This is a genomic window from Frigoribacterium sp. PvP054 (genome assembly GCF_040547465.1).
Lineage (GTDB): Bacteria > Actinomycetota > Actinomycetes > Actinomycetales > Microbacteriaceae > Frigoribacterium.
Window position 1 is genome coordinate 112,930 of sequence record NZ_JBEPPU010000007.1, and the last position, 49,340, is coordinate 162,269.

Consider the following 49,340-nt stretch of genomic DNA (forward strand, 5'->3'; position numbering starts at 1 on the left):
CAGCACGACCGCGACGACGACGCCGACCCACCGGGGGGCGCCCGCGCGGGCCAGGCGACGGACGACGGGTTCGAAGGCCAGGGCCAGGAAGAACGCGAGGCCGATGTAGACGAGGATCGTCGACAGGGCCATCAGGGCCACGATGATGCCGACGCCCAACCCGCCGCCCAGGGTCGCGATCAGGCCGAACCGGAAGGCGCCGGGGCGCTGCATCGGGCTGGGCGGGGCGTCGGCCCGGGGGGCCGTTCCGGCCGATCGACGCACGAGACGGGCGCGGGGTGACGAGGGCATCAGCCCATCCTGGCGTGCCGGGCGCGCCGAGGGCCGACCCGTCCGGGAGGCGCGCTGCAGACAGAGGGGTACACGACAGCTGGCAAGGTCGTCAACCCGTCACCGGACCCCCCGGACGGGGGCACGCTGAGGGAGACGGCATCGCGTCGCCAGAACACCGAGGAGGCTCCATGTACTTCCACGCACAGACCTGGATCAACGAGATCGCCGACGGCGAGCCCGACCCCGCGGCCGCCAACGCCCTGCAAGAGGGGCTCGGTGGGCAGTTCGGCGAGATGCGCACCATGATGCAGTACCTCTTCCAGGCCATGAACTTCCGCGGCCCGGCCGCCAAGCCCTACCGCGACCTGATCCAGGGCGTCGGCACCGAGGAGATCAGCCACGTCGAACTGATCGGGACGACGATCTCGCGCCTGGTCGACGGCAGTCCCGAGTACAGCGGCAAGCTGACCGACCCGCTCGACACCCCCGGTGCCGGCGGGGCGACGCCCCTGGACGTCGCCCTCGACACCGGCAACATCCACCACTACCTGGTCGGCGCCCAGGGCGCGCTGCCGGTCGACTCGGTCGGCAACCCGTGGAGCGGCAGCTACGTCTACAACTCGGGCAACCTGCCGCTCGACCTGCTCTACAACGTCATGCTCGAGTCGACGGGTCGCCTGCAGAAGTGCCGCATCTACGAGATGACCGACAACCCGGTCGCCCGGGGCACCCTCGCCTACCTGATCGTCCGCGACCAGGCGCACGAGAACGCCTACGCCAAGGCCCTCGAGTCGCTCGGCGTCAACTGGAACAAGCTGCTGCCGATCCCGAAGACGAACGCCGAGAGGTTCCCCGAGGTGAAGAAGCTGCTCGACCTCGGCCTGCAGAGCAAGCAGTACAGCTTCGACCTCGACGGCAAGAGCGAGGCGAGCAAGATCTTCCGCGGCCCCTCGCCCTCGAACGACGGCACCGAGCTGACGGCCACCGAGCAGGCCCCCCAGGGCGTGCCGTCGACCATCAGCCCGGAGCGTCTCGAGGAGTTCTCCCCCGGCCTCGACGCCGACCTGCTCGAGCTGATCCAGGCCACCGCCGACCTCGAGCTGCAGGAGATCGAGTCGTACTACGGACCCACCGCGAGCTGAGCCGGTCGGTCACGACGAAGGCCCGCCCCGACGAGAGTCGGGGCGGGCCTTCGTGCGTCCTGTCGACGCGTGCGGGGATCAGGCCCCCTGCACGGCGTCCTTCGACTGCTGTGCGCTGTCCTTCACGTCGCCCGCGGCGCTCGTGGCGTCGTCCTTGACGGTCGACGCGGCGTCCTGCGCCGTGCCCTTGACGGAGGCGAACGCGTCCTGCGCGGGCTCCTTCAGGTTCGACGCCACGTCCTGGGCGGCGCCCTTGACCGAGTCGAGCGCGGGGCCCGCCTTGTCCTTGGCGTCCGAGACGAGCTCCTTCTCCTTGTCCGAGGCCGGGATCAACGACGAGACGAGCCACCCGGCACCGAACGCGATCAGGCCCACGGCGAGCGGGTTGCCCTTCGCCTTCCGCACGGCGGCCGACGACGCGTCCGACACGGTGCCCGCGGCGTCGTGCCCGGCACCCGAGGTGCCCGAGGCCGCGTCGTGGGCCGCGCCCATGACGGACTCCTTGACGCCCGAGAAGCGGCTCTTGACCTTCTCGGTCTGGCGGTGGGCGATGCTCGACGGGTTCACCTTGTCGGCGAGTGCGTCGACGTCGTAGCTGAGGCCGGCGCGCGTGCGCTCGATCTCGGCGCGGATCTCTTCGGGCGTCCGGCTGCTGCCGTTCTGGTCGGTGGTGCTCATGCGGTGCCTCCAGGCGTCACGGTCTCGGGGATCTTCTTGAGGGAGTCGACCGTCTTCGGTGCCCCCTTGATGCTCTTCAGTTCCTTCCGCCCGCGCAGGAACAGCACGAGGGCGACGATCGCGTAGACGACCGCGACGATCAACGACGACCAGCCGAGGCCGACCAGCGCACCGAGGCCCCACATGGCGGCCAACGACACGAACAGCAGGGCGAACAGCGCGGTCAGCCCGGCGCCGCCGAACATCCCCGCGCCCTTGCCGGCCTTCTTCGCCGACTCGGTCAGCTCGGCCTTGGCGAGCTCGACCTCCTGGCGGAAGAGCGTCGAGATGTCGCCGGTCACGCCGGTCAGCAGGTCGCCGAGCGACGTCGAGGCGGCCTTCTCCTCCGGAGCGGGCGGCGTGGACACCGGTTCGCGGAACGGGTCGCTCACGCGCGCGTCCCCGGGGTGACGGGCCACGTGGTGGGCACGCTGGTGTCCGGCGTCGGCGTGCCGAAGCCCGGGACGTCGCCCTCGGTGACGACGTCGTACTCGCCGGCCACGGGGCCGACGTCACCGACGAGACGGTTCGGCGCGGTGACGGACGCGGGAGGCGCGGGTCGGCTCGCCGCGCCTCCCGCGTTCTCGGTCGTGGCGGCGTGCTCGTCCTTGGCGTCGGCGGTCAGCGCCTTGACGACGCGGCCGGCGAGCAGGCCCGAGACCGCGGCGATCGCGATGAAGGTGCCGGGCTTGCGGGCGGCGTACGAGCGCACGTCGTCGAGCAGCGTGCCGGGGTCGCGGCCCTCGAGCCACCCGGCGACGCCGTGGGCGCGGTCGGAGAGGGTGCGGACGAGCTCGCCCGCGACGCCGCCGTCGGCGTCGTCGGCCATCGAGCCGAGCTGCTCGCCGACCTGGCGGAGGCCCGCGGCGGCCTTCTCCTGCTGGGCTCCGGCCTGCTCCTTGAGCTCGCCGGTGGCCTGGCCGAAGAGCTGCTTGGCCTGGCCGGTGGCCTCGGAGGCGACCTTCGACGCCTGCTCCTTGGCCGTCCCGGCCACGTCGGACGCCGCGGTCCTCGCGTCGTCGGCGACGCCGGCGGCCTCGTCCTTCGCGGCCCCGGCCTTCGCCTTCGCGGCATCCGCCGCACCGGAGCCGGTGCCGTCGTCGGCGCTGGCCCGGTCGTGGGCGGGGTGCTCCTCGACGACCGGTGCCGCCGTCGCGCTGAAGTCGTGGGCGGTCGCCCCGGGGTCGGTGGCGTCGGCGTACGCGCCGACCTGCTCGCCCAGGTCGGTCACCGCGTCGTCACGGCGCAGGTGGTCGTGGCCCGAGGCGACGCCGGGCTGCGGCTGCCCCTCGGTGGCGCGGTCGTAGACCGGGGTGGACGGGTCTCCGTCGTGGCGCTTGTCGTCGCTCATGTCGTGCCTCTCGGATCGTCGGCGGCCGTCGGGATGACGGCCGTGATCGGGGTCGGACCTGTCACTCTGTCCCCCTCCCGGGGGACGCAGGCCGTACTTGGTGAGAACACCTCAGGGGGTTGACTTCTGCGATCGGCGGGGTCACGTGCGCACGGTCCGCGGGGGCGCGCGGTGGCCCCGCACCGTCCGCCCACACGGTCGACGGACGTCCGATCCGACACGGTCGGCATCCGGAGGCGCGGCGTACGTTCCACGAGGACCCGACGGTGGCCGTCGCGCCACCCGTCCGACCGAGAGATCATCCAGCCCGCGAGCGTCCTCCCCGACCTCCTCCCCCCACGCACGTCATCCGTCGTCCCCCGAAGGACGACGCCCACGTCGACGTGCGCCGGTCGTCCTCTGCGACGACCGGTCGGCACCACCCTGAGCCCGGGCGCCCCGCCCGGTCCTCGACCCGTGAGGAACACCATGATCAGCACCACCCAGCTCGACGCCCTGCTCGCAGGCGGCGGCGACGTCGTCGACCAGGACGGCAAGAAGATCGGCGGCATCGGCCAGGTCTACCTCGACGACCAGGGCGGTCAGCCCGCCTGGGTCACAGTCAAGACCGGCCTGTTCGGCACGGGCGAGTCCTTCGCCCCCCTGGCCGACGCCACCGTCCACGGCGACGACGTCCACGTGCCCGTCACGAAGGCCATGGTCAAGGACGCGCCGCACAGCGACGACTCCGACGGCCACCTCTCGCCCGACCAGGAGGCCGACCTGTTCCGCTACTACCACCTCGACGGTGGTGGGGTCGAGGCGCCCCTGTTCGACCAGGACGCCGACACGAACGCGGTCGACCTCGACGCCGGCACGAGCGGCACCTCGGCGGACTCGGTCACCGGGACCGAGACCGTCGCCGGAGCGGGCCACGACACGTCGGGCCCCGACACGGACGACGCCATGACCCGCTCGGAAGAACGACTGCACGTCGGCACCGAGACCACCGAGGCGGGCCGCGCGCGGCTGCGCAAGTACGTCGTGTCCGAGCAGGTCACCCGGACGGTCCCGGTCAGCCACGACGAGGTGCGCGTCACGCGTGAGCCCATCACCGACGAGAACGTCGGCGACGCCCTCTCGGGCGGCGAACTGACCGAGGAGGAGCACGAGGTCACCCTGACGGCCGACCACGTCGTGACCGACAAGGAGACCGTCCCCGTCGAGCGCGTCCGGCTCGGCACCGAGACCGTCACCGAGCGGCAGCAGGTCACCGAGGACGTCGCCCACGAGGAGATCGAGCTCGACGGCGACGACGCCACGACCGACGGCACCGCCCCGCGCCGATGACCACCGGCACCGTCGGCCCGGTCGACCCGCCGTCGGCCACCGGCCGGTCCGCCCGGGTCGACGGGTCGGCGGTGCCCGCCGACGCGAGCGTGCTGCTCTCCGCGGAACGCGCGCGCCTCGCGACGGTCGCCGTCCCGGTCGGCCGGGTGCGCCTCCGGAAGGTCGTCGTCTCGCACGAGGAGACGATCACCGTGACCGTCCGCCGGGAGGAGCTGCAGGTCGTCCACGAGGACCTCCCGCCGGGCGGGGCCACGCCGACCCGGGCGACCGCGACGCCTCTCGACCTCGTCCTGCACGAGGAACGCCCCGTCGTCTCCCTCGTCGTCGTCCCCGTCGAACGCGTCCGTGTGACCGTCGACCGGATCGTCGAGGACGTCGACGTCACCACGACCCTCCGGCACGAGCGCGTCGACGTGTCGCGCGAGCCGGCCACCCGACCACCCGTCTGACCGAACCACCACCCCGAGGAGAACACCATGGCAGGACGCAACACCGTCATCCGCAGCATGCACGACCTCGGCCTCGCCGCCTGGTTCGGCGGTGGCCTCATGGGCGCCGTCGGCCTCAACGGCGCCGCCGCCGGCGCGAAGGACCCCGTCGAACGCCTCACCCTCTCGTCGCTCGGCTGGGCGAAGTGGGCCCCCGTGCAGGTCGCGGCGATCGTCGTGCACGGCATCGGCGGCGTCGGACTGATCGTCTCGAACAAGGGCCGCCTCGCGACCCAGCAGGAGGGGCGGGTCAACACGGGCGTCAAGCTCGCGGTGACCGTCGCCGCGGCCGGCACCACGCTGTGGTCGGGCCTCGCCGGTGCCCGCATGGCCGAGCACGCCTCGGAGGGGGCCGAGGGCACGACCGAGCCCGGCTCGAGCTCGTCGCAGGCCCTGGCAAGTGCGCAGCGCCAGCAGAAGGTGCTGCAGTGGGTGACCCCCGTGCTGACGGGCGTGCTCATCGTGCTCGGTGCCCAGCAAGGCGAACAGCAGCGACCCCTCGCGGGCCTGCTGAACCGTCGCTGACGCCGCCGCACGCGCCCGTCCCGTCCCGTCCCGTCCCGTCGTCGAGAGGAAACATCATGAGCGACACCAGCACCACACCCCCGACCAGCCCGCCCGCACCGGACGAGGTCGACCCCGACCACGGCACGGGCCCCCAGGGCGAACCCGTCGAGAACCCCTCGGGCTGAGCCCCTGCGGCCCGGGGACACGACATCCCGCCCACGGTTCGACCGTGGGCGGGATGTCGTCCGTCGTGGGGGGCCGGAGCCCGGGCGCCTAGCTCTCGGCGCCGTCCGAGACCTCGCTGTCGTCGCTCTCCTCGGAGTCGTCGACGAGGCCCTGCTTCGACCCGTCGGCGAGGCCTTCGGTGTACTCCTTGTCGTCCTCGGTGATGTCGGTCGAGCCGTCCGGGATTCCGTTGTCGTTGGTCATGCCCGCACGCTACGCCCTGCCGTCGGGGTGAGGCGCGGCGAGCTCGAGGTTGACGTCGTCGGGGTCCTGCAGAGACAGGATCACGAGCCCGAAGGCGGGCAGCGGCGTCACCTCGCCGTGCTCGACGCCGAGCTCGTCCAACCGACGGGCGGCCTCGTGCAGGTCGTCGACCGAGCCGACCGAGAAGCTCAGGTGGTCGAGACCGACGCGGTCGGGGTCGAAGCGGTCCCCGGCCGGGGCGACGGGCCGCAGGCCGAGCGTCTGACCGGCGAAGGTGAACGAGCAACCGCCGTAGGTGCGCTGCGGGTCGTCGTGGATCGTCGGGTCGTCGATCTGGTCGCTGAAGTCGCTGCCGGGAGGCATGCCGAAGAGCCGCTGGTAGAAGGCCTTGCTGCGGTGGATGTCGGTCACGGTGAGGCGGACGTGCGAGAAGCCGCGGGGCGTGACGATGGCGTCGGTCATGGGGCCATCCAACGCCCGACCCTGGCGGTCCCGACCGACTAGAGTCGACGCCGACGGCCCTTCGGGGCCCCCGAGTGGAGGAACCCGTGCACCAGTCTCCGCCGCGTTCGGTGACGCCTGTCCACCGAGGGGTCCTCGGTGGCTGACGCCGCCGCCGTCCGGGCCGCCGCGGCCTCGCTCGCCCGTGCGACCTCACCGGGCAGCGACCTCTGCGCCCCTTTCCGCGACACGTTCGGCGTCACCGGCGCGGCGGTGTCCACCCTGGGCGGCCCCCTCGGCACGGGCACGGTCTGTTCGAGCGACGCCGAGTCGTCGCGCCGGGACGAGATCCAGTTCGACCTGGGCGAAGGGCCGTGCTGGCAGGCCCACGGCACGAACCGGCCCGTGGTCGAGCCCGACCTCGTGACGGCCCCGCCGTCGGCGTGGCCGGCAGCCGCCGTGGCCCTGACCGAGGCCGGTGTCACGAGCGTCGCCGCCTTCCCGCTGTCGTACGGCCGACTCGACCTCGGGGCCGTCGACCTCTACAGCGACGAGCGTCGCGACCTGACCGACGACGAGGTCGACCAGGCGACGACGCTCGCCTGCATCGCGGGCCGCAGCGTCCTCACCCGGGCCCTGGACGCCCTCGAGGCCGGCGACGACAGCCTCTTCCCGACGACCTTCCCCCGCGAGGTGCACCAGGCGTCGGGGATGGTCATGGTCCAGCTTGGCGTGAGCGTCGACGAAGCCCTGCTCGTCATCCGTGGACACGCCTGGTCGAGCGGTCGCGCACTCCGCGAGATCGCCAGCGAGATCGTCCTCCGTCGGCTGGACTTCTCCTGAGGTCCGCCGACGGTCGTCGTCCACACGGCCTAGGCTGACGCCCGTGACCGACCGCGACAGAGAGACCCAGCTCCTGCAGACGTTCGTCACGCTCGCCGACTCGCTCGTGACCGGTTTCGACACCATCGACGTCCTCCAGATGCTGGTCGAACGGACCACGACCCTCTTCGACGCGGCGGACGCCGGCATCATCCTCGTCGGCTCGACCGGCGAGCTCGAGGTGATCGCCTCGACGAACGAGCGCAGCAAACTGGTCGGGCTGTTGCAACTGCGCGCCGGCGAGGGGCCCTGCGTCGAGTCGTACACGACCGGGTCGGTCGTCTCGGTGCCCGACCTCGGCGACATCGACGAGCGCTGGCCGGTCTTCGCCGACCTGGCGCGCGACTCGGGCTACGGTTCGGTCCACGCCATCCCCCTGCGCCTCCGCGACGAGACCCTCGGCTCGCTCAACCTCTTCCGCGACACGACCGGCCTCCTGAACGCCGACGACGCCACGGCCGCCCAGGCCCTCGCCGACGTGGCGACCATCAGCATCCTGCAAGAACGTGCCCTCCGCGAGATCGACTCGACCCGCGACCAGCTGCAACGGGCGCTCGACAGCCGCGTCGTGATCGAGCAGGCCAAGGGCGTCGTGTCGTACACGCAGTCGGTCGACATGGACGAGGCGTTCCAGCGCATCCGCCGGCACGCCCGCGACAACCGGCGCCCGCTCGTCGAGGTGGCGTCCGAGATCGTGGCCCGACGCCTCACCGTCTGAGCGCCTCCGGACGCTCGGGTGCTCGGGCGTTCGCACCCTCGTTCGCCTGGCGTGCCCGATCGGCCCGTTAGGCGTGGTGCGCGCAGGCGCGTACCGTCGGAGTCGGCAGCCCCAGACCCCGGTCGCCCGTCTCCCGCACCTCGCGGGACGACAGACCGGAGCCCCGTGCACCCTCGACCCTCGACCCCCGTGCCCCACGCCTCGCTCGACGGGACGGCCGATCTGCCGCCCGGGTGGCCGTCACTCGACATCGACGACCATCTCGAGGACGACCCCGCACTGTGACCCGCCGCCCCGGCCCCGGGCCGGCCGGTGCCGTCGCGACCCCGTCGCCCGGACCCGGGTCAGGCCGCGGTGCGTGACCGGCGCGAGCGGGCGAGCACGAACGGCAGCTGGGTCTCGTCGACGACCGGCACCCCGTACGACAACGCCTTGCGCACCTTGCCCGAGGTGCAGGCGACGTCGGCCGCCACCACCAGGGACGTCTCGGTCGTGACCGCCGGCCAGACGACGAGTCCCGCCCGTTCGAGCGACCGGACCAGCACGTCGCGACCCTGGCTCAGCGGCCCCGTCAGGGCGACGCGGGCCCCGGGTGCCAGCGGGCCGACGTCGGGCCGCGCGAGGGTCGGTGCCCGGGTCTCGACCGCCGCGCCGAGCGATTCGTCGAGCCCCTCGATGACGTCGAACTCGTCGAACTCGTCGTCGTCGGCCGGTCGTGGTGCCCGTTCGAGCACCGACGGCACGAGGGCGGCGTCGCGGCGGTGCGGGGCGATGCCGAGCATCTCGGCCACCGCGTCGACCTGCCGCCGCTCGTCGTCCGTCAGCACGTCGTGCGCCCACACGGTCGACACGAGCGAGGCGAAGTAGCGGTCGTGCAGCACCTCGCGCGTCGGCTCGTCGAGCTCGAGCTCGACGGCGAGCGTGGTCAGGTTGTCGGCTTCGTCCCTCGACAGGTACCCGTCGGACAACGCCTTGTCGAGCATCGCCGCGTACTGGTTCTGCCGGCGGTCGAGGTCGAGCTGCGGCAGCAGCTCGGTGGCCCGTTCGAGGAACCTCGGCTCGGCGGGCGCCGGTCCGACGTCCAGGCCGAAGACGTCCCGGTCGAGGTCGAGGTCCACCGGACCCGTGAGGTGCGCGCTGCCCGTGGGGCTCACGGGCGGCAGGGCCGTCGGCGTGGCGGGCGGCACGGCGAGCGAGGCGGTCAGCACCGCGCCCGCCCAGGGGGTGGGGGCGAGCTCGGGCGTGCGGGCGACGCGGCGCCGGGACCGCCAGGCCGCGCGGCCGGGGCCGTGGCCTCCGTCGTCGGCACCGCCCGCGCCTCCTGCGAACCGGGGGTGCGGTGTCGTCCGCGGGGTCTCGGCCGTCGGCCACTGCTGCAGGGCGGCGTACCGGCCCCACTCGCACCACCACGACGACTGGGCGCCGCCCATGCGCAGGTACGCCGACAGCAGGCGGGCCGTGGCGGTGGCGTCGGCCAGCGACTCGTGGGCGTCCGTGAGGTCGACGTCGATCGCCGCGCAGCAGTCGGCGAGGGTCCGGCCGGCACCCGGCAGGTAGGTGGGGGCGAGCTTCATCGTGCAGAGGGCACCCGCCCCGTCGGGCCCGAGCGGCGACTCGAGCCCGAGCCGCGCGAACTCGGCGGCGAGGAACTGCGCCTCGAACCGCGCGTTGTGCGCCACCACGACGCGACCGCGCAGGCGGTCGCACAGGTCGTCGACGATGTGCTCGAACCGGGGCGCACCGCGCACGTCCGCGCTGCGCAGGCCGTGCACGTGGATGGGTCCGAGGTCGCGCGACGGGTCGACGACGGTCTCGAAGGTCGCCTCGACCTCGCCGTCGGCGTCCAGGTGCACGATGCCGATCTCGATGACGCGGTGGTGCCGTCCGGGCCAGAGCCCGGTCGTCTCGACGTCGATGACCGCGTAGCCGCCGTGAGCCATGCCACCCCTTTCGTCGGGCCGAGCCTGGCAGGTTGCCCGATGGGCATCCAGCCCGCATCCGGGTGACACCCGTCAGGGGGCGGGGCCGCGGCGGGGTCGCGCATCCGACGGGCACGGACCCGGGAGGCGCGGGTCGCGTCGCCTCGCCCGTCGCGTCGTCCGCCACGATGGAGGCATGACCGACACCCACGCCTCCGTCACCGCCGTCTGCCGCGTCTCCGCCCTCCTGCCCGACTCGGGCACGATCGGCGTCACCGCCATCGACAAGCGTCCCGTGGACGGACCCGTGCACGTCCGGCCGCTGGGCCTGCGGGCCGACGTGCAGGCCGACCGCAAGCACCACGGCGGGCCCGACCAGGCGGTCTACGCGTTCGCCGACGAGGACGCGGCCCACTTCGCCGACCTCCTCGGCCGCGAGGTCACCCCGGGGCTCTTCGGCGAGAACCTGCGGACCTCGGGCGTCGACGTCACCGGCGCCGTGGTCGGTGAACGGTGGGCCGTCGGCGAGTCCCTCGTGCTCGAGGTGACGAAGCCGCGCATCCCGTGCACCACGTTCGCCCGGAGGCTCGGCGAACCGCAGTGGGTGAAGCGGTTCATGGCCGAGGGGCGTCCCGGCGCCTACCTCAAGGTCGTGCGCTCGGGCCCGGTCGAGGCGGGCGACCGCGTCGTCGTGCTGTCGAGGCCCGACGACGGCGTCACGATCGGCGACGTGTTCGCCGGACGCGCGTCCGCCTGAGCCTGCGCGCCGGGTGCCGGGCGCGGGCGCGGGCGGCCCTCCCCTACTAGCGTCGGAGGCGACGGGCCGGGACGCGGCCCCCGCCAGAGGAGGCACCCATGTTCGAAGCCGAGAACATCCGCGACTGGATCGGCATGCCGGTCGTCGACCCCGAGGGCGACAAGGTCGGCTCGCTCGAGAGCATCTACTTCGACACCGCCGCCGACCAGCCGGCCTTCGCGACGGTGACGGCCGGGCTGCTCGGTCGCTCGCGCCTGGTCTTCGTCCCCCTGCAGGGCGCCGTCGTCACCCCGAAGCACCTCAAGGTGCAGTTCGAGAAGAAGCTCGTCAAGGACGCCCCGTCGATCGAGACCGACGGCGAACTCGAGGCGTCGCGCGAGCCCGCCGTGTTCGAGCACTACGGCCTCGTCTACCAGACCGGCGCCGGCGGCGAGCGCCGCCTCGGGCGCCGCTGACCCCGACGCCGTCGTCCCCCGAAGGGCCCCGCCACGTCGGCGGGGCCCTTCGGCGTCGGCGGCAGGGCGGCGGGGCGCGGGAGGCACGAGGGCCGAGCACGCCGGTGCGCACTCGCGTGCAGAACGTGCAAAAATCAGGAGGCGCCGGTCGGTGACCAGCGCCTCCTGCGTCCCGCACCCGCCCCGCCGTCGCCGTCGTGCGCGTCGGCCCCGTGCCGTCCGGCCTCCCGCCCCCACCGGCGCCTGCCGTCCCCCCTCTCCCCTTCGCCCCGTCTCTCCTCGCCTCGCCTCCCCGGCCCGTGCCGCCGCCCGAAAGGCCACACCATGTCCCACGCCTCCGCCCCGACCGGCGCCGCGTCGCCCGCCACCCCGGCGGGCGGCCCCGGCCAGCCCGCCGGCGTGCCCCGCCACGCCTGGTACGCGCTCGTCGCGTTGCTGCTCGGCATGTTCATCGCCCTGCTCGACACGACCATCGTCAACGTCGCCCTGCCGACGATCCGCACGACCCTCGACGCCTCGGAGTCGACCCTCTCGTGGATCATCTCGGGTTACGCCCTGGCGTTCGGCCTGGCGCTGATCCCCGCCGGTCGCATCGGCGACCGCATCGGCCACAAGTGGGTCTACTTCGTCGGCGTGCTGCTCTTCACGGCGGCGTCGCTCGCCTGCGGCCTCGCCCAGGACGACACCCAGCTCGTGGTCTTCCGCATCGTGCAGGGCTTGGCCGGCGGCATCTTCGTGCCCGCGGTCACGGCCTTCATCCAGCTGCTCTTCCCCGGTCGGTCGCGCGGCAAGGCGTTCGCCATCATGGGCGCCGTCATCGGCGTCTCGTCGGCCCTCGGCCCCATCATCGGCGGCCTGATCATCCAGGCGTTCGGTGACGAGAACGGCTGGCGTCTCGTGTTCTACGTCAACCTGCCGTTCGGCGTCGTCACCCTGATCGCCGCGGCCGTCCTGCTGCCGAAGCGTGACGAGTCGGTGCCCCGTCCCGATCGAGGGCTCGACTGGATCGGGCTCGTGCTGGTCTCGGGCGCGTTCGTCGCCCTGCTCGTGCCGCTGATCCAGGGGCAGGACGAGGGCTGGCCGCTCTGGACCTACGTGACCATCGCCGCGGGCGTGGTGCTGCTGGCCCTCTTCGGCCTGTGGGAGGTCGCCTACACGAAGCGCGGCAAGACGCCCCTCGTGCCGCCGAAGCTCTTCGCCCACCCGTCGTTCACCGGTGGCGTCGTGCTCGCGCTCGTCTACTTCGCGGCGTTCACCAGCATCTTCTTCACGATCTCGCTGCTCTGGCAGTCGGGGCTCGGCCACAGCGCCCTGGCCTCGGGTGCCGTGGCGATCCCGTTCGCGATCGGCAGCATCATCAGCTCGTCGCAGAGCAACCGCCTCGCCGCCCGACTCGGCCGCGGCGTGCTGATCCTCGGCACCGCGCTCGTCACGGTCGGCCTGACCTGGATGTGGCTCGTGCTCGTGACGGTCGACGCCGCCGACCTGACGAACTGGATGCTGCTCGTGCCGCTGCTGCTGGCCGGCCTCGGCAACGGCTTCTTCATCGCGCCGAACGTGCAGTTCATCGTGGCGACCGTCGACCGGCAGGACGCCGGCTCGGCCAGCGCCGTCATCTCGGCGATCCAGCGCATCGGTTCGGCCGTGGGCATCGCGATCATCGGCAGCGTGCTGTTCGGCACCCTGACGATCTCGGGTCGCACCCCGGCCGACGTCGCCACCGGCTTCACCGACGCCGCCGCCCACGCGATGCTCGTCAGCGCGATCTTCGCCCTGGCGTCGTTCGCGCTGGTGTTCGCGTTGCCGCGCCGCGTGCCGCAGCAGCGCGGGTAGCCCGTTCGGGCGGCGCCAAGGAAGTTGAGGCAAACTGCAACGATGCCCTCAGCCCTGCCGACCACGGAGCCGACCGAGCAGCCCGTCTCGACCACGCGCCGCGACCGGGTCCTGCCGCTCGACGGCCTGCGCACGGTGGCCATCGCCCTCGTCGTGCTGTACCACCTGCACGTGCCCGGCTTCGGCAGCGGCTTCGTGGGCGTCAACGTCTTCTTCGTCCTCTCGGGCTACCTGATCACCACCCTGCTGCTGCGCGAGCACGCGTCGACCGGCCGCATCCGGCTCGGTCGGTTCTGGGTCCGTCGCCTGCTGCGGCTCTACCCGACGCTGCTCGCCGTCGTGGTGGTCGGGGTCGCGGTGTGGTGGCTGATCGGTGACTACCAGGGGTCGACCCTCGGCCCGGTCGGTGCCGCCCTCATCGCCCTGACGTACACCGGCAACCTCGCCCGCGCCTTCTTCGACACCTCGCAGGGCGTCTTCGCGCCGATGTGGAGCCTCTCGATGGAAGAGCAGTTCTACCTCGTCTGGCCGCCCGTCCTCGTGCTGCTGCTCGCCGTCGCCGCGCGCCGGAAGGCCCTCGTCGCCGGCCTGTCGGCCGTGATCGTCGCGTCCGCCGTCGCCACCTGGTTCCTCTACGACCGCCCGTCCGGAGGCGCGACCCCCGACATCTACTTCAGCCCGGTCCTCAACGTGGCACCGTTGCTGATGGGCTGCGTCCTCGCCGTCGTGCTGCGGTCCGAGCGCGTCCGCAGCGCCCTGGCCGGTCGATGGGGAGCCCTCGCCACCTGGCTCGGCGTCGCCGGCGTCGCCGGGTCGCTCGTCCTCATCGGCTCGGGCTGGCAGCAGAGCGTCCTCACCTTCGCCGTGGCCCTGCCCGCCGTCGGGCTGGCCTCGATGCTGCTGATCGGTGGACTCGTCACGGCGCCCTCCCCCGTCGCCTGGGTGCTCTCGCTCGCACCCGTCGCCTGGTTCGGACGCGCGATCTCGTACCCGCTCTACCTCTGGCACGTCGTGTTCATCGCCCTCGTCACGCCGGTCGTCGACGGCACCCTCGGCATCGTCCTCGTGCTCGCGGCCGCCATCGGCACGTCGGTGCTCTCGCACCACTTCGTCGAGAAGCCGGCCCTGAAGCTCAAGGGACGCTTCGAGCCCCGTGAGCCGCGCCGCGCCTCCTCGACGTCTCCGTCGTCGGACCGCGAGCCCGAACTCACCAACGCCTGACCTCCCGGGGCTCCGTGGCCCCGCAGGTCGGCGCCGGCGCGGGGGCCTGCCGAGGCGGGATCGGTCCGGGGTGCCCGTCAGACGGAGCGCGGCCGGGACACCGCGGGCACGCCCACGGCCACCGACCCGGGCGGGACGTCCTTCGTGACGACCGCGTTGGCCCCGACGACGCTGCCGCTGCCCACGGTGACGCCGCCGAGCACGGCGGCCCCGGCGCCGATCATCACCCCGTCACCGATGGTGGGGTGCCGGCGGCCGAGCGCGCCTCCTCGTCCCTTGCCGCCGAGCGTCACGCCGTGGAAGATCGTGCAGTCGTCGCCGACCACCGCGGTCTCGCCGATGACGACGCCCATGCCGTGGTCGATGAACAACCGGGCGCCGAGGCGTGCCCCCGGGTGGATCTCGACGCCGGTCAGCGACCGAACGGCCTGCGACAGCAGCCGCGCCGCGAACCGCGAGCCGAGGAGGCGCGGCGCCGGCCCCGCACGCCACAGTCGCGAGGTCACGCGGTGCGCCCACACGGCGTGCAGGCCCGAGTAGACCAGGGCGGTCTCGAGGCGCCCCCGGGCCGCCGGGTCGCGCCTCGTGACGGTGTCGAGGTCCTCCCGCAGGCGGGCGACCAGGCGCACCTCAGGCGTCCGCGAGGTCCTGGAAGAGCACCGTCGACAGGTAGCGCTCTCCCGTGTCGCAGACGATCGCGACGATGCGCTTGCCGGCGTTCTCGGGCCGCTTCGCGATCTCGAGCGCCGCGTGGACGATGGCACCCGACGAGATGCCCGAGAGGATGCCCTCCTTCGTGGCGAGGTCGCGGGCGACGCGCAGGGCGTCGTCGAGCTGCACGGGGAACACCTCGTCGATCTGCGAACGGTCGAGCACCTCGGGCACGAAGTTCGCCCCGATGCCCTGGATCTTGTGCGGCCCGGCCTTGCCCTCGCTGAGCAGGGGCGAGTCGGCGGGCTCGACGGCCACGACCGTCACGCCGGGGACCTGCTCGTGCAGCACCTGTCCCACACCCGTGATCGTGCCGCCGGTGCCGACGCCCGCGACGAAGAAGTCGATCGCGCCGTCGGTGTCGCGCAGGATCTCGGGCGCGGTCGTGCGGCGGTGGATCTCGGCGTTGGCCTGCGTCTCGAACTGCTGCGCCCAGATCGCGTTCTCGGTCTCGGCCGCGATCTGCTTCGCCCGCTCGACGGCGCCCTTCATGCCCTCGGGGCCGGGGGTCAGCACGATCTCGGCGCCGTAGGCCTTCATGACGGTGCGGCGTTCGACGCTCATCGTCTCGGGCATCGTGACGATCACCCGGTAGCCGCGGGCCGCCCCGACGAGGGCCAGCGAGATGCCGGTGTTGCCGCTCGACCCCTCGACGATCGTGCCCCCTGGCTTCAGGTCCCCCGAGGCCTCGGCCGCGTCGACGATGGCGACGCCCAACCGGTCCTTCACGCTGGCGCCGGGGTTGTAGAACTCGAGCTTGGCCAGCACCTCGGCCCCGCCCTCGACGGGCAGCGAGTTGAGCTTGACGAGCGGGGTGTTGCCGAAGGCCGAGGTGATGTCGGCGTGGATTCCGGGCATGCGCGGGTCTCTTCCGTGAGCGGGTTCTGTGCGGACGAATCGACCCTCATCCTATGCAGCCACGCTGCGCCGCCCCCCTGTGTGTCGCCCGACGACGCCCGACGCCCGCCGCGCCCGCCCGCCGCCGTCCGTCCGTCCGCCAACCCGCCACGCGGTGAGCACACCGCCAGGATGTGCGCAAAGCGCCATGCCTAAGCCTGGCGCGGTGCCCACATCTTGGCGTTCTGGCGCGGTCTGAGCGGCACATGCATGTCGTGCAGGGTCCTGGCCAGGGGGACGCGCAGGGCGACGTCGTCCGCATCGCACCGGCCGATCACCGACACCCCTCCTGATCTCAGCAGACGCCGCTCACGAGCTTTCTCGGCTTTCACGACGGCGGAGGGCACCTTGCCGGCTCGGATGGCCTCGTCGTCGTACTTCGCCTTGCCGTCGAACTCGAGGGCTGCGTCACCGATAACGAAGTCGCATCGCCCCACGAACCCCGAGCCGTCGAAGAACTCGACCTGCATCTCGGGCTCAGAGGTGCCGAGCTCGAAGAGCGCGAGCCGACAGAGCGACTCTCCGCCGTTCTCGGCCCACGGTGTCGCGAACAGCGCGACCCGCCGAGCCGTCGAGAGTCCTCGCGTCCCGGGTGCCCGGGCCAGCCGTTCGACCAGCAGCTGGCGGGCGTCCTCGGCCACGGCTTCCACACGAGACCGATGTCCGGCGGCAGACGTCGGGTCTCGTCGGGCGACCGAGGCGAAGCAGCCGGCCAGGATCGCCGCGCGCCGCAGGACGGCGTCGACGCAGAGCACGCCGTCGGCGAACGACGCCGTCCTGGACCTGTCGACGGCCGTCCGAGCGACGTTCGTCACGGGGAGCCCGTCGACCTCGACGACGTCCTGACCGTCGATCGGTCCGGGATGACGGACGACACGGTCGGTCACGTGCATCCGGTCGCGCGACGGATCGATGACGTGGACCGGTCCCCGAGGCCAGTCGACGCTCGGGAGCCCGTGCAGGGCGACCGCCGACGCATGCGACACCACGGCACTCGAGGACAGTCCCGCGAGGACGGCTCGCACCGTCAGGACGTGCTGCTGCCGCGGGTCGAGCCGCATCCAGTCCGCCGTCGAGACGTAGGCCCCGGGATGCACGCGATGGAACACCCCGCGCCTGGCCTCTCGGCGGAGGGCTGAACCGTGTCGGCTCTGTGAACCGTGGGTGGCCGCGAAGACGAGGGGCGGAAGGGAGGTGGACACGAGACCACCGTGATCGACCGGTGGAGTCCTCGGGGCGTGTCCCGCGCCTCCTTGGGGATGCACCACTCGGGTGTCGGTCCTGTGCGCGAGATGACGCTTCACGCACGACACCACGAGATGGGCACAACACCATGACTAATCATGGTGTTGTGCCCATCTCGCGGCGTGGTGCGAACCGGCGGCGGCGGGCTACGCGCCGGTCACCTTGCCGGGGTTGAAGACGCGTCCCGGGTCGGCCGAGTCGAACAGCCCCTGCATGACGGCCACGCCCTCGGCCGAGACGTCCTGGGCGAGCCAGGGCTGGTGCTCGAGTCCGACGCCGTGGTGGTGCGACACGGTCGCGCCGGTGTCGATGAACGCCTGCTGGATGGCGTGCTTGACCACGTCGTACTCGGCCTCGGCGTCGGCGCCGTGCTCGAAGGCGAAGGTGAAGTAGAGGCACGCGCCCGAGTGGTACGAGTGCGACAGGTGGCCCATGATCCAGCCCTGCTTGCCGATCGAGTCGAAGGCCTGGTTCGCCGCGGCGTAGACGCGGGACGAGACGAGGCGCAGCTTCGACCACGGTGCGGCGGTCTCGGAGACGTCCGCCGCGCCTCCGTGGTCCATGAAGAAGTCGCGCAGGTAGGGCGTGTCGAACTTCTTCTGGTCGTAGAGCTTGCCGGGGCCCTTGCCGACGCTCATGCCCTTGTTCGCCTTGACGATCTTGCCGACCGCCTTCTGCGTGTGGGCGACGTGCTCGGGGCTGCCCTCGTAGCCGATGAACGACAGGCACATCGCGTCGACGTCCCACCCCTTGGCCTTGAGCACCTTGGGCAGGGCGTCGGAGACGACCTTCGAGATGCCCGTGCTGGCCTTCGAGGTCGCGAACGAGAACGCGGTCTCGTGCGCGTCGCTGACGCGGGTGACCGAGGGGTGCACGTCGCTCTCGGCGATGGCCTGCATGGCGGCGAGGCCGTCGTGCCAGGACGGGAACAGGTAGGCGAGGATCTCGCGCTTCTCGGGCAGGCGGTGCACCTGGGCCGTGACCTCGGTGATGACGCCCAGGCGCCCCTCGCTGCCGATGATCATCTCGCGCAGCGACGGCCCCGTCGACGCGCTCGGCACGGCGCGGATCGACAGCACCCCACCCGGGCGGACGACGCGCAGGCCCTTGGTGATGTCGGCGATGTCGCCGTACTTGTCGCTCTGCATGCCCGACGAGCGGGTGGCGACCCAGCCGCCCAGCGTCGAGTGGGTGAAGCTGTCGGGGAAGTGCCCGAGGGTCCACCCGCGGGCGTTCAGCTGCTCTTCGAGGTCGGGGCCCTGGCCGCCGGCCTGGATGCGGGCGAGGCCGCCGTCCTCGTCGATGTCGAGCACGCGGTCGAGGCGTCCCATGTCGAGCGACACGACGGTGCGCTCCTCGGTCGGCAACGGCTCGAGGCTGCCGACGATGTTGCTGCCGCCGCCGAAGGGGATCAGCACGAGGTCGCTGGCCACGGCCAGGTCGACGATGCGCTGGATCTCGTCCTCGTCGGCCGGGTACACGACGACGTCCGGCACGCGCTCGAGGCGGCCGGCGCGGATGCGGATCAGGTCGCGGATGCTCTTGCCGTAGGTGTGCACGACGCGGTCGAGGTCGTCGGTGACGACCTGGCCGTCGCCCACGATCTGCACGAGCGAGTCGAGCACCTCGGTGCCGGCGCGCGAGGCGGGCACGTCGAGGTCGTCGAACGAGAGCCCGGTGTCGTGCCCCTGGGACAGCTCGACGCCGACGATCTTCTTCACGAAGGGAGCGAAGCCCGGCTTGTCGTCGTGGTGGAACGCGACGCCCTCGACGCCCCAGCCCCACCACTTCATGTGCTTGACGCCGTCGACGGCGGCACTCTTCTTCTGCTGGACGTCGGTCACGGGCGTTCTCCTTCGAGCGGGTCTGACGAGCCCAGGATGCGGGCGGTGTTGGCGTCCTTCAGACGCAGGATCTCGGTGCGCACGCGCGTCGAGAAGTCGGCGACGGACTCGCCGTCGCGGGGTCGCATCGGGTCGCCGAACGCGACGCCGACGGGCAGCCGCCCGGGACGGGGCCAGCTGCGGCCCCGGGGCTGCGCGATGTTCGCGCCGATCAGGGCGAGCGGCACGACGGGGACGCCGCAGGCCGACGCGAGCGCCGCGGCACCGGGCTTGAAGGCGGCCACCGTGCCGTCCTTCGAGCGGGTGCCCTCGGGGAAGACCAGCACGGGGTAGCCGCGCTGCAGCAGCGACCGGGCGCTCACGGTCGGCTGGCCGTGACGCCCCCGCGCGGCCGCCTTGGCCGCGGCCCGCCGACGGGCCGAGCTCTGCGGAGTCGACCCCGCCGAGGCCCCGGACGAGGAGGCGCGGGTCGCGTCGACCGCGGACGCCGCCGTCCCCGACCCCCGCTGCACCGGGAACGCGTTGAAGAACAGCTCGGTCAGCTGACGCCGCCACGGCACGTCGAAGAAGTAGTCGGCGGCGGCCCCGGTCGCGAGGTAGCGCGCGAGCTTGCGGGGCAGGGCGCCGAGGATGAGCGGGGCGTCGAGGTGGCTCGAGTGGTTCGCCACCACGATGAAGCCGCCCGTGAGGCCCTCGACGCGGTCGCGGTCGATGACCGTCACGTCGGTGATCGACCAGATGGTCGGCTTGAGCACCATGCGCTGGGCGACGTAGCGCGCCATCGCGTGGCGGCGCGAGCTGAACCGGTCGCGCACGTCGCTGGCCACGTCGCCTGCGCGCTGCGCCACGTCGCCGGCCCGCTGCGCGACGTCGGCGCGGACGTCGTCGACGCGCTGTGCCACGGCGTCGAGGCGGGCGTGTTCGCGGCGCCGGTCGCGGTCGTGCCGCACGCTCACCGTCCCACCGGCTCGCGGCGGCTCGACGAGATCGCCGCGGACGCCGCCCGGACGGCACCCTTGGGGGCGTGCCGGACCAATCCCATCAGCACCTTGTACCGAAGCGTGGGCATGGAGATCACCTTGCCTTTGTCGACGTCGCGCAGGCACGCGACGACCAGTTGTTCGGTGCTGAGCCACAGGGCGTTGGGTATCGACGACGACTTTATGCCGGCACGCTGATGGAACTCGGTCCGCACCCAGCCCGGCAGCAGCGCCGTCACGCCCACGCCGGTGCCCCGGAGCTCGACCGAGAGGCCCTCGCTGTAGGACGTGACCCACGCCTTGATCGCCGAGTAGCTGCCCATCGCCATGAGGCCGGCGGTGCTCGAGACGTTCACGATTCGGCCGTGCCCGCGCTCGCGCATGGCCCGCGCGGCGGCACCCGAGAGCACGAGCACGGCCCGGCACATGACCTCGAACGCGAGGTCGTGTGCGGCGACGTCGGGGGAGGTCAGCGGGGTGTGCATGCCGAAGCCGGCATTGTTCACGAGCAGGTCGACGGGACGGGTCGGATCGGCCAGCCGCTCGGCGACCCGGTCGACGTCGTGGCGGTCGCCGAGGTCGGCGGCGAGCACCTCGACGTCGCGGCCGAGGGCGCGCAGCGCGGTCGCCGTCTCGTCGAGTCGGGTGAGGTCACGGGCGACCAGGACGATGTCCCAGCCACGCGTGGCGAGTTGGCGGGCGAATTCGGCTCCGATGCCGGACGTGCCCCCGGTGACGAGCGCTACAGCCATGCCGCTTACGATACGGTGCTGAGAGCAGACTGCGCGCATCGAGACACGTTCGAGGCCCTTCTCGCCTCGTCCCTTTCTGCCCCGGAGGTCCACCCGTCATGACGACCAGAGATGCCCCGCGCGCCGACCTCGACTTCGACATCCGCGAGTTCACCAAGACCGCCCAGGGCAACTGGCGTCCCGACCTCGACCTGTCCGGCTTCGTCGACGCCCCTCTCGGGGCGGACGCCCTGCGCCTGGTCCGCCACCTCGGCCGACTCGAGAGCGCGACGATGGAGAACCTGCGCAACCTGCTCGTCACGGCCACGCACAAGGACACGCGGGTGACGGCGTTCCTGGTCACCTGGGCGTTCGAGAAGTTCTGGCTGGCCGACGCCCTCGACGCCGTCCTCGAGGCCCACGACGAGCCCCGCAACCGCGACGTGCCCGAGGGGGCCAAGCGCCACGCCGCCTCCGAGGCGACCGAGCGCCGCGGTCCGATCACCCGGGCCCTGCAGGCCGTCACGGTCGGATCGCCGATCGTCGCCGTCCACACCACCACCGGCGCCGTCGACGAATGGGTGCTCCGAGAGGCATACGACCGTCTCGACGAGCTCGGCGCCCACCCGACGCTGACGACCGTCGTCGACCGGGCACGGGTGGTGAAGGCCCGTCACGAGCGCTTCTTCGCCAGCGAGGCCGACTGGCGCCTGCGCGACTCGCGCCGCGCGGTGAAGATGACCCGCGCCTCCCTGCTGACGGCCGTCTGGCCGGTCGGCGCCGTCGAGCGCGCCGACTCCGAGCGGACCTTCTTCGACGCCACCGTGTTCGGCGGGGCCGAGGGCCACGTGCGGGCCGACCGCGTGGGCGCCCTCGTCGCCGACCTGCCGGGCCTGGACGCCGCCGTCGCGGCGGCCGTGACCAGAAAGCTGACCGCATGAGCTCCACCCCCGGCCTCGCACTGCCCGACCGGACCCCCGGCGCCACCCGGGTCGACCTCGGCGACTCGCACGTCCTGCTGACCGGCGGCACCGGCTTCGTCGGCCAGGCGATCCTCGAGCGGCTGCTGTCGTCGCACCCCGGCACCACCGTGACCCTGCTGATCCGCCCCAAGGCGGGCACGTCGGCCGAGGGCCGCCTGCGGCACCTGCTGAAGAAGCCGGTCTTCGCGTCGTGGCGCGAGGCCGTCGGGCCCGAGGGCGTCGAGGGCGCGCTCACCGGGCGCCTCCGGGTCATCGAGAGCGGGCTCGGCGACCTGCCCGACCTGCCCGCCGACCTCGACGTCGTGATCCACAGCGCCTCGACGGTGTCGTTCGACCCGCCGATCGACCAGGCCTTCGAGACCAACGTGGGCGGCGCGGTCGGGCTGTACGAGGCCCTGGCGAAGACCGGCACCGACCCGCACGTCGTGCACGTGTCGACGGCCTACGTCGGCGGCATCCGCAAGGGCGTGTTCCCCGAGGCGTCCCTGGGCCACAACGTCGACTGGCGGGCCGAGCGTGCCGCCGCCGCCGACGCCCGCGCCCGCGTCGAGGCCGCCTCGCGCCAGCCCGAGACGCTGCGCGGGTTCCTCGCGCAGGGTCGTGCGGCTCACGGCAAGACCGGACCGCAGGCGGTCGCGGCCGCGGCCGAGGAGGCGCGGGTCGCCTGGGTCAAGGCACGCCTGGTCGACTACGGGCGCACCCGGGCCGAGACGCTCGGCTGGACCGACGTCTACACGTTGACCAAGGCGTTCGCCGAGCGGGCCGCCGAAGAGCTGTGGGCCGGGGCGGGGCACCGCCTGTCGGTCGTCCGGCCGGCGATCGTCGAGAGCGCCCACCGCCACCCCTTCCCCGGGTGGATCGACGGCTTCAAGGTCGCCGACCCGCTGATCATGTCGTACGCCCGCGGTCTGCTGCCCGAGTTCCCCGGGGTGCCCGACAGCGTGCTCGACGTGATCCCGGTCGACTACGTGGTCAACGTGATCCTGACCGTCGCGGCCAACCCGGTCGAGGCCGGCAGCCCGCAGTACTTCCACGCGAGCTCGGGCGGGAGCAACCCGTTCTCGATCCTGCGCATGTTCGAGAACCTCAAGACGTTCTTCACGGCGAACCCGTTGCCCCGCGACGAGCACTCGTCGATCGAGGCCCCGCACTGGAACTTCCCGGGGGTGCGCAAGGTCGAGGGAGCCATCCGCACCGCGAACCGCGTCAACGACGTGCGTGAGGCCGTGCTCAGCCGCCTGCCGAGCACGCAGCGCACCCGCACGGCACTCGCCACGGTGCAGACCCGCCGGGCCGACCTCGAGTCGCTGCAGAGCCTCACCGACCTGTACCGCCACTACGTGCAGTCCGAGATCATCTTCGACGACCGCCGCACGAGGGCGCTGCACGCCGGGTTGCCCGAGGGGTCGCCCGCCGACGTCGGCTTCGACGTCACCGACCTCGACTGGGAGGCCTACTTCCAAGAGGTGCACTTCCCGTCGATCACCTCGATGACGCGGGCCTTCTCGGTGCGCCCCGCCGCGACCGCCGTCGTCGCCGACACCCGGGCCCTGCCGCGACGCGACGACGTCGTGGCCGTCTTCGACCTCGAGGGCACGGTGCTGTCGAGCAACATCGTCGAGCAGTACCTCTGGGTGCGCTCGGCCGGCTTGCGCAAGGCCGCGTGGCCCGGCGAGGTCGCCAGCCTGCTCACCTCGCTGCCCCGCTACCTGCGTGCCGAGGGCCGCGACCGCGGCGAGTTCATCCGCACCTTCTCGCGACGGTACGAGGGCATGCCGGTCTCGCGCCTGTCGGGCGTCGTGCGGTCGAAGGGCTACGCCGAGACCGTCCTGCGCCACACCCTGCCCGACGCGCTGGCACGGCTCGCCGAGCACCGCGCCGCAGGGCACCGCACGGTGCTGGTCACCGGCTCGATCGACACCCTGACGACGCCGTTGGCGCACCTCTTCGACGAGGTCGTCGCCAGCACGATGCACCACCGCGACGGGGTCTACACCGGCTACCTCGCCCAGCCGCCGCTCGTCGACGAGGCCCGCGCGGCCTGGCTGCGCCAGTACGCCCAGGCGAACGACATCGACCTCTCGGGGTCGTACGGGTATGGTGACTCGTTCGCCGACCTCGCCTGGCTCGAGATGGTCGGCCACCCGAACGCGGTCAACCCCGACAGCAATCTGGCACGCGAGGCGCTCCGAAGAAGATGGAGCATCCGCGACTGGACGCGCGGCGGCACCAGCAGCACGAGCGGCACCAGCGGCACCACAGCGAAAGGAGACGGAGGCAGGGCCTGAGCCCGCGCCTCCTGACATCACATGGCCTTCGACATCGACAAGTTCGCCGCGACCTCCGAACGACTGAGCTGGGACGACCTCGACCTCGACCACTTCCGCAAGAACCCGCTGTCGGCCGACTCGCTGCGCACCCTGCGCTACATGGCCGACGTCGAGTACCACACGGTCTGCTACACCCGTGACCTGCTGACGACTCCTTCTCACAAGGAGAACGAGATGACCACGTTCATGACGATGTGGAACCGCGAGGAGTTCTGGCACGGCGAGGCCCTCGCCGCCATCCTCGAGGTGCACGGCATCACGGTCGACTACGACCAGCTGCGGGCCAACCGCCTGAAGCTCGGTTGGCGCGAGCGCCTCGACCCGGTCAAGCAGGGCCTGCTCGGCAAGATCGTCGGCTCGGACTTCGTGGCCGTCCACATGTCGTGGGGTGCCGCGAACGAGTACTCGGCCGTTTCGGCCTACAAGCGCATGGCCGAGCTCGAGAAGGACCCTGTGCTGGCCGAGCTGCTCAAGCGCATCGCGAAGCAGGAGAGCCGCCACGTGGCCTTCTACGTCTCGCAGGCCCGCGAGCGCCTGCTCGCGAGCAAGAAGGCGCAGAAGCTGACGCGCTTCCTGCTGTCGAAGGTCTGGGCGCCGGTCGGCTCGTCGATCATGGAGGTCGACGACGTCAAGTTCGTCTTCGGCCAGCTGATGAGCGGCGAAGAGGGTCGCAAGGCGGCCGTCAAGCTCGACCAGAACATCTCGAACCTGCCCGGCATGAGCGGTCTCACGATCTTCCAGAAGGCCCTCGACGGTCTCGGCATTCGTGCCGACTCCCCCGCCGGCGGTTCGGTCGCCACGGCGTGAAGACGAGTCACCTGCGGCACTTCCTCGTCGCCGCCGAGGTGCTGCACTTCCCGGTGGCGGCCGACAAGCTCGGCATCTCGCGGCAGAAGCTCGAGTCGTCGATCGAGGCGCTCGAGCTCGAGTTCGGGGCCAAGCTCTTCGACCGGGACGTCACGCCGTACCGGTTGACGAAGGCCGGCAAGGCCGCGATCGTCGTCGCCGAGGACGAGCTGGCGAGCCCGTCGACCCCGACCCCGCCGCCACCCCCGCCCGCCGGGGGCAAGGCCAAGGCGTCCAAGGGCAAGGGGCGCACGCCCGCGGTCAAGGGCCAGCCGAAGCCGTTCAAGAAGCGCCAGGGCCGCTAGGCCAGCAGCCCGCCACGAAATGAACACTGCGCCATCGGATGGCGTGGCGCGGTGTCTAGTTCGTGGCGGCGTCAGGCCCGACCGTGGCGAACCAGTCGGCGTAGCGCGTGTTGCGTGCCATGCGGCGGGTCTCGTCGGGGGCGTCGTCGTCCCACCACACCGGGCCGCGTTCGCCGAGCGAGGTCTTCGCGGCGTCGACCCGGGCCCGGGCGGCCTCGACGGCGGCAGCGTCGTCGTCGGCCAGCGCCGTCTTCTTCGCGCGCCGCGCCTCCATCAGCTCGTGGACCAAGGAGGCGCGGGTCGCCTCGTCGAGGCGGGGGTCCGTCCGCCGCCACAGCCGGCCGCGCACCACGAGGTACCGCCCGTCGGGCGTGACCAGCGGTGCAGCACTCACGACCTCGAGTCTGCACCGCCGGCCCGCCCGGGGCGCGGCGGTCAGTCGCCCTTGACGTTGACGATCTGCCGCAGCGTGTGGCGGATCGTCACGAGCGACGCCGCGTCGGCCATCACCTGGTCGATCGGCTTGTACGCCGCGGGGATCTCGTCGAGGAACGCGTCGGTGTCGCGGTACTCGATGCCCGTCATGGCCTCGCGCAGCTGCTCGTGCGTGAAGGTCTTCCGCGCGGCGCTCCGCGAGTAGGTGCGACCCGCCCCGTGCGGGGACGACTGCAGGGCGACCGGGTCGCCCCGGCCCTCGACCACGTACGACGCGGTGCCCATCGACCCCGGGATCAGCCCCGGCTCACCGGCGCGGGCCGAGATGGCGCCCTTGCGCGACAACCAGACGTCCTTGCCGAAGTGCCGCTCCTGCTGCGTGAAGTTGTGGTGGCAGTTGATGCGCTCCTGCTCGTCGACGGGTGCCCCGACCCAGTCGGCGAACTGCCGCACGACGCGGTCCATCATCTCCTCGCGGTTCAGCAGCGCGAACCGCTGGGCCCACCGCAGCTCGGCGACGTACCGGTCGAACTCGGGCGTGCCCTCGACGAGGTAGGCCAGGTCGGGGTCGGGCAGCGTGATCCACCAGCGCTTCATGGCGGCCTGGGCGACCCTGATGTGCGTCTGGGCGATCTTGTTGCCGACGCCCCGGCTGCCCGAGTGCAGGAAGAGCCACACGGCGTCGGTCTCGTCGAGGCTGACCTCGATGAAGTGGTTGCCCGAACCGAGCGTGCCCAGCTGCAGCTGCCAGGTCTTCGCGTACGACGACGGGTCGAAGCCCGCGGCCTCGGCGAGGGCGGTCAGCTCGGCGACGCGCGGCTCGGCCGTCGCCACGACCTTCGCGTTGGCGCGTCCGGCCGAGGTCGGAACGGCACGCTCGATCGCCTCGCGCAGGGGCTTCCGGTCGGCGGGCAGGTCGCCCGCGACGAACTGCGTCCTGACCGCGATCATGCCGCAGCCGATGTCGACCCCGACGGCCGCCGGCATGACGGCGCCGAGCGTCGGGATCACCGACCCGACGGTGGCGCCCAGCCCGAGGTGGGCGTCGGGCATCAGGGCGAGGTGCGGGTAGATGAACGGCATCGTCGACGTCGTCCGTGCCTGCTGCTCGGTGTTCTCCTCGAGCAGGCTTGCCCAGCTGAACAGCCGGGACGTGATCTTCTCCATGGTCCTTTCGATTCTGTGAGGGGGTCGTCGGCCGGGGCGGGCGGACGTCCCCTCGTGCCGCGGCCGTCGAGCCTGCGGTGTCGGAGAGACGAGAACGCCCCGGGCCTCGTGGGCTCGGGGCGTCGGGTGACGTCGTCGGGCCTAGCGGAGGGGGTCGAGAGAGAGCCAGCGTCGCCCGTGATAGGACGTGCCCTCGACGGGCTTGCCGTCGAGCGGCTGCTGGCCGAGGAGGCGCGGCGTGCGTTCGTGCGACATCGCGGCCTCCTCTCGTGCTCTGTCTCGTCGTGCCGACGTGTCCGCACCGTCGGTCGGCGCGGAGGACCGAACTTACATCCCGGGCGTGTCGCGTGTCCAGTGCGACTTCGGTCGGACGCGGGCCGCCGATCAGGTGCGGGAGACGGCCTGACGAGTGAGCTCGCGCTGCACGCTGAGGGCGAGCTCGCGCAGCATGACGAGGTCGACGCTCTCGACCGTGCGGGGTTCGGGGTCGGCGACGCAGAGGGCCCCGATGCGGACGCCGTCGGGGCTCTCGACCGGATAGCCGGCGTAGAACCGTGCCGGGGCGTCGACGCCGAAGCGCTCGTCCGCCCAGGCGTCCTCGACGACGAACGGCTGACCGCCGGCCACCGTGTGGGCGCAGAACGACAGGGCGGCCGGCATCTCGCGGTCGCCACCGCCGACGAGCGCCTTGTTCCAGGTGCGGTCCGCCGTGACGAGCGAGAACGCGGCGCCGGTCGCGCAGAGCAGGGTCCGCGCCCGTTCGACGATGTCGTCGAAGCGCTCCTCGGGGTCGGTGTCGAGCAGTCCGAGCGCCCGGATCGCTTCGATCCGGTCGACCTCGGCCTGGGGAGCGTGCCGACGCGCCCGCGCGACACCGCCCCCGGCGGACATCTGGGCGTCGAGCATCGGCGCGAGCAGCTCGGCCTGCGCCTCGCCCCAGCGCGCGTACTTGGCGATGAGCTGGTCGCGGTCGTCGTGGCCCGAGAGCGGCGACGGCGGCATCAGCACGTGCACGCGGGGGTGCGTCGAGCAGACGTCGCGGATGATGTCGTTCAGCTCGGCCGCGTGGCGGTCGACGAGCCCGCCGCAGGCGATGCGGAACACGGTGACCTCGCTGGGCGCCTGGATGCCGGTCACCAGCACGGGGCTGCTGGCCCCGCCGGTCTCGGTCTCGATGTGCACCAGCAGGTCGACGAAGGCGCGCCGCCACCTCGTGAGGTCGGTCATCTCGAGGGCGTCGTTGATGCCGGCCACCACGACCACGGCGTCGTACCGCGCGAGGTCGCGGTCGGCGAGCACGCGTCGAGCCGTGGTCACACGCATGGTGGGGTCCGCCAGCACGTCGACGTCGACCCCCCGACCCGTGGACTGCGACACGGCACGTGCGAGATGGCCGGCCAGGCCGAGGTCGTGGCTGCGGACGCCCCACCCCACGGCGGGACCGCTGCCGAACAGCAGCACGCGGTCGGGGCTGACGCCCGGCGCGTGCGCCCGGGCGACCCCCTCGGGCTTCGGCAGCCCGAGCCGACGGTCGAACCAGCGGTTGCGCTGCCGGATCACCCCGTGCAGCACGGGGGTCACGAGACGGTTCATGCCGGGCTCCTCCCACGACGGTGGCCTGATCGACGAGGGCTCTGCGTGGTGAGGGCCGAGCGGTGTCGCTCCATGGTGACCGCCGCGGTCGAGGGGTGCCAGCCCCAGGTCGGGGGCCGTCGCCCGGCGGTCAGACCGACCGCGGGGCGTCGGACCCCGGAGGGGGCTGCGCGAGCAGACGGGCGATGTCCTCGTCGACGAACGCCCGGAGGCGCTGGTCGCGTTCGTCGTGGTACGCCGGGTCGACCGCCTCGACGGCCGACACCCGGGTGACGATCACGGCCCCGACGTCGCCCCAGGCGCGCTCGACGGCGGCGGACACGATCCCCCCGACGAACTCGTCGTCGGACTGCAGGTCGTCCAGCCTCTCGGCCACGGCCGTGTAGGTCTTCTCGCGGAACCACAGGGTGTCGTCGTCTCCGCGCCGGTAGTCGTGCTGGTGTCGCGAACGCCCCTTGGCCTTCAGGGCCTTGGCCCGTTCGCCACCGATGCGCTCGTTCTGCTCGCGCTGTTCGGCGGCGAGGCGACCGAGGATCGTCCGAACGGCCTCGCGGGTGCGCTCGTGGTCGAAGTGCTCGTGGTCGCGCAACGCACGGATGACGATGGAGTTCGCCACCGACACGACGGCGGCCGCCCGCGAGATGAGGATGCCCTCGGACACGGCGCGCTCGAGGGCCACGGGGTCGGGGGTCGCGGGTTCGGAGGGGAGGGCACGCGCCTTGCCGAACATCGTCGGACCCCTCTCTCGACCGGCCGGACGCCGAGGCGACCGGGTGCGGGCCGACGTCGGGCCCGAGGTCCCATTAAAGACCCGTGCGGGTGCCCACCGTCCCGTCCGGGGACGACGGACACCCGCTCGGGGTGCGGGTCGGGCGTCAGGCCGTCTCGGCCAGGGCCGTCGAGGCCTCGCGGACGAAGTCCTCGAGGTCGTCGGGGTCGCGCGACGTCACGAGCGTGAAGCCCTGCTCGACGTCGGTCACGACCGAGCGGTCCACCCAGGTGCCGCCGGCGTTGCGGACGTCGGTCTGCAACGACGCGAACGACGTGAGCTCCTTGCCCTCGACGAGACCGGCCTCGATCAGGGCCCAGGGCCCGTGGCAGATGGCCGCGATCGGCTTGCCGGCCGACGCGAACGCCTTGACGAGCTCGACGGCGTCGCTCTCGGTGCGCAGGGTGTCGGCGTTGATCGTCCCGCCGGGCACGAGCAGCATGTCGTGGTCGGCGGCGTCGGCCTCGGCGATGGTCGTGTCGGGGCGGACGGACTGGCCGGGGTCCTTGTCGCCGACGAGCGTCTCGACCGGCTCGGTCGAGACGCCGGCGACGACGACGGTGGCGCCCTGTTCGCGCAGCTTCGCGACGGGCACGACGAGCTCGTCCTGCTCGACGCCGTAGTTGGTGACGATCGCGAGGACGCGACGTCCGGTGAGATCGGTGCTTGCCATGGTGATGCTCCTCTCGGGGCCCGTCAGGGGCCCGGTGTGCGACCACCCCCGTCTACGCGGGCGGGCTGGGTCGCGGCTGGCGCGCTGTACCCCGACCGCGCCTCCTCGTCCCGGCGTCAGCTCGCGAGGAGGGCCCGCGCCGTCCCCTCGTCGAGGATGAGGTCGGTGACCAGGCCGGCGGCCAGGGCGCCCCGGACGCTGACGACCTTCGCCTCGCCGGCGACGACGCAGACGCGACGCGGCGTCCGTCGGATGGTGGCCAGGTCGGGCCCGGTGGCCCGCTGGTTGAGCTCGATGTCGGTCGACGAGCCGTCCTCGCGGAAGAAGACCGTCGCGACGTCGCCGACGACGTGGTCGTGGGCGAGGCTGTCGTGGTCGCTCTGCTCGAGGTAGCCCCCCGAGTAGACGTGGCTCGGTACGTGCGCCTCACGCGAACCGACGCCGAAGACGACGAGGTCCATCTCGCCCTGCAGCGACAGGACGCGGCGGGTGCTGCGCTCGCTCCACAGCGCACGCTTGGTGGCGGGGTCGTCGAAGAAGGCCGGCACCGGGAACTGCTGGATCAACGCGCCGTACGCGTGCCCGAAGCGACGGAGGATTTCGCTCGCGTACTCGATGCCGGTGGTGCGGGTGTTGGCCGCTCCGTTCAGCTGGACGAAGACGGTGTTGTGCGTCGTCTTGGGCACCAGGTACCGGCTGACCGCGCTCACGGTCGAGCCCCACGCGACGCCCACGACCATGTTCGAGTCGACGTACTGCGTGAGCGTTCGTGCAGCCGACAGGGCGACTCGGTCGAGGCGGTCGACGTCGCTCGTCTGGTCGGGCACCGGGACGACGTGCGCCACCACGCCGAAGCGCCGGTGCAGGCCGTCGCCGACGGCGGTGGGCTGGTCGAGGGGCGACTTGATCTGGATGTCGACGAGCCCCGTCTCACGAGCCGACTTCAGGAGGCGCGAGACGGACGACCGGGACGTCTGCAGCTCGTGCGCGATGGCCTCCATCGTGAGGTCCTGCATGTAGTAGAGATGCGCCGCGCGCAGCGCCTCCTGCGTGCGTTCGGACTGATCGGCAGCGACCACGGGGACCTCCTTGCACGTTCGTGCAGATACGTTGCACCCAGTGTGCATCGGGACGACGATGAATCTACCGGCCCGCAGGACGAGTCGGTCACCACCACCAGACATCGCATCTCGAAAGAAGCAGTGACCATGTCGAAGAAGACAGACTCGATCCGTCCCAACGTGCAGCGCATCGTCGACCGCCCGACGGCACAGGTGCTCGTCGTCGGCGGTGGCATCAACGGCATCGCGACCTTCCGCGACCTGGCCCTCCAGGGGGTCGACGTCGTGCTCGTCGAGCGTGCCGACTACGCCTCGGGCGCGTCCGCCGCCTCGTCGCACATGATCCACGGTGGCATCCGCTACCTCGAGAACGGCGAGTTCCGCCTCGTCCGCGAGAGCGTCGAGGAGCGCAACGGCCTGCTCAAGATCGCCCCGCACTACGTCAAGCCGCTGCAGACCACGATGCCGATCTTCTCGACGTTCAGCGGCATCATGAACGCCCCCCTGCGCATGCTCACGCACAAGCAGCGCTCCACGAAGGAGCGCGGCGCCCTGCTCATCAAGGTGGGCATGACGATGTACGACTCGTTCTCGCGCGACGGCGGCTCGGTGCCCCGCCACAGGTTCCTCGGGCGCAAGAAGGCCCTCGCCGAGATGCCGCACCTGAACAAGTCCCTCAAGTACACCGGCACCTACTACGACGCCTCGGTCCACGAGCCCGAGCGCCTGGCGCTCGACGTCCTGAAGGACGGCCTGGCCGCCGGCGACAACGCCCGCAGCGCGAACTACCTCGAGGCCGTCGGCACCGCCGACGGCGGCGTGACCCTGCGCGACGTCGTCAGCGGCACCGAGTTCACGGTCAGGGCCGACGTCGTCATCAACGCCTCCGGGCCCTGGACCGACCTCACCAACAAGGCCTTCGGCGCCGAGTCCCAGTACATGGGCGGCACCAAGGGCTCGCACATCGTCGTCGACAGCCCCGAGCTGCTCGAGGCCACCAACGGACGCGAGATCTTCTTCGAGAACAACGACGGCCGCATCGTGTTGATCTACCCGCTCAAGGGCCGTGTGCTGATCGGCACCACCGACCTCGAGGCCGACATGGCCGAGCCGGCCGTCTGCACCGAAGAAGAGGTCGACTACTTCTTCGACCTGGTCAAGCACGTGTACCCCGACATCGAGCTGAACCGCGACCACATCGTCTACCGCTACTCGGGCGTCCGCCCGCTGCCGAAGCACGACGACCTCGCGGCCGGCTTCGTGTCTCGCGACTACCGCATCGTCGAGACCGAGGTCGCCGAGCTGCCCGGCACGACCGTGCTGAGCCTCGTCGGCGGCAAGTGGACGACCTTCCGCGCCCTGTCGGCCCACCTCTCGACCGAGGCCACGACGAAGCTCGGCGTGCGCCGCTCGGTCGACACGACCGGCATGGCGATCGGCGGCGGCAAGGGGTTCCCGACCACCGACGGCGCCCGCACCACCTGGGTCGCCGCCCACGCGGACGGCCTCGACCGCGACCAGGTCGACCGGTTGCTGACCCGCTACGGCACCCGCGCCTCCGAGGTCATCGAGGTGCTGCTCGACCAGCCGTCGCAGGCCCTCGACGCCGACCCGACCCTGACCACGGCCGAGATCGCCTACTTCGCCGAGCACGAGGACGCCGTCCACCTGACCGACGTCGTCCTGCGCCGCACCAACCTCGCCTTCGTCGGCGGGGTGACGATCGAGTTGCTGACCGAGATCGCCGACGTCATGGCCGACTCGCTCGGGTGGTCGCCCGAGCGTCGCGACGACGAGATCGAGCGCACCCTGACGACCCTGCGCGACGCGCACGGCGTCGAGGTCGCCTCGCAGCACGTGCCGGTGGCGGCACCTGCCACGGCAGCCGCCGAGTAGCGACGTCGGTCCCGGTTCGAGAAGCCCCGCCCCTCCACGGAGGGGCGGGGCTTCGTCGTGCCGTCGGGGCGTCGGGACGTCGACGCATCCGGGCGTCAGGAAAGGATTGACATTCTACTTTCACTGCCCATCGGGCAACGAAAGCGGGAATCGTATTAGTATGTCGGCTGGGCGCCCCGCCCCAGACCATGAGGAGGCCGCATGCCGATCCCCGTCTCTCCCCCCGCCGCCGAGCGGCAGCTCTTGCGCGACACGGTCCGCAGCCGCATCCGTGACGCGATCATCGACGGCACGCTCGAGCCGGGCGAGCGACTGCACGACGACGAGCTGATCGCCTGGTTGCAGGTCTCTCGCACCCCCATCCGCGAGGCCCTCGGCGACCTCGTCCGGGCGGGCCTGGTCGAGATGGCCCCGAACCGCTACACGAAGGTCGCCACCCCCAAGGCCGAGGAGGCCGTCGAGGCCGTGCAGACCCTGGGCGTGCTCTTCGCCGGCGCCGTCCGCCTCGCGGTGCCGAACCTGACGGCCGAGGTCACCCGCGACATCGTGCGGGCCATCGACGTCTGCCTCGACGACCTCGCCCGCGAGGACGGCCCGGCCCTCAACGCCCACGCCGTCGCCCTGTTCTCGACCTACGTCGAGCACTGCGGCAACCCGGCCCTCGTCAAGGTCTGCTCGGACGTCACCGACGGCCTCGCCTACAAGCTGCGGGTGCCCAACATCGTGCAGGTGCTCCACTGGGACTCGATGGCCCAGTCGTTCGTGGCCCTCCGCCGGGCGACCGAGGCGGGCGACCCGATCGCGGCCGAGTCGGCCGCCGCCGAGCTGCACGCCCTGCCCGGCCCGCACCCGCTCCCCTGAGACGGCGCCCGTCGGCACCCGCCCCGGCAGACACCGGCACCGACACCGACACCGACACCGACGCGGGCACGGGCACGGGCACCGGCCGTCAGGTCGCGATGACGTCGTCGACCTCGCCGACGAGCTCCTCGATGATGTCCTCCAAGAACAGCACGCCCGTGGTGACCCCGTCGGCCGAGACCGACCGGGCCACGTGCGCCCCGACCCGTCGCATCGAGGCGAGGGCGTCCTCGAGGTCGGTGTCGCGGCCGACCGCGCCCAGGCGACGGATGCGCTTCTCGGGCACGGGCGACGCGAACGACACGTCGTCCGTGAGGTCCATGACGTCCTTGAGGTGCAGGTAGCCCGTGGGCTGTCCCTCGCCGTCGGTGAGCACGTACCTCGAGTACCCGCGGGCCGCCACGGCCCGCTGCACGTCCGCCGGGGTCGACCCCGGAGCCAGGTGGACCATCTCGTCGAGCGGCACCTCGACGTCGCGCACCTTGCGTGTCGTGAACTCGAACGCGGCCGACAGGGTGCCCGACGAGTCCGACAGGGTGCCCTCGCGGGTCGACTGCCGCACGATCGTCGCGACCTCGTCGAGGGTGTACGAGCTCGTCGCCTCGTCCTTCGGCTCGACCCGGAACAGCCGCAGCACGCCGTTGGCCACCGCGTTCAGCGACCAGATGACCGGCTTGAACACCGTCGCGACGAACACGAGCGGCGGCGCCAGGATCAGGGCGGCGCGGTCGGGCACCGAGAACGACAGGTTCTTCGGGATCATCTCGCCGACGACGACGTGCAAGAAGGTGACGAGCACGAGCGCCACGACGAACGCGACGACGCCGATCGCCTCGGCCGACAGGCTGGTCAGGCCGAGCGGGATCTCGAGCAGGTGGTGGATCGCCGGCTCCGAGACGTTCAGGATGACGAGAGAGCAGACCGTGATGCCGAGCTGGCTGGTGGCCAGCATCAGCGTCGCGTGCTCCATCGCCCAGAGGGTCTTCTTCGCCGCCTTGCTGCCGGCCTCCGCCCGCGGCTCGATCTGCGAGCGGCGGGCCGAGATGACGGCGAACTCGGCGCCGACGAAGAAGCCGTTGACGACCAGCAGCACGACGAGCCAGACGATGCCGGGCAGGTACTCGCTCATCGGGTGATCCCTTCTCGCAGCGACGCGACGACGCGGTCGTGCTCGGTCGTGGGTGCCACGGCGTCGAGGCCGTCGGCGGGGTCGGGGGCAGGCACGAACCGCAGGCGCTCGAGGCGCCCGTTCGCGACCCGCTCGACCCGCAGGCTGCCGCTGCCGCCCTCGAGGGCGACCTCGTCACCCACCTCGGGCAGGCGGTCGAGCCGGTCGATGACGAAGCCGGCCACCGTCTCGTAGTCGCCGTCGTCGGGAACCCGGATGCCGGCCCGGTCGGCCAGCTCGTCAGGCCGCAGCGACCCGTCGAACAGCACGGTGCCGGCCTGGCGCACGATGCCCACCCGGGCCCGGTCGTGTTCGTCCTCGAGCTCGCCGACGAGCTCCTCGACGACGTCCTCGAGGGTGACGAGGCCGGCGGTGCCGCCGAACTCGTCGCGGACGACGGCCATCTGCAGGCCACCGTGGCGCAGCAGGCCGAGCAGCGAGTCGGTGCCCATGCTCTCGGGCACGAACCGCGCCTCCTGCATGAGCGAGGTCGAGCCCACGGAGGCGCGCTCGGCGAGCGGGACGGCGAACGCGTGCTTCACGTGCACGACGCCGACGATGTCGTCGCTGTCGTCGCCGATCACCGGGAACCGCGAGAACCCCGAGGCCAGGGCGGCCTCGACCACGTCGGCGGCCGTGCCGGTCGAGGCGATGGTCGTCATGCGGACGCGCGGCGTCATCACCTCGGAGGCGTCGTGCTGCGAGAAACGCAGGGTGCGGCCGAGCAGGGTCGCGTGGTCCTGGTCGAGCTGCCCCTCCAGCGCCGACCGGCGCACGAGCGAGCTGAGCTCCTCCGCCGAGCGGGCCCCCGACAGCTCCTCCTTCGGCTCGATGCCCAGGGCACGGATGGCGGCGTTGGCCGTGTCGTTGAAGAGCACGATGAGCGGCTTGAAGACGGTCGTGAACGCGACCTGGAACGGGACGACGAACTTCGCCGTGGCCAGGGGCAGCGCCAGCGCGAAGTTCTTCGGCACGAGCTCGCCGACCACCATCGAGAACAGGGTGGCGAGCACGATGCCCGCGACGCTGCCCACGACGGGCACCGCCCCGGCGGGCACGCCCACGGCGTCGAGGGGGCCGCTGAGCATCGAGCTGATGGCGGGCTCGAAGGTGTACCCGGTCAGCAGCGTGGTCAGCGTGATGCCCAGCTGCGCGCCCGAGAGGTGCGTCGAGGTGATGCGCAACGCCCCGATCGTGGGACCGAGGCGCTTCTCGCCCCGGTCGCGCCGCGCCTCCAGCTCGTTGCGGTCGAGGTTGACCAGCGAGAACTCGGACGCGACGAAGAAGCCGGTGCCGACGGTGAGCACGAGGCCGATGCCGACCATGACCCACTCATTCATGTCGCCCCTCCCCGTCCGTGACGACCGTGTGGGCGGTCAGGCGTGGGAGAGGCCAGGGCATGTGAGAGGGAGGTTCGTCCATGACCGAGAACAGTAAGCAGCCTCGCCGCCCGTCACCTGGGAACGTGCAGCCGGTGCACGACGGGCCGAGGAGGCGCGGGTCAGGTCGACGAGGCCGAAGGCGCCGGGACGGTCGGCGACGGGATCGTCGGCGGCAGGGCCGGCGGGGTGGCCCTGAGGTCGGCCACGCGGTCGGCGGGTTCGGTGCGGGCGAGGAACCCGATGCGCGACTCGCGGACGTGCCAGCCCATCAGCTCGGCGGCCGCCGCCTCGTCGCCCGCGTCGATGGCCGAGAGGATGCGGCGGTGGTCGGGCCAGAGCCGCTTGCCGCGCGAGAACGTGTCGAGGGCGTACAGCCACTCGATCTTGTTCGAGAGCTGACGCAGCAGGGTGCCGAGTGTGGCGCTGCCGCTCAGGCGCGCGACGCCGACGTGGAACCGGTCGTTGAGCTCGACGAGCCGGTCGAGGTCGCCCGCCTCGACGGCCTCGTCGCCGTCGTCGAGCAGCTGCCCGAGCTCACGACGGGTGCGCCACCAGTCCTCGGGCGGGCTCGGTTCGCCGAACAGCCCCCGGGCCCGCAGGGCGGCCCGCCGGGCGGTCGAGATCTCGAGCGCCTCGCGCACGGCGAAGAGGTCGTCGGCCTCGTCGACCGGGATCGCCGCCACCCGGCTGCCCACGTTCGGCGTCGACACGACGAAGCCCTCGGCCTCGAGCGCGCGCAGCGCCTCGCGCACCGGCACCCGCGAGACGCCGTGGCGACGGGCGACCGACGCCTCGGTGATGCGGGTGCCCGGCACGAGGCTGCCGTCGACGATCTCGCGCCGGAGGGCGTCGACGAGCACGACGGGGGGCGTGCCCTCAGAGGGCGAGGCTGGCACCGGGGATGGCTCCCAACAGTTCGGTCGTGTACTCGGCACGGGGCGACAGGAAGATGTCGTCGACGCTACCCCGCTCGACCACGGCACCCTTGCGCATCACCACCACGTCGTGGGCGATCTGGCGGACGACCGCGAGGTCGTGGGTGATGAACAGGTAGCTCAGGCCGAGCCGTCGCTGCAGGTCGCCGAGCAGCTCGAGGATCTGCTCCTGCACGAGCACGTCGAGCGCCGAGACGGCCTCGTCGCAGATCAGCAGCTCGGGCTCGAGCGCGAGCGCCCGGGCGATGGCCACGCGCTGCCGCTGCCCGCCCGAGAGCTCGTTGGGCCGGCTCTGGGCGACCGAGCGCGGCAGGGCCACCTGGTCGAGCAGCTCGGCGACGCGCTGCCGACGCGAGGCGCGGTCGCCGACGCCGAAGATCCGCAGCGGCTCGTCGATCAGCCGCTCGACGCCGTACGAGGGGTCGAGCGAACCGTACGGGTCCTGGAAGACCGGTTGCACCCGGCGCCGCAACGCCCGTCGCGCGGCGCCCCGGCTCGCGGTGATGCCCTCGCCGTCGATCAGGGCCGACCCGCTCGTGGCCGACTCGAGGCCGAGCACGATGCGGGCGACGGTCGTCTTGCCCGAGCCGGACTCGCCCACGATCGCGGTCGTCGTGCCGCGCGGCACCTCGAACGAGACGTGGTCGACGGCCCGCACCTGCTCGCCACGGCGACCCCGGAGGCGGAACTCCTTCACCAGGTCGGTGACGGTCAGGATCGAGTCGACCCGCGCCTCCTTCGCGTCCGTGCCCTCGTCGAGGACGGTCTCGCCGCGACGCAGCGCGGTGGCCGAGGCCAGCGTGGGAGCGGCCGCGACGAGGCGCTTGGTGTACTCGTGCTGCGGCCGGCGGAGGATCTGCTCGGGCGTGCCCTGCTCGACGACGCGGCCCTCGAGCATCACGACGATGCGGTCGGTGCGGTCGGCGGCGAGCCCGAGGTCGTGGGTGATGAACAGCAGCGACGTGCCGCGGCTCTCGACGAGCGTCTGCAGGTGGTTCAGGATCTGCCGCTGGACCGTCACGTCGAGCGCGCTGGTCGGCTCGTCGGCGATCAGCAGCTGGGGCTCACGGGCCAGGGCGATCGCGATGAGCACGCGCTGGCGCATGCCGCCAGAGAACTCGTGCGGGAACTGCCCCGCCCGGCGCTCGGCCTCGGGGATGCCCGCCTCGGTCATCAGGGCGACGACGCGACGCTGCACCTCGTCGTGGCCGCGCAGGCCGTGGGTGCGCAGCGCGTCCGCGATCTGCGCGCCGACCTTCATCGACGGGTTCAGGTTGGTCGAGGGATCCTGCGGCACCAGGCCGATGCGGGCCCCGCGCACCTGACGCATGGGAGCCTCGGTCGCCTGCGCGAGGTCGAGGGCGTCGCCGTCGGGCCCGGCGAGCACGATCGACCCGCCCGTGATGTGACCGGCCCCGGGCAGCAACCGCAGGATGGCCGCGACCACCGTCGACTTGCCCGAACCGGACTGGCCGACGATCGCGACCCGTTCACCGGGTCGGACGTCGAGGTCGACGCCGTGCACGGCGGGGGTGTCGCCGAACGAGACGCGCAGGTCGCGCACGCTCAGCAGCGGTCGAGGCGCCGTCGTCGACCCGGACGAGGAGGCGCGGGTCGGGTCGGTCGGCGGGGTCGCGTTCTCAACGTCCTGCGGCATAGGCCTGGGCTCCTCGGGGGTTGGCGGCGGCGGAGAGCACGCCGGTCTCGGGGTCACGGGACACGCTCGACAACCGGCCGAGCGACCAGTCGCCGGCGCGGGTGACGACGTGGCCGCGGGCGACCAACGCGTCGATGACGTCGTCGCCCAGGCGGTCCTCGACCACGACGCCGCCGGGCGTCCAGGTGCGGGGCCAGAAGCTGCCGGGGAACGACGTGGTGTGCAGGGCCGGGGCGTCGATCGCCTGCTGCGGGGTGTAGCCGCCGACGATCGTGCGCAGCAGGTAGAGCAGCTGCCACTGGTCCTGCTGGTCGCCGCCCGGCGAGCCGAGGGCGACGACGGGCTGGCCGTCCTTCAGCACGAGGGTCGGGGTCAGCGTGGTGCGCGGACGGGTGCCGGGCTCGAGCGTCGAGGCCGTGCCCTCGTCGAGCCACGACATCTGCAGCCGGCTGCCGAGGCAGAAGCCCAGCTCGGGGATCGTCGGCGACGACTGCAACCAGCCGCCCGACGGCGTCGCCGACACGACGTTGCCCCAGCGGTCGACCACGTCGAGGTGGCACGTGTCGCCGCGCGTCTCGCCGGTCGGCTCGGTGAACGGCTCGGCCAGGCGGTCGGCCGGAGGCGCGGTGCCGGTCGGCGGGGCGTCCTCGGCGGGCGCGGTGGCCCCAGGGCTCGACGCGGAGGCGGTGCCCGAGGCGCTCGAGGCGGTCGGCGCGGCGACCGTGGGCTCGCCGACGCCGGCGGGCGCCTCGCTGAGGGCCGGCGGCAGGTACTCGGTGCGCATCGTCGGCAGGGCGTACGGCTCACGCCCGGGGACGTCGCCGGGACGCAGCTCGTGCGACGCCCGCTCACCGATCAGCGCACGGCGATCGTCGGCGTAGGCCGACGAGAGGAGCGCGTCGAGCGGCACGTCACCGGGGCCGTACCAGGCCTCGCGGTCGGCCATCGCGAGCTTCTGCGCCTCGACGATCGTGTGGGCTCCGTCGGCCGTCGACGGGTCGAGCAGCTCGTCGTCGAGCGGTTCGAGCAGCGCCAGCACCTGCAGCAGGGCCGGGCCCTGACCCCAGGCGCCGGTCTTGGCGACGGTGTGGCCGCGGAACCCGACGGTGGTCGCCGGCTCGGTCGTCGCGCGGAAGGCGGCGAGGTCGGCGGCCGTGATGACGCCCGCGTGGTCGGTGCCCGACGAGTGACGGTGCGGAGTGCGGACGAACGCGTCGATCGCCTGCGCGACGTGTCCGCTGCCCCACTCGACCCGCGCCTCCTCGATCTTCGCCTCGCGGGTGGCGTCCGGGCCGAGCGCGTCGCCGGACGCGACCAGCTCGTCGAGGACGGCCGCGTAGGCCGGGTTCGTCAGCAGGTCGCCCTCGCGGGGCACCTCGCCGCCCGGCATCCAGTGCGCGGCCGAGGTGGGCCAGTGCTCGGTGAACAGGTCGGCCACGGTCTCGATGGTCGACGCGACGCGCGCCACGATCGGGTGACCGTCGCGGGCGTAGCCGATCGCGTAGGCGAGGACGTCGGCGAGCGACCAGGTGCCGTGCTCGGCCAGCAGCTTCAGCCAGGCGTCGACGGCTCCGGGGACGGCGGCGGCCAGGGCTCCCGAGCCGGGGACCAGCTCGAGGCCCTCGGCCAGGTAGTGCTCGCGCGTCGCCGCGGCGGGGGCGGGGCCCTGACCGACGAGCACGGTCGGGGCGTCGGGCGCCTCGGCCGTCGCGTAGATCGCGGTGAGGTCGCCGCCGGGGCCGTTCAGGTGGGGCTCGACGACGTGCAGCACGAACGCTCCGGCGACCGCGGCGTCGAACGCGTTGCCGCCACGCTCGAGCACCGACTGCGCCGAGGCCGTCGCCAGCCAGTGGGTCGACGAGGTCATGCCGAAGGTGCCCCGCAGGTCGGGGCGGGTGACGAACTCGTCGGGGGTGGTGTAGCTCACGAGGGATTCACTTCCGGTCGCTGGCGGTGGGGTCGAGGGCGTCGCGCAGGGCGTCGCCGAACAGGTTGAAGCCCAGGCAGATCACGGCGATCGCGAGACCCGGCACGACGGCCGCGAACGGCGCCTTCGCCAGGTACTGCTGCGCGTCGCTCAGCATGATGCCCAGACTGGCCGTCGGCGGCTGGATGCCGAGCCCCAGGAACGACAGCAGGGCCTCGCCGATGACGGCGACCGGCATGATGACCGTCGCCTGCACGATGATCGCCGAGACGCAGTTGGGCAGCACGTGCTGGAAGATCACGCGGAGGCCCGTGGCGTCCATGGTCGTCGCGGCCAGCACGAAGTCGGTCGACTTGATCCGCAGCGTCTCGCCGCGCACCACCCGGATCATCGTCGGCACCTGCGCGATGCCGAGGGCGACGACGGCGTTGCCGAGGCTCGGACCGCTGATCGCGGCGAGCGCCACGGCGATGATCAGGAACGGGAAGGCCAGCATCACGTCGGTCAGCCGCGAGATGACGCCGTCGAGCCAGCGCCAGTAGCCGGCCAGCAGGCCGAGCGGCGTGCCCACCACGACGGCCAGGAGCACCGAGAGCACGCCCACCTGCAGCGAGACGCGGATGCCGTACACGGTGCGCGAGAGGATGTCGCGGCCGAGGTCGTCGGTGCCGAGGACGTAGCCGACCGTGCCGGGCACCTGGAAGGGCAGCTCGAAGTCCACCCGAGTCGGGTCGTAGGGAGCGATCAGCGGAGCGGCGAGCCCGGCGAGCAGGACGACGAGCAGCATCACGCCGCCCGCGATGCCGAGCCGGTTGTGCCGCAGCCCGCGCCAGACCCGGCCCCGGGCCGACCCGAGGCCCGCCCCCTGGGCGGTGGGTGTCTCGATGACGGTCACGATGCGCCTCCTACCCTGATGCGCGGGTTGATGACGGAGTACAGGACGTCCACCGCCAGGTTGATCACGATGTAGCCGACCGTGATGATCAGGACGACGGCCTGGATCACCGGGTAGTCGCGGGTGAAGACCGAGTCGAGGGTCAGCTTGCCGAAGCCCGGCAGCGCGAAGATCCGCTCGGTGACGACGGCACCCGAGATGAGGCCGCCGAGCTGCAGGCCGACGATCGTCACGACGACGATCATCGAGTTGCGCAGCCCGTAGCGCATCAGAACCCGGCCGCGGCCGAGGCCCTTGGCCCGGGCGGTGCGCACGTAGTCGGTCTTCATCGTCTCGATCATCGAGGCGCGGGTCTGCCGCATGATGACCGCGGCCAGGCTCGTGCCGAGGATCAACGCCGGCAGGGTCAGGTGGTAGAACGCGCTCGCCGGGTTCTCGGCGACCGGCACGTAACCCGACGCCGGGAAGAGGCCGAGGCCCGCCGCGAGCCAGAGGATCGCGAGGATGCCGAGCCAGAAGTTCGGCACCGACAACCCCACGAGGGCCGCGGCGTTGGCCATCCACTCGGGCCAACGACCGCGGTACCGCTCGGCGACGACGCCGAGCGCGACGCCCACGACGACGGCGACGGCGATCGCGTAGAGCGCCAGCCACAACGTGACCGGCAGGGTGGCACCGATCAGCTCGGTGACGGGCGTGCCGGTGCGGGTCGACTCGCCGAAGTCACCGCGGACGGAGTTGCCGACGAACCGGCCGTACTGCACGAGCAACGAGTCGTCGAGGCCGAGGTCGGCGCGGATCGCGGCCACGCGCTCGGGCGTCGCCTCTTCGCCGGCGAGCGCCAGGGCCGGGTCTCCGGGCAGTTGGCGGACGCCCCAGAACACGACGATCGAGGCGATCACCACCGTGACGGCCGACTGCCAGAGCCGGGTGAGCAGGTAACGGGTCATCGGGTCACTCCCCCTCGACGAACGCGGCGTCGCTGAGCCGCACGACGCCGTCGGCGTACGTGGACACTCCCGCCACCTCGGTCGTCAGCGCGGTCAGGCTTCGGGTGCGGTACAGGTAGATCAACGGTTCGTCCTCCTGCACCTGGGTCACGACCTCGCCGTACAGCGCGGCGCGCTCGTCGACGTCGATCGAGGCGGCGGCGTCGGCCAGCAGCTCGTCGACCCGGGCGTCGCTGTAGCCCGAGTAGTTGTTGCCGCCACCCGTCCGCAAGAAGTTGACCATGTTGCCGTTGGGGTCGACGCGGCCCGACCAGCCGAGCTGCAGGGCGTCGAAGTCGCCCCGCGACTGCACGTCGAGCAGGGTCGAGTACTCGACCGGCGTGATCGAGAGCCGGAACCCGCCGTCGGCGACCTGGGCCTGCAACGCCTGGGCGAGGCGCAGCGTGTCGGCGTTGTTGCTGACCTGCATCTCGATCTCGTAGGGCGTCGTCACGCCCGCCTCGGCGAGGAGGCGCTTCGCCCCTTCGGGGTCGTAGCCCGGGCAGTCGTCGCTGGCGGCCGTCGCGAACGGACTGGTCGGCGGGATCGGCGAGCAGGCGGTGTCGTTCCAGCCCCCGAACACGCTCTGCACGAGCGAGTCCCGGTCGATCGACATGGCGAGCGCCTGGCGCACGCGCACGTCGCTCGCCAACGGGGTGTCGATCTGCACCGGGTCGGTGCCGACGCCGTCCTGGTTGCCGATGTTCACCGTCAGCCCCTGGTAGCCGAACGAGCCGACCTGCAGCACGGTGACGCCGTCGTCGGCCATCAGCGCGTCGACGTCCATGGTCGACATCGAGTCGGCCACCTGCACGTCGCCGGCCCGGACGTTCGCGGCGCGGATGCTCGCGTCGGTGATGATGCGGTACGTGATCGTGTCGAGGTGCACGTCGTCGGCGTCGTAGTAGAGCGGGTCGCGCTCGACCGTGATCGACGTCTGCGGCACCCGGTCGACGAACTTGAACGGGCCGACGCAGACCGGGGCGTCACCGAAGTCGTCGCCCTCGGCCTCGAGCGCGGTCGGCGACATGATCATGCCCGCCCGGTCGGCCAGGGCCGCGGTCAACGGCGCGAAGGGACGCTCGTAGGTCAGCCGCACCGTGTCGTCGTCGAGCGCCTCGACGCCGGTCACCGGGCCGAGCTCGCTGGCCCGCGACGAGTCCGGCTTGTCGAGGTGCCGACGCAACGTCGTGACGACGGCCTCGGCGTCGAACGGGGTGCCGTCGGCGAAGACCGCGTCCGTGCGGAGGGGGATGTCCACCGTGAGCCCACCGTCCGACAGGCTCGGCAGCTCGGTCGCCAGGAACGGCACGAGGTCGCCCTCGGCGTCGATGTCGTAGAGCTTCTGGCACATCGTCTCCATGACGTAGCGCGTGTAGAGCGACGACGACGTGGTGGGGTCGAGGGCGTCCGGCTCCGCCGACAGCGCCATCACGAGGTCGCCGCCCTCGACGATCGTCTTGTCGCCGATCGGGGCGGTCGTGACGTCCTGTTTCACCGGCGGGTTCGTGCCGGCGGGTTGCTGCGGGACGCAGGCCGTGAGGGCGAGCGCCGCCGCGGCCGCAAGGGCCGGCAGCACGAGGGCCCGGCGGCGGGACGCGCCCGCGGGGCGGGATGCGCCCGCGGGGCGTGACGCACCGGCGGGGCGTGACGCACCGGCGGCGCGGGACGCGCTCGCGGGGCGTGACGCACCGGCGGCGCGGGACGCGCTCGCCGTGCGGGACGGGCGGGGTGGGCGGGCCATCGGGCCTCCGATGCTCGGGTGGTATCGGTCTCGTCGACGCGGATTGCATACAATCGCGCCGCACGCCCCAGTTTTGTATACGAATTGTTTCGCGCGGGTAAAACGTCTGCCGGGCACCCCGTCCCTGCCTCCGGACACGCTGATGCACCGCCATGTGAACGTCGCACCGCCCGATGCGGCGGTGCGACGTTCACCGGGCGGTGCGCAGAGGCAGTCCGATTCGCATGAGTTCCGCCTCGAGCAGCTCAGGGTGCACCAGCTCGTTCCAGACGGTGCGTCCGAACCCCCGGACCTCAGGGCGGACGCGGATGCGGTCCTCGCGGATCTTCTCGTCCACGACGACCTGTTCGGGTGCCCGTCCGCCGAGCCAACGGGCCTTCGTGTACTTGGACAGCCCGTCGAACTCGAGGACGATGCCGAACTCGGGCCACCAGAAATCGACCACGTCGCAGCCTCCGGCCCAAGGGAAAGCCCGCTGCAGCACGGGTGCCGGCGCTCCGAGCCGATCGAGCAGCACTCGGCACCACGACTCGCCGGCCGACTCGGCCCCTTCGTGAGCGAAGGCCAGTGCTCGTCGGGCGCCGGCCCGACCTCGAGCGGTCGGACGGGCGTCGAGGACGGCCTGCAGTTCGCCCCTCGACGCGGCTCCCTGATGGAGCACCCCGTCGAGCGCGACGACACCGTCCCGGAACGACGACGCGAGAGCGATGTCGACGGCGGTGCGGGCAGGCGAGGTGACCCGCAGGGAGTCGAGCACCCGCACGTCAGTGGAGTCCAGGGGCCCCGGGTGACGGACGACGCCAGGCGAGGTCTGGGTCGAACGCCGGAGGTGGTCGATGACGTGGACCTTGTCGGGCCATGTTCCGATGGTCGGCACGTCGAGGAGGGCAGCTGCCGACAGGTGCGACACCACGACTCGCTCGTCGAGTCGTCCTAGAGCAGCCCTGGTCCGCAGCACGTGCTGACGGCGGGGACTCAGCGCGCGCCACGCGCGAGCCTCGACGTAGGTGCCCAGGGCGAGCGGGACGTACTCGCCACGTCGCGCCCGTCGCCGCAGCGCCGCTCCCTCGCGACTGTGTGCCCCGACGGAGTCGACGCGGAACAGAGGAGGAAGGGGCACGAGGATCGGTTCGCTCACCCCGGCACTGTGCCCTAGATCACGTCGATGCCTCGAAAGTTGTCCACAGGCCGAGGCCGACACCGCCACATGAAGATCGCACCGCCACATTTGGCGGTGCGATGTTCACGTGACGGTGCGACCCGGAACTGGGCACGGCGGGCGGCGCGGGCCGCCCGGGCGGGGCTACTTGATGGCGGCGCGGATCTCGGCGGCGGCACCGGCGACGTCGTCGGCCGAGTAGATCGCGGCACCGGCGACGGCGACGTCGGCCCCGGCGTCCTGCACCGAACCGACGGACGACGCCTTCACGCCACCGGCCACCGAGAACGGGACGCCCGACGCCCTGCCGGCCTCGAGCAGCGTCTCGAACGTGAAGCCCTCTTCGGCCTGCTCGTCGAGCCCGGCGTGCATCTCGACGAACTCGGCGCCGAGCGCGACGACCTCCTTCGCGCGGGCGGCCTTGTCGTGCACGCCGATCAGGTCGACGACGATGCCCTTGCCGTGCTCCTTGGCGGCCTTGACCGCGCCGGCGATCGTGCTGTCGCCGGCGACGCCGAGCACGGTCACGAGGTCGGCGCCGGCCTTGAACGCCTCACCGGCCTCGAGCTCGCCGGCGTCCATCGTCTTGAGGTCGGCGAACACGATCTTGTCGGGGTGGGCGTCCTTGATCGCGGTGATGGCCCGGAAGCCCTCGGCCTTGATCAGCGGGGTGCCGAGCTCGATGATGTCGACGCTCGGGGCGGCGGCGGCCGCCAGTTCGAGGGCGGCGTCGGTGGTCAGGGTGTCCATGGCGAACTGGAGCTTCATGTCGTTCTTCTCTCTGTGGATCGGATGGTCGGGTCGGAAGGGTCAGGAGGCGCGGCACCCGTCAGGAGGCGCGGCACCGGTCAGGAGGCGCGGCGCGGCTACTCGAGGTTCGCGTGCCGCGGCCACAGCTCGTCGGCGTCGGCACCCGAGCGCTTCCACAGGGCGTGGAAGACGGCGTCGCCGAGCAGGACGACGGTCTGCTCGAACAGTCCGCCGGCGTACTGGGCCGACGCGGTGCCCGAGCGGTCCTGCTTGTCGGCCGCCGGAACGACGAGCACGGCCTCGGCCAGGTCGGCCAGGGGCGAGTCGGCCGCCGTGGTGATCGCGGCGACGCGGGCGCCGGCGTCGACGGCCGTGCGGGCCGCCGCGACGATGCCGGACGTGGTGCCCGAGCCGCTCGCGGTGAGCAGCACGTCACCGTCGGCGATGGCGGGCGTCGTGACCTCGCCGACGACGTGCACCTCGAGGCCGAGGTGCATCAGGCGCATGGCCGTCATGCGCAGGGCGAGGCCCGAGCGGCCGGCGCCGTGGACGAAGACCCGCTCGGCGTCGTCGACCAGGTCGGCGAACGCGTCGAGCTGGCCGGAGGCGTCGTCGTCGCCGGCGTCGGCGTCGAGCACGGCCGAGACGGCGGCGTCGACCTCGTCGGCCACGAGTTCGAGGGCGGTGGCGACCGAGCCCTGGTCGTCGGGGGGCGTGCTGTCTGTGTGGGTCACGCGTCCCACCTTGCTCGCCCCGCGCCTCCGGACGTCCAGGTTCGTCCCGGACGCCGTCGGCGGCCTGCGACCAGAAGGGGGGCCACCGCGCACCCGCACTGGGGGCAGCCCGGCGCGGACCCGCCTCCTAGCCTGGACCAGGGGGACGAGACACCGCGAGACACCCGAGGAGCACCACGTGACCAGGACGGTCGACACACCCGCGCACCCGACGCGCAGCTACGAACGACTGCGCCCAGCCATGCGCCTGTTCTACCTGTGGACGCTCTCGCGTTCGCGCCACGTGCCCTCGCCCCGCGGACGGCCCACCTACCGTTCGGACTCCCCCGACCCCGACACCGTGCTGCTGATCGGCACCGGCCCGACCCACGGCTTCGGCGTGACGAGCCACGAGCAGGCGCTCACCGGCCAGATCGCCAAGGAGACCTCGAAGGAGACCGGGCGCGCGTGCTCGGTCGACTACATCGGCGACGAGATGATGAACGCCGGGTCGGCCCGCTCGTGGATCGGCGACCACGACCTCAGCCTGTACGACACCGTCGTCGTGATGCTCGGGCTCAACGACGCGGTCATGCTGACCCCGCTCGACAGCTGGCAGCGCGACGTGTCGGCCCTCGTCACCGACCTCACCCGCCGGGTGCACCCCACCGCCCGCATCGTGCTGGTCGGCGTGCAGCCCGTGCGCTCGGTGACCCGGTTCGACAACCCGTTCGGCTCGGTCGCCGACCGGCACGCCGCCCGCATGAACGAGATCACCGAGCGGATCGCCTCGTCGCACCCGGCGACCTCGTACTTCCGCCTGCCCGCGGGCGAACTGCAGCCCGGACGCCCGCACGGCTGCGAGACGATGTACCGCCAGTGGGGCGCCGTGGTCGCCGACCGGGTCGCGCCGACGCTCGACGTGGTCCGTCGAGGCGAGACGGTCGAGCACATCGGACGCACCTCGGTCGCACCGGTCGTGCCCGAGCGGGTCGCCGCCCAGCTCGAGGGGGCGCGGCGCCTCGCGGCGTCGGTGGCCGCTCCGGCACCCGCCGTGGCACCCACGCCGTGGGCGGCCGCACCCGCGTCGCCGGCGGCGTCCGCGGCGTCCGCGGCGCCGCCGGTCGACCCGATCGCGGCCCGGCTCGAGCACGCCCGGGCCGAGGTCGCCCGACTCGAGCAGGCCAGGGCCGCGGCCGACCGTGCCGTGGCACCCGCGCCCGCCGTCGAGGGGCCCGCCGGCCCGACGACCGCACCGGCGCCCTCGACCGACGCCGCGCCTCCTGCCCTCTCGACCGACGCCGCGCCGGCGGCGCCCGTCACCGACGCTGCGCCGGCGGCCCGCCCGCGACGGGTGCTGCCCGAGCCGACCTTCGAGTGGTCCGGCGCCGAGAAGCTGGTCGAGCTCGCGAGCACCGGCGGCTCGGACACCCTGCAGGACCTGGCCCGCCGCGCCGAGAAGGAGTTCGGCGTCGACGTCGCCGTCGTCTCGCTGCTCGACGGCAAGAAGCTGTACTACGCCGTCAACACCGAGCTGCTGCCCGTGTCGATCCCGCGCGAGCTGACGTTCTGCGACGTGACCGTGGCCGCTGACGCCCCGGTCATCGTCGAGGACGCCCGCAAGGACGACCGCTTCAAGGACAACCCCTACCTCGACCTGAACCATGGCTACTTCTACGCGGGGCATCCGATCCACTCGTCGTCGGGCGAGGCGATCGGCACGTTCTGCCTGCACAACACGCGGCCCCGCAAGGCCAAGAGCGTGTCGAGCGAGAAGCTGGCCGAGTTCGCCCGCCTCGCCGAGCTCGAGCTGCAGAGCTACGAGACGGCCGAGGGCGGGCACGACCTGCCGCCGATGTACGAGACCCGGGAGGCGGCGGTCGCGGCGGCCCTGTCGGCTCGCGCTCCCCAGGCGGCCGCGCTGGCACAGGGCGTCGCCGACGCCGCGGTCGGCGTCTCGACGCCGGTCGCTGCCGAGGCGTCCGCCACCGTCGCTGCACCGGTCGCCGTCGCTGCACCGGTCGCCGTCGCTGCACCGGTCGCCCCCGCCGCACCCGCCCCCGCACGCGTCGGCCGCCACGCCGCGCCCTGACGCCGGCCCCCGGCGAGGGGGGGGGCCCCCCCCCGGGGGGGGGGGGGGGCCCCCCCCCCCCGGGGGGGGGGGCCCCGGGCGGGGGGGGGCGGCGGCCCCCGGGGGGGGCGCGCCCGCCGCCGGCGCGGGCCCCCGCCCCG

The 49,340-nt window shown here is 72.4% G+C and carries 47 protein-coding genes (1 of these 47 running past the window's edge); 17 read left to right on the top strand and 30 right to left on the bottom strand.

All coding sequences use genetic code 11. The features are described from left to right. A protein-coding gene (locus ABID81_RS10835) for an AI-2E family transporter (protein ID WP_354594819.1) crosses the window boundary here: on the bottom strand, positions 1 to 291 show its start. 834 nt of this gene lie to the left of the window's left edge; only the first 291 of its 1,125 coding nucleotides appear in the window; its start codon is at positions 289 to 291; its stop codon lies off the left edge, out of view. A gap of 170 nt (positions 292 to 461) precedes the next feature. Here ABID81_RS10835 and ABID81_RS10840 point away from each other — a divergent pair, with 170 nt between their 5' ends. Then, the gene (locus ABID81_RS10840; protein WP_354594820.1) at positions 462 to 1,415 is read left to right on the top strand and encodes a manganese catalase family protein; all 954 of its coding nucleotides are present in this window, start codon (positions 462 to 464) and stop codon (positions 1,413 to 1,415) included. Positions 1,416 to 1,493: 78 nt separating this feature from the next. Here the strand turns inward: ABID81_RS10840 and ABID81_RS10845 are convergent, their stop codons facing one another. From ABID81_RS10845 to ABID81_RS10855, 3 genes are read right to left on the bottom strand one after another with little or no spacing between them, the layout of a single operon-like run. Then, positions 1,494 to 2,093: a DUF3618 domain-containing protein gene (locus tag ABID81_RS10845; RefSeq protein WP_354594821.1), complete on the bottom strand. Its 600-nt coding sequence runs from the start codon at positions 2,091 to 2,093 to the stop codon at positions 1,494 to 1,496. Continuing rightward, positions 2,090 to 2,524 (bottom strand): phage holin family protein, encoded by a 435-nt coding sequence (locus ABID81_RS10850; RefSeq protein ID WP_354594822.1) that lies wholly within the window; start codon positions 2,522 to 2,524, stop codon positions 2,090 to 2,092. Before ABID81_RS10850 ends, ABID81_RS10845 begins: the two co-directional genes overlap by 4 nt. Continuing rightward, on the bottom strand, positions 2,521 to 3,483 hold the full coding sequence (locus tag ABID81_RS10855) for a hypothetical protein (RefSeq protein ID WP_354594823.1): 963 nt from the start codon (positions 3,481 to 3,483) through the stop codon (positions 2,521 to 2,523). Before ABID81_RS10855 ends, ABID81_RS10850 begins: the two co-directional genes overlap by 4 nt. A 468-nt stretch (positions 3,484 to 3,951) precedes the next feature. On the opposite strand from ABID81_RS10855, the gene ABID81_RS10860 reads away from it, so the two are divergent. From ABID81_RS10860 to ABID81_RS10870, 3 genes are read left to right on the top strand one after another with little or no spacing between them, the layout of a single operon-like run. Then, positions 3,952 to 4,812 carry a DUF2382 domain-containing protein gene (locus tag ABID81_RS10860; protein ID WP_354594824.1) on the top strand — a complete coding sequence of 287 codons (861 nt, stop codon included), beginning with the start codon at positions 3,952 to 3,954 and terminating at the stop codon, positions 4,810 to 4,812. Next, a complete protein-coding gene (locus ABID81_RS10865; protein WP_354594825.1) occupies positions 4,809 to 5,261 on the top strand; it encodes a DUF2382 domain-containing protein in 453 nt (150 codons plus the stop codon). Before ABID81_RS10860 ends, ABID81_RS10865 begins: the two co-directional genes overlap by 4 nt. A gap of 27 nt (positions 5,262 to 5,288) precedes the next feature. Then, the gene (locus ABID81_RS10870; RefSeq protein WP_354594826.1) at positions 5,289 to 5,825 is read left to right on the top strand and encodes a hypothetical protein; all 537 of its coding nucleotides are present in this window, start codon (positions 5,289 to 5,291) and stop codon (positions 5,823 to 5,825) included. Between the two features lie 255 nt (positions 5,826 to 6,080). Here the strand turns inward: ABID81_RS10870 and ABID81_RS10875 are convergent, their stop codons facing one another. Beyond that, the gene (locus tag ABID81_RS10875; RefSeq protein WP_354594827.1) at positions 6,081 to 6,236 is read right to left on the bottom strand and encodes a hypothetical protein; all 156 of its coding nucleotides are present in this window, start codon (positions 6,234 to 6,236) and stop codon (positions 6,081 to 6,083) included. Between the two features lie 9 nt (positions 6,237 to 6,245). Next, entirely contained in the window at positions 6,246 to 6,698 is a 453-nt protein-coding gene (locus tag ABID81_RS10880; RefSeq protein ID WP_354594828.1) for a VOC family protein, read from the bottom strand. Positions 6,699 to 6,836: 138 nt separating this feature from the next. Between ABID81_RS10880 and ABID81_RS10885 the strand changes: the two genes are divergently transcribed. Together ABID81_RS10885 and ABID81_RS10890 are read left to right on the top strand one after the other, a co-directional pair. Further along, a complete protein-coding gene (locus ABID81_RS10885; protein ID WP_354594829.1) occupies positions 6,837 to 7,520 on the top strand; it encodes a GAF and ANTAR domain-containing protein in 684 nt (227 codons plus the stop codon). Positions 7,521 to 7,563: 43 nt separating this feature from the next. Next, the gene (locus ABID81_RS10890) at positions 7,564 to 8,277 is read left to right on the top strand and encodes an ANTAR domain-containing protein (RefSeq protein WP_354594830.1); all 714 of its coding nucleotides are present in this window, start codon (positions 7,564 to 7,566) and stop codon (positions 8,275 to 8,277) included. 344 nt (positions 8,278 to 8,621) lie between these two features. Here the strand turns inward: ABID81_RS10890 and ABID81_RS10895 are convergent, their stop codons facing one another. Then, entirely contained in the window at positions 8,622 to 10,217 is a 1,596-nt protein-coding gene (locus ABID81_RS10895) for an exonuclease domain-containing protein (RefSeq protein ID WP_354594831.1), read from the bottom strand. Between the two features lie 175 nt (positions 10,218 to 10,392). On the opposite strand from ABID81_RS10895, the gene ABID81_RS10900 reads away from it, so the two are divergent. The 4 genes from ABID81_RS10900 to ABID81_RS10915 all read left to right on the top strand — a co-directional run bounded on the left by ABID81_RS10900 (position 10,393) and on the right by ABID81_RS10915 (position 14,462). Then, positions 10,393 to 10,953: an MOSC domain-containing protein gene (locus ABID81_RS10900; RefSeq protein WP_354594832.1), complete on the top strand. Its 561-nt coding sequence runs from the start codon at positions 10,393 to 10,395 to the stop codon at positions 10,951 to 10,953. A gap of 98 nt (positions 10,954 to 11,051) precedes the next feature. Further along, positions 11,052 to 11,408 (top strand): PRC-barrel domain-containing protein, encoded by a 357-nt coding sequence (locus ABID81_RS10905; RefSeq protein ID WP_056259078.1) that lies wholly within the window; start codon positions 11,052 to 11,054, stop codon positions 11,406 to 11,408. A 324-nt stretch (positions 11,409 to 11,732) separates the two neighbouring features. Next, positions 11,733 to 13,241, top strand: coding sequence for an MFS transporter (locus ABID81_RS10910; RefSeq protein ID WP_354594833.1), 1,509 nt, complete (start codon positions 11,733 to 11,735; stop codon positions 13,239 to 13,241). A gap of 42 nt (positions 13,242 to 13,283) precedes the next feature. Then, positions 13,284 to 14,462 carry an acyltransferase family protein gene (locus ABID81_RS10915; RefSeq protein WP_354594834.1) on the top strand — a complete coding sequence of 393 codons (1,179 nt, stop codon included), beginning with the start codon at positions 13,284 to 13,286 and terminating at the stop codon, positions 14,460 to 14,462. A gap of 77 nt (positions 14,463 to 14,539) precedes the next feature. Here the strand turns inward: ABID81_RS10915 and epsC are convergent, their stop codons facing one another. The 6 genes from epsC to ABID81_RS10945 form a co-directional block, all read right to left on the bottom strand. Beyond that, positions 14,540 to 15,091, bottom strand: a complete 552-nt coding sequence (gene epsC / locus ABID81_RS10920; RefSeq protein ID WP_354594835.1) for a serine O-acetyltransferase EpsC — start codon at positions 15,089 to 15,091, stop codon at positions 14,540 to 14,542. Between the two features lies 1 nt (position 15,092). Continuing rightward, entirely contained in the window at positions 15,093 to 16,031 is a 939-nt protein-coding gene (gene cysK / locus ABID81_RS10925; protein WP_354594836.1) for a cysteine synthase A, read from the bottom strand. Between the two features lie 191 nt (positions 16,032 to 16,222). Continuing rightward, the gene (locus ABID81_RS10930; protein WP_354594837.1) at positions 16,223 to 17,272 is read right to left on the bottom strand and encodes a hypothetical protein; all 1,050 of its coding nucleotides are present in this window, start codon (positions 17,270 to 17,272) and stop codon (positions 16,223 to 16,225) included. A 189-nt stretch (positions 17,273 to 17,461) separates the two neighbouring features. Next, entirely contained in the window at positions 17,462 to 19,159 is a 1,698-nt protein-coding gene (locus ABID81_RS10935; RefSeq protein WP_354594838.1) for an FAD-binding oxidoreductase, read from the bottom strand. Further along, complete coding sequence (locus ABID81_RS10940; RefSeq protein WP_354594839.1) at positions 19,156 to 20,115, bottom strand: lysophospholipid acyltransferase family protein; 960 nt, start codon at positions 20,113 to 20,115, stop codon at positions 19,156 to 19,158. The genes ABID81_RS10935 and ABID81_RS10940 overlap by 4 nt, the downstream gene beginning before the upstream one ends. Further along, complete coding sequence (locus ABID81_RS10945; protein WP_354594840.1) at positions 20,112 to 20,891, bottom strand: SDR family NAD(P)-dependent oxidoreductase; 780 nt, start codon at positions 20,889 to 20,891, stop codon at positions 20,112 to 20,114. The genes ABID81_RS10940 and ABID81_RS10945 overlap by 4 nt, the downstream gene beginning before the upstream one ends. A gap of 98 nt (positions 20,892 to 20,989) precedes the next feature. On the opposite strand from ABID81_RS10945, the gene ABID81_RS10950 reads away from it, so the two are divergent. Genes ABID81_RS10950 through ABID81_RS10965 form a run of 4 tightly spaced genes read left to right on the top strand, consistent with a single transcriptional unit; the run spans position 20,990 to position 25,334 of the window. Beyond that, positions 20,990 to 21,811, top strand: coding sequence for a hypothetical protein (locus ABID81_RS10950; protein ID WP_354594841.1), 822 nt, complete (start codon positions 20,990 to 20,992; stop codon positions 21,809 to 21,811). Next, positions 21,808 to 24,141 (top strand): SDR family oxidoreductase, encoded by a 2,334-nt coding sequence (locus ABID81_RS10955; RefSeq protein ID WP_354594842.1) that lies wholly within the window; start codon positions 21,808 to 21,810, stop codon positions 24,139 to 24,141. Before ABID81_RS10950 ends, ABID81_RS10955 begins: the two co-directional genes overlap by 4 nt. Before the next feature lie 21 nt (positions 24,142 to 24,162). Next, a complete protein-coding gene (locus ABID81_RS10960; protein ID WP_354594843.1) occupies positions 24,163 to 24,990 on the top strand; it encodes a ferritin family protein in 828 nt (275 codons plus the stop codon). After that, the gene (locus ABID81_RS10965) at positions 24,987 to 25,334 is read left to right on the top strand and encodes a helix-turn-helix domain-containing protein (RefSeq protein WP_354594844.1); all 348 of its coding nucleotides are present in this window, start codon (positions 24,987 to 24,989) and stop codon (positions 25,332 to 25,334) included. Before ABID81_RS10960 ends, ABID81_RS10965 begins: the two co-directional genes overlap by 4 nt. Positions 25,335 to 25,389: 55 nt before the next feature. On the opposite strand, the gene ABID81_RS10970 is transcribed toward ABID81_RS10965, so the two are convergent. From ABID81_RS10970 to ABID81_RS10995, 6 genes are all read right to left on the bottom strand, one after another. Continuing rightward, positions 25,390 to 25,728 carry a biopolymer transporter Tol gene (locus ABID81_RS10970; RefSeq protein WP_354594845.1) on the bottom strand — a complete coding sequence of 113 codons (339 nt, stop codon included), beginning with the start codon at positions 25,726 to 25,728 and terminating at the stop codon, positions 25,390 to 25,392. A gap of 41 nt (positions 25,729 to 25,769) precedes the next feature. Beyond that, complete coding sequence (locus tag ABID81_RS10975) at positions 25,770 to 26,936, bottom strand: RtcB family protein (protein ID WP_354594846.1); 1,167 nt, start codon at positions 26,934 to 26,936, stop codon at positions 25,770 to 25,772. Positions 26,937 to 27,320: 384 nt separating this feature from the next. Then, positions 27,321 to 28,529, bottom strand: coding sequence for a GAF domain-containing protein (locus tag ABID81_RS10980; RefSeq protein WP_354594847.1), 1,209 nt, complete (start codon positions 28,527 to 28,529; stop codon positions 27,321 to 27,323). 130 nt (positions 28,530 to 28,659) lie between these two features. Beyond that, positions 28,660 to 29,259 (bottom strand): hypothetical protein, encoded by a 600-nt coding sequence (locus ABID81_RS10985; protein ID WP_354594848.1) that lies wholly within the window; start codon positions 29,257 to 29,259, stop codon positions 28,660 to 28,662. A 145-nt stretch (positions 29,260 to 29,404) separates the two neighbouring features. After that, positions 29,405 to 29,971 carry a type 1 glutamine amidotransferase domain-containing protein gene (locus tag ABID81_RS10990; RefSeq protein ID WP_354594849.1) on the bottom strand — a complete coding sequence of 189 codons (567 nt, stop codon included), beginning with the start codon at positions 29,969 to 29,971 and terminating at the stop codon, positions 29,405 to 29,407. 116 nt (positions 29,972 to 30,087) lie between these two features. Then, a complete protein-coding gene (locus ABID81_RS10995; RefSeq protein WP_354594866.1) occupies positions 30,088 to 30,987 on the bottom strand; it encodes a sugar-binding transcriptional regulator in 900 nt (299 codons plus the stop codon). Positions 30,988 to 31,179: 192 nt separating this feature from the next. Here ABID81_RS10995 and ABID81_RS11000 point away from each other — a divergent pair, with 192 nt between their 5' ends. Both ABID81_RS11000 and ABID81_RS11005 read left to right on the top strand, forming a co-directional pair. Then, complete coding sequence (locus tag ABID81_RS11000) at positions 31,180 to 32,928, top strand: glycerol-3-phosphate dehydrogenase/oxidase (protein ID WP_354594850.1); 1,749 nt, start codon at positions 31,180 to 31,182, stop codon at positions 32,926 to 32,928. A gap of 201 nt (positions 32,929 to 33,129) precedes the next feature. Beyond that, positions 33,130 to 33,789 carry a GntR family transcriptional regulator gene (locus ABID81_RS11005; RefSeq protein ID WP_354594851.1) on the top strand — a complete coding sequence of 220 codons (660 nt, stop codon included), beginning with the start codon at positions 33,130 to 33,132 and terminating at the stop codon, positions 33,787 to 33,789. An 88-nt stretch (positions 33,790 to 33,877) separates the two neighbouring features. Here the strand turns inward: ABID81_RS11005 and ABID81_RS11010 are convergent, their stop codons facing one another. From ABID81_RS11010 to hxlB, 11 genes are all read right to left on the bottom strand, one after another. Next, the gene (locus ABID81_RS11010) at positions 33,878 to 34,918 is read right to left on the bottom strand and encodes a hemolysin family protein (protein WP_354594852.1); all 1,041 of its coding nucleotides are present in this window, start codon (positions 34,916 to 34,918) and stop codon (positions 33,878 to 33,880) included. Then, positions 34,915 to 36,297: a hemolysin family protein gene (locus ABID81_RS11015; RefSeq protein WP_354594853.1), complete on the bottom strand. Its 1,383-nt coding sequence runs from the start codon at positions 36,295 to 36,297 to the stop codon at positions 34,915 to 34,917. Before ABID81_RS11015 ends, ABID81_RS11010 begins: the two co-directional genes overlap by 4 nt. Before the next feature lie 161 nt (positions 36,298 to 36,458). Beyond that, on the bottom strand, positions 36,459 to 37,235 hold the full coding sequence (locus ABID81_RS11020; protein ID WP_354594854.1) for a GntR family transcriptional regulator: 777 nt from the start codon (positions 37,233 to 37,235) through the stop codon (positions 36,459 to 36,461). Continuing rightward, a complete protein-coding gene (locus ABID81_RS11025) occupies positions 37,216 to 38,931 on the bottom strand; it encodes a dipeptide ABC transporter ATP-binding protein (protein WP_354594855.1) in 1,716 nt (571 codons plus the stop codon). Before ABID81_RS11025 ends, ABID81_RS11020 begins: the two co-directional genes overlap by 20 nt. Further along, on the bottom strand, positions 38,915 to 40,858 hold the full coding sequence (locus tag ABID81_RS11030; RefSeq protein ID WP_354594856.1) for a gamma-glutamyltransferase family protein: 1,944 nt from the start codon (positions 40,856 to 40,858) through the stop codon (positions 38,915 to 38,917). The genes ABID81_RS11025 and ABID81_RS11030 overlap by 17 nt, the downstream gene beginning before the upstream one ends. A 7-nt stretch (positions 40,859 to 40,865) precedes the next feature. Further along, a complete protein-coding gene (locus tag ABID81_RS11035; protein ID WP_354594857.1) occupies positions 40,866 to 41,753 on the bottom strand; it encodes an ABC transporter permease in 888 nt (295 codons plus the stop codon). Further along, positions 41,750 to 42,703, bottom strand: coding sequence for an ABC transporter permease (locus ABID81_RS11040; RefSeq protein WP_354594858.1), 954 nt, complete (start codon positions 42,701 to 42,703; stop codon positions 41,750 to 41,752). Before ABID81_RS11040 ends, ABID81_RS11035 begins: the two co-directional genes overlap by 4 nt. A gap of 4 nt (positions 42,704 to 42,707) precedes the next feature. Next, positions 42,708 to 44,486: an ABC transporter substrate-binding protein gene (locus ABID81_RS11045; RefSeq protein WP_354594859.1), complete on the bottom strand. Its 1,779-nt coding sequence runs from the start codon at positions 44,484 to 44,486 to the stop codon at positions 42,708 to 42,710. A gap of 190 nt (positions 44,487 to 44,676) precedes the next feature. Then, on the bottom strand, positions 44,677 to 45,624 hold the full coding sequence (locus tag ABID81_RS11050; RefSeq protein WP_354594860.1) for a type IV toxin-antitoxin system AbiEi family antitoxin: 948 nt from the start codon (positions 45,622 to 45,624) through the stop codon (positions 44,677 to 44,679). Positions 45,625 to 45,789: 165 nt separating this feature from the next. Next, the gene (gene hxlA, locus ABID81_RS11055; protein ID WP_354594861.1) at positions 45,790 to 46,413 is read right to left on the bottom strand and encodes a 3-hexulose-6-phosphate synthase; all 624 of its coding nucleotides are present in this window, start codon (positions 46,411 to 46,413) and stop codon (positions 45,790 to 45,792) included. 98 nt (positions 46,414 to 46,511) lie between these two features. Then, positions 46,512 to 47,129: a 6-phospho-3-hexuloisomerase gene (gene hxlB / locus ABID81_RS11060; protein ID WP_354594862.1), complete on the bottom strand. Its 618-nt coding sequence runs from the start codon at positions 47,127 to 47,129 to the stop codon at positions 46,512 to 46,514. Positions 47,130 to 47,307: 178 nt separating this feature from the next. Between hxlB and ABID81_RS11065 the strand changes: the two genes are divergently transcribed. Further along, positions 47,308 to 49,200, top strand: coding sequence for a GAF domain-containing protein (locus ABID81_RS11065; RefSeq protein WP_354594863.1), 1,893 nt, complete (start codon positions 47,308 to 47,310; stop codon positions 49,198 to 49,200). Positions 49,201 to 49,340: the final 140 nt, after the last annotated feature.

Coding starts and splice junctions, on each gene's coding strand:
- ABID81_RS10840 (WP_354594820.1), top strand. CDS start 462: ATGTACTTCCACGCACAGACCTGGATCAACGAGATCGCCGACGGCGAG.
- ABID81_RS10845 (WP_354594821.1), bottom strand. CDS start 2,093: ATGAGCACCACCGACCAGAACGGCAGCAGCCGGACGCCCGAAGAGATC.
- ABID81_RS10855 (WP_354594823.1), bottom strand. CDS start 3,483: ATGAGCGACGACAAGCGCCACGACGGAGACCCGTCCACCCCGGTCTAC.
- ABID81_RS10860 (WP_354594824.1), top strand. CDS start 3,952: ATGATCAGCACCACCCAGCTCGACGCCCTGCTCGCAGGCGGCGGCGAC.
- ABID81_RS10865 (WP_354594825.1), top strand. CDS start 4,809: ATGACCACCGGCACCGTCGGCCCGGTCGACCCGCCGTCGGCCACCGGC.
- ABID81_RS10870 (WP_354594826.1), top strand. CDS start 5,289: ATGGCAGGACGCAACACCGTCATCCGCAGCATGCACGACCTCGGCCTC.
- ABID81_RS10875 (WP_354594827.1), bottom strand. CDS start 6,236: ATGACCAACGACAACGGAATCCCGGACGGCTCGACCGACATCACCGAG.
- ABID81_RS10880 (WP_354594828.1), bottom strand. CDS start 6,698: ATGACCGACGCCATCGTCACGCCCCGCGGCTTCTCGCACGTCCGCCTC.
- ABID81_RS10895 (WP_354594831.1), bottom strand. CDS start 10,217: ATGGCTCACGGCGGCTACGCGGTCATCGACGTCGAGACGACCGGGCTC.
- ABID81_RS10900 (WP_354594832.1), top strand. CDS start 10,393: ATGACCGACACCCACGCCTCCGTCACCGCCGTCTGCCGCGTCTCCGCC.
- ABID81_RS10905 (WP_056259078.1), top strand. CDS start 11,052: ATGTTCGAAGCCGAGAACATCCGCGACTGGATCGGCATGCCGGTCGTC.
- ABID81_RS10910 (WP_354594833.1), top strand. CDS start 11,733: ATGTCCCACGCCTCCGCCCCGACCGGCGCCGCGTCGCCCGCCACCCCG.
- ABID81_RS10915 (WP_354594834.1), top strand. CDS start 13,284: ATGCCCTCAGCCCTGCCGACCACGGAGCCGACCGAGCAGCCCGTCTCG.
- cysK (WP_354594836.1), bottom strand. CDS start 16,031: ATGCCCGGAATCCACGCCGACATCACCTCGGCCTTCGGCAACACCCCG.
- ABID81_RS10945 (WP_354594840.1), bottom strand. CDS start 20,891: ATGGCTGTAGCGCTCGTCACCGGGGGCACGTCCGGCATCGGAGCCGAA.
- ABID81_RS10950 (WP_354594841.1), top strand. CDS start 20,990: ATGACGACCAGAGATGCCCCGCGCGCCGACCTCGACTTCGACATCCGC.
- ABID81_RS10955 (WP_354594842.1), top strand. CDS start 21,808: ATGAGCTCCACCCCCGGCCTCGCACTGCCCGACCGGACCCCCGGCGCC.
- ABID81_RS10960 (WP_354594843.1), top strand. CDS start 24,163: ATGGCCTTCGACATCGACAAGTTCGCCGCGACCTCCGAACGACTGAGC.
- ABID81_RS10975 (WP_354594846.1), bottom strand. CDS start 26,936: ATGGAGAAGATCACGTCCCGGCTGTTCAGCTGGGCAAGCCTGCTCGAG.
- ABID81_RS10980 (WP_354594847.1), bottom strand. CDS start 28,529: ATGAACCGTCTCGTGACCCCCGTGCTGCACGGGGTGATCCGGCAGCGC.
- ABID81_RS10985 (WP_354594848.1), bottom strand. CDS start 29,259: ATGTTCGGCAAGGCGCGTGCCCTCCCCTCCGAACCCGCGACCCCCGAC.
- ABID81_RS10990 (WP_354594849.1), bottom strand. CDS start 29,971: ATGGCAAGCACCGATCTCACCGGACGTCGCGTCCTCGCGATCGTCACC.
- ABID81_RS10995 (WP_354594866.1), bottom strand. CDS start 30,987: ATGCAGGACCTCACGATGGAGGCCATCGCGCACGAGCTGCAGACGTCC.
- ABID81_RS11000 (WP_354594850.1), top strand. CDS start 31,180: ATGTCGAAGAAGACAGACTCGATCCGTCCCAACGTGCAGCGCATCGTC.
- ABID81_RS11005 (WP_354594851.1), top strand. CDS start 33,130: ATGCCGATCCCCGTCTCTCCCCCCGCCGCCGAGCGGCAGCTCTTGCGC.
- ABID81_RS11010 (WP_354594852.1), bottom strand. CDS start 34,918: ATGAGCGAGTACCTGCCCGGCATCGTCTGGCTCGTCGTGCTGCTGGTC.
- ABID81_RS11015 (WP_354594853.1), bottom strand. CDS start 36,297: ATGAATGAGTGGGTCATGGTCGGCATCGGCCTCGTGCTCACCGTCGGC.
- ABID81_RS11025 (WP_354594855.1), bottom strand. CDS start 38,931: ATGCCGCAGGACGTTGAGAACGCGACCCCGCCGACCGACCCGACCCGC.
- ABID81_RS11040 (WP_354594858.1), bottom strand. CDS start 42,703: ATGACCCGTTACCTGCTCACCCGGCTCTGGCAGTCGGCCGTCACGGTG.
- ABID81_RS11045 (WP_354594859.1), bottom strand. CDS start 44,486: ATGGCCCGCCCACCCCGCCCGTCCCGCACGGCGAGCGCGTCCCGCGCC.
- hxlA (WP_354594861.1), bottom strand. CDS start 46,413: ATGAAGCTCCAGTTCGCCATGGACACCCTGACCACCGACGCCGCCCTC.